Here is a 57,671-nt window from a genome sequence, read left to right on the forward strand (position 1 = left end):
AATGGGAGGAAAAACAGAAAAATATTACCTTAGAAAACTCTAACTAAACGTGGCACTAAATTATGGGGAGCTTACAGGAGTAACCAAAACACACTATTGTGGACGTTAAGCAACTAAGAAAAACGCTATTCGATTATATAGCGTCAAAAGAGAATCCGAAGCTGTCATACAATTGGGATACAACAGCACAGTTACTAGGTATCGATATTATACAATTAGAGTATCTAATTGATGAGATTGGCGATGATTATTTTATTCAAAATAAGAGCGGGTTTATACCAACTACCAAAGCTATAGTTGAAGCTAAATACAGCGTACAAAATAGTGAGAAAGCTGATAACCAAATTAACTATATAGGTGTCAATTACGGAACTGCTAATCAAGGGCGAGATTTTGATATAAGAGACCAAAACTTCTCAAATAATCCTCCTAACCAAAACATAAGCACCAAAAGCCAAAAATCATTTTGGCAAAAAACACTCCAGTTTATTGTAGATAATATTGTTAAAATAGTTGTGGGCGTAATTATCGGTTTATTGGCTATTTATTTAGGTTTAAAAAAGGATTGATCTTCTCTATAAGAAACCTTATGTTAACCACTCGCTACGATAAAATAGAAGCAGAGCCGTTTTCTTTTTTACTCGTATTTCGCTCTTTGCTATTTAACATAATATTAATTATAGGCTAATTGCATGACAAGTTGACACTGGCACAGTGTTTAACGAATCATGCAAATTTTGAATATGACCTATAAAAGATTGAAACGTGAATGCGTTACCCGACTAAAAGTCGGACACACTTACAGTCGTTATCCTTTCAGATCGAGCAACCTCTTTACAATCATTCGACGAATTCCTGATCAGTCCGAATTGATTGTACACTGTCACCAGACCCGACAAAACATCATTCACAGAACACCTTTTAAATGTTATCGCAGAGATGCAAACGAAACCGACATACAATGTGATCACGAAGTATTCAGGCGGCGGCGTTGCAAAGCACCGCAACGTAAGCAATGTAAAAGGATTTATCCAATACATGAGCCGTGAGTATCTGGCACACACGATGTTCTTTTATGACCATATCACAAAGGAATATCGAGGCTACTGGAAAAAACACATGTCACCTCAAATTCATTGATATGCTTTACATCTTATCACGACCAGACAAAACACAGTATACATCATCAAGACCATTAAGCCTCTGGCTTCACGCTGTTGGCTTCCGTCTCATTGCTATTGTTCACCCTAAAATAAAATGCTCATGTACTATGCGCTAATTGCTCTGCCGATACCTACTTTAATGGGTATCATCCCTGCGGGTTCATCTTATGAGATCAGAAAGCTGCCTTTTCGCAGTCATCTGACTGGCCGTCTGATCACAGAAGGAACATGGATATCATTCAGGGGCTTACCTGTTCAATTGCAGCAACATGAATTTATGTTGATGGCTGCAATATGAATCTTGCCCGATCAGGGAGTTTACCACCTTCCTGATCGGGCTTAAACACCTATATGAAAAACCACCCTTGCTGGGGTTTGGGGCTACGCCCCAACATTCGCTACAATCACTAACCATTCGACACGACTTAACATGACACTAACCTACCAACCCATTTTAGTGGCATATGCCTTGCCACCGTACACGGTCGAAGATCTTCGGATTGTTCCCATAGATCAGTTCGACGTATCTCTCAAACCGTACATAATCGCTTTTTGTTACCCAAAATCTCTGTATCGTGAAAGCTAAGGAACTACAACTCCCCTTAGCTAACAGGGGAGTAAATTTGCCAACTAAGCCCAAAGCAGACCGTTTACAGGCTCGCCCATCCGTTACTTATGCAATGGGCTTTGATTGGATTGAATTTACCTGCATCAGCGATCTTAACGGCTTACCGAACCATCCCTTTTTGTTCTCACACGAACATACTGGACACGGTACAAAGTATTTTAATGACCTCTACCGTGTCGAAACTATTGTCCATGGAGAAACTTTCCCATTCGCTGAAATCGAGGTGAAACCTCGACCTTCTTTTCTTGACCCTTGTTTGGTTAAGGTAAAGATTTCAAACCGCTTCTGTTACAGTCCTGACATATTGGAATCCATCAACAAATTTTTGAGCGAATACAGGTTGACTTTTAAAAACTATGTACGGTTGGATATGTTCGTTGATGTACAACACTTGAATGAATACGGAGACGATATTCAAAGCTTCATGCAGCATTGTGCTGCGAGAAAATTAGTGATGAAAGGTAAGAGTATGAAAGTCCATCATAAGCGCAATGAAGTACAAACGATCACATGGGGTTCACGATCATCTGGAACTAGTATCACGATGTATAATAAAACGGTTGAAATGCTTAAAAAGTCGTGGAAACCGTGGATAGAATCTTTGTGGAAAGAATCAGGTTTTAATCCTGAACTGGACACCTATCGTTTAGAATATTCAGTGAAAAAACCGAAAACCGATATTGTCTCTGAATGGGGCGAAACGATTGGATTATTTTCAGATGTAACACTTATTTCAAAGTTCAATGATCTCCTACTGTATTACCACAATACGCACTTTCAGTTAGCGATTAACAAAGAAGGTGAAAGGTTTTCAAGGCTTCAAAGGTTTCATCCATTCATATTTGATGCAACTATTTTCAGACCGAAAACAACCTGTATCAGACCACAGTCAAACAATTACACGAAAGCATATATAAAACGGCTTGCCATTGATGCAATGTTTTACCAGAAAGAAGGCAATAGAATACATTCAACGTACCTATACAATCATTTAATGGAATTGGTTCATCGTTATTCATTGCAAAAATGGTTCAACGACAAATTCTACTGGCTCAATCTTAAAAATTCAAATCTTACTGTATTTGATGTGTATCTACAACAACACATGAAAAGCACTCCGTTAACTCAATCAGAAATTTTCAATCTTAACTAAAAACGTAAATATGAGAAAGCGATTCAAGATGTATCTAAACGTAAGGATATACTTTGAAAAAAATGTATTCAGAGTGTATCAATTTGGTTTTAATTCAATCGTCAAAGCACGATTATTCATTGATAAATTACAGGCAAATGGAATCATTACAAACCCTTAAGATCAATCCGATATTAAAGCCCCGACACTTACAATTTTATTTCGGAGTATCTCAACCAACTGCATCACGTTACATGAAAATTTTGCGTGAAAGCATTGGAAAAAAACTGCTAACCTTCATGGATTTCTTTCGTGAGTATGAAGCATTTCCCGAACCGCGATTTAAGCCTATTTGGATTCAATTAGAGCGACCAAAACGCTATAAATAATTCAAAGTATTCATTTTATTCAAATCATTCAGACAGGACGGAAACCCGTCCTTTTTTTGTTCTCGTAAACGGAAGGGAGCGCGCCCCGACCATAACAGAAACAGAAAAAATGAACAAATAAAAAATGAAACTTAACGACGCCCCTATCACGGGTTCAACATCCATCAAAATTCAAAGTAAGTTCGCGAAGTTCTTATTTGTTATTGCTTGCGGAACAGCAGGTAATGCAATGAACGCGACACAGGCTTTGGCTGCGGTAAAAGCAACCAATTTTGAATTGGAGAAAGTAAGTCCTGATGGTAGTATTTCTCCATTGAGAAAATTATCACTGTCTGACTATTTGGAGATTGGTTCTCTCCTTTCTTCTGGTCCAGTAACTGTTGAAACTGCGGGAGACACTACCACTGTTACAGGCGATATCATTTGTGCATTGGATGGCGATATCGAGCCAAACCCACAGGATATTTACACGCTGAAAGTAACTGATCTTCCTGCTCATTGTTCTGCTGACGTGTATTTGATTACACAGAAACGACGTGCTTCCATCCACTTCAAGTATGATCTTGCAAAGATTTACAGTGATGTTCCGTCATTGGTAGAATTGTCATCTGCTCACTTATTAGGTATTCCAAAAACTGACCTCGTGAAAGTGGAATTGGAAGCCGACGGACAAGATCGTTTAGAGTTGTTACCTGCTGAATTAAAGAGTTTGCTCGTAGATATGAACGCACAGGCATTCAATATCAATGGTGCTGTAACTCCTGTCGGTTTGAATCTCTACACTTTCCCTGTTCCATCTGCCAATCGTGCATACCTGACAGCGACACAGGATAAGACACTCATTGTTGTAAATGCAGTAAGAGTATAACCTATGTCATTCTTTGAAGATTTATTCGGCAAATCCTTACCAGAAGGTACACCTGCGGGTAACCTTCTGCGTAAGGTGTCGTATGAATTAACAGGTGGACTATTAGGTAATGGAGCAGCAAAGATCACACAGGTTGAATATGATTTAAGGAACCTTTCCGATAGTGATTATATCGCTAAGTACGGTGAGACTAAAACAGGCGTAAAGCAAAACGTTATGCCTAATCCAAACATCACAGCCGTTGATCAGCAACTAAGGACAGGAAAACACGCTAAATCTCCTATCTGGCAAACAGTATGGATTTTCTGTAAGCGATTTTGGTTTTTAGTTGTACCTGCTTTCCTGTTAATCATTATGTGGGTTATCCGATTGATTTCAGGTAACCGATCAAGAAAACCAAGTTATAAACGTAAAAAGTAAAACAGTGGCAAAAAACTACAACAGAAGCCGCCAAAACAACAATAACAATTCACGCAATGATCGTGATTATGTTAAGAAAAGCGGCTGTACAAAAGGTTTTGCACAGGGCGAACAAAGCCGACCTTATGTAATAAGAGGTTGGCGTGCTTCAAAGCGTGATGGTATTACTACCTACATGTGTTCACCATACAAGTCTAAGACGAGTGAAACCAAACAACATAAATCAAAGTCAGGTCGTATCTGGGAAAACTGGGCATGTAAGGTTCAACCACAAAACGGACAATCATTTTTCGTGAGCTGTCTGTATGAACCTGCAAGTGGAAAAGTCATCATCCCTGAATTGAGTATGGTGTTGAATCCGAAAGGTGGACGTGGTGGTTATTGTGGACGTAACTATTACAAAGATTAACAATGTCAATCATTCAATGGCTTTCCGATAAGATTGGTGGTGGAATCGTAAGATTAACCCGTCCAGATAATGAAATAACAGCAGGCGGCTGTCCTCCAAAAATCTATGGAATGTATTACGCAAAAAAACAAAGGAGATCAAAATGAAATTTCTAGATAAGATCGGTGGCGTTTTTAGACGCTTACACAAATTTGGTGTTTTTCTCGGAGCGTTAACTGCGGGATTTAAAGCAGCAGATGAATACTGGGAGCAACATCAGCCCACAGTGAAAGTCATTGAATCAAAAACAGAGGAGAACTAAAATGACAGACACGTTATCACAAATCGTCAACACACCTGTTGGTGCAGCCGCTTCTGGCGTTGTCGCTGTACCAGTGATTGACCTGCCGAATACTGGACATGCACTTATAGACACCGTCTTAAAAGTATTTGTCGTTGTTGTTGGTCTTATACCATCAATCAAGCAACTATTCGGAAGGAAAAAACGCAAACAAAATTCAGAACCTGTAAAGTAAGAACCATGAAAAAATGGATGTATTGGGTTATCGGTGGAATCGCTGTTATTGGTACAGTGTGGTATTTCTTCGGTAACAAAATTAAGACCTCAATATCTGGTATGTTTTCAAAATAACATATCCTATGAAAAACCGTAAAAGTAAAGCCACCGGCACCTTTAGTGTAGTGGTGGTTTTATTTCTTCTTTTAACGATCATCTGGCGAAAGATATTTCCAAAGCGTGATAATGCTGACGATACATCAATGACCGATGATTTTAAAAACACAATCACAATTATAAATCCTTTTATGAGTGCAAAAAAAACAGCAGAAGCCATCATTAAAAAATTTGAAGGTTTGCGCTTACGTGCATACTTAGACAGTGCGGGAATACCTACAATCGGTTATGGTACTATCGTTTATTCGGATGGAACACGTGTTAAAATTACAGACGTTATCACTAAGGAAAAGGCAGAACAAGAATTTGAGCACCACTTCAACAAGTTTTATAATGAGGTAGAACAAAAACTGAAAGTGTCTGTGAAAGATCATCAGAAAGCTGCTTTAGTATCTTTTGCATACAACGTAGGTATTAGCGCACTCACTCGTTCTACCTTATGGAGAAAGTTACATGAGCAACGACCTGAAAAAGAAATCGCAGATGAATTTAGAAAGTGGGTATATGCTGGCGGTGTTGTTGTTCAGGGTCTTGTAAATCGTAGGGAAAGTGAAAGGAATTTATATCTAAGCTAAGTATATGGGCTATTCAAGAAAAAATAAAATCAACTGGTCTGATCCAAAAGTGATTTCCATTGCAGTGGGAATTGGTATTCTCTTGCTTACGTTTGGTAAATCCATTATCAACCGTTTGTCATCAGGATTAAGTTTTCTAAATGCAAAGAAAGATCAGGACAAACTAGTTAACGAAACACTTAACAACCCTGTGGGTGTTAGGTACACTTACGTTCAGGGTATTGTAGATGCCATTCATTCAGAGATTAACAACGGTATGTTTTCGGACACCGATGAGAAGATGATTGTTTCTGAAATGAACAAATTAAACAGTCCTGAAGAAGTCATTTTCGCATCCAACTACTACAAGAATAAACACGGAAAATCGTTAAAAACTGTTCTTAAATCTGAATTGAATAGTTCATGGCGTGATGGTTCGGGATTTCTTGGAAAGATTGTTAACCCCAACGCAGCAGGTGGCTCTTATAGCAACCTTTCTGATGTTTTACAAAAGAATCTGTTATGATTACAGGAGCAGAACTACAAGCCGCCAAATCCGTAATAGGAACAATAGGTGGTGTTATTTCAAAACTAACTGCTGTATTTGATAATTCCACAAGCAGATGGAAAAGCCGTTTGCCTGAATTAAAAAAGTTGACACCTGATCAGCGTATCGCGTTTTATATTAATGAAATGCAGCAGAATAAAGATTTCCATGGATCTGTGGTTCAATACGCAGAGTTATTCGGTAAATCACCGAATGGTAAAGGTGTGGATGATCGGGGAAAGGTATCTTATCAACTTCTTAAGGCGTTCAACGAACTTGCCGAGTTGAATTATTTCAAAGGTGCTGAATATCGTGATCAAGGTCACCGTTACTGGAAAAAAGACATATTGAATGATTTGTCTATTGCTCCTGATAAGCCATCACTTGATATTGCCGCTATGCAGCGATCACTTGCTATGTCTCCACAGAATGTACTATCAATGATGGCGAAGGACAGAGCCACCTATCAAAGTCAACCAGAGGTAAAAAAATCATCCATCGCAAACAACGTTATTATTACAATTGTAATACTGTTGTCTCTGATCGGTGTTGCTTTTGGATTCCGTAAACAGAATAAACGTAAATACAGATGAGTGTACAAAACCGATCAAGAAGAAGACAAAAAAACGCTGACTGGAACGCAGATAGCGGAATACAAGAAATCAAAAACAAACCCGTTTTATTAAAGGGAGATAAAGGTGATAAAGGAGACAAGGGTGACACTGGCGATCAAGGTATACAGGGAATACAAGGTATTCAAGGTGTACAGGGATTAAAAGGTGATAAAGGCGACAAGGGAGATCAGGGTAATCCTGGTAGCGCTAATGCTAATGGAACAATAAATTATTTTTCAAAGTTTATATCTCCTAACAGTCTAGGTAATGTAGATGGTTGGGAACAAGAGAATACACCCAACCGACGTGTATTAGTTAATGGAGAAGACCCTCAATTGTGGTTTGGTAAGGGTATGGAAAAATTACATATTTATGGTGCCGCTTGGATATCTGGCTTGGTAGGAAAACAAGTTTCTGTAATAGACGGTGTTCATGCAGGTACTAACTGCGTTGCAGAGTTAGCTGGTATTAAAACTACACATGATGCATTTGGATTATTAACTAAGAGAAAACAATTCGGTCAAAGTGAAGTAAGATTACAAGTTAACCCTTCTAGTTCTGAAACCTTTCAGAGTACAGTCGTTAATTTAAATCAAAAGGCACCCAATGAAACTATAGCATATTTAAGTGATATTCCTATAAATGATGGTGTCTTGCCAATTACCTTTAAAGATTATGATACTAATAACCCTATCGCTGTTGATCTTGTAGAGCCACCCGAGGCGTACTTTCATAAAGTAGGTAAGTTACTAACGATAAGCGTCTACGGTCTTTTTGGCAATATTCCTTCTGGTTCTGCTATGTACATTGACATACCTTATTCTTCAAAAAGATTTACTTATTTTCATGAATCTTCCTTAAACTACGTTTATGGCATAGATAAAGATAGCTCCAGAATAATAGTACAGGCTCCACCTCCAAACTTTAATGAAACTTTCTCTGGACAATACATAAACTTCCAACTCACATTTATTACTAACTAACAACGATTATGAATACAACAAAAGTAGAATTTATCGCTAAGTGGTCTGCAAAGATTGTAAACGCAGTGGAAAGATCAGGACAGTATGTTTATGAAATCGAACATAAGTTCATACCGGTAAGTGAAATCTCAAAGCCGTATAATGTTCACGCAGAGTGGACAGATGACGAAGCACGCAAAGCCCTGTTAGCTTCTGATGCGGTTGATCTTATCGCCTCATTCACGGGATATAACGCTGATTTATCAGCACTCGTGATTGACTCGAAAAAGATCACACGTAGGTTTTTCTCTGGTAATGGATCAACGTTATTACAGGAAGGAGACGCAATGCTAATTCTTGTACCACAGATGTAAAAAGAAAAAGCCCTCCGTTACCACACGGGGGGCAATTTTCGATTTAAAAGTGAGGGAACCACCCCTCCACTCGACACGACTCGAGTTTCATTGTCCACATCTGTTGAAAAACAATAATGCAGAACTATTATTCGTTTTATAAATTAGCGTACTAACCAACACGACACGACATGACTATTACCACCTTCTACCCTATTCGGGTACATTATCCCTGTAAAAATTATCGTAGATCAAACATAATGAAATTGCCTGATTTTTTGTCGGGGATTTCACGTCTATTTATCCACTCTTGTGGATGGGGGAGAAGTTAACTTTTGCAACTGTCTGAAAGTCAACTTCTTGCGCATTTTAAATACTATTAATTATAGGAAATATTATAGTAAATGAATGGGCAGCCAATAAGGTGTCCGAAAGAGACACAACTATTTGATTGACTGCTATTTAAGCTGTAATTGTCGGTCGTATTATATTATGCTACGGCCAATATACGAGCAGTACCCGCATATTTTACCGGCTCAATATCGCCCAATAAACTCGGTGTGCCCATTTGAATACCGATACCTGCTACTACACTAATATCTTCCTGTTGTAAAAAGTCAAGCTGCTTTAACTTCACTATAAAACTTTGTGCCGGCATTTTTTGGGCTGCAGGCATCCAAGAACTAAATACGGTGCTAACGATTGGGGTCGATTTACCATAACTGGTATCATAACCCTTACCCTGATCATGTAGATCACCAATAACACCCAGCGAAATAATGAACCTGAAATGAGAACTTTTCCATGGAAACTGAATATTAAACCCAGGTATCAATTCTCCAAAATGAAGATGCAAAGCGCCTTCAGGTCTTAACAGCTCAACAACAGATCTTTGTCTAACAACCGATTCAAAGAGATGGCGTTTATTCAAAACAATCGCAGTTAAAGCGTCTTTATAGGCAGAAAATACAATTGATCGTTTTCCCAACTCACCAACCGTATCCTGTTTCTGAATGGCTTTGCAAAATTTATTGATAGCAGGCGATACATTGTAATCTGCCAATCGCAATAAAGATCCCAAGGCATTTCGTACTACTTTTCCTGCATACGCACACCCGGTAAATTCGGCATTGTTTCTGCGCATGGCATCATATTGCGGCTCCGTTTTAAAAGCGTTATGGGAGATAAATTTTTTTCTGCGCACAATAACCTTATCACTGTTTCTCGTTTTATACGCAGTTAAATCATCAATGGTTCCAATGTATTGGATGGGTCCTGTTAGTATCGGCATGGTGTGATTTTATGACCTATAAGTTACCTATATTTTACCTTTTTTTCAAGTCTTTACTTGCTTTTATTTTCGCTATTGATAACACAGTTCTTTATAGATCTGAGATAACACTGGGATACTACTGGGATAGTACTGAGATAACACTGGGATAAGTGTCTGAAAATGAAGCGTTATAGCCTATTCAGTAAAACAACGCCAACAGTGCGGATACAAGTATCCCGTTCAAGGGTATCGTAAATGATTCCTTGATTAATAATGGTTTTTATAATTCCAATACCGTTTTGGTAAAAGCTTTAAAACCAACAAACGTAGCACCGGAAGCGCAACAGAAGAGTAAAGCAGAATTGGGGGATAAAAAATTCAAAATTAAAAAGTCAAAAGTCAAAAAATGAGCGCCCTTCCACTTTTGACTTTTGACTTTTTAATTTTGAATTCATCCACTCAATCAGACATCCGAAATTTCTCCCTATCTTTCTATCATGAAATCGTACGACAATCTGGTAGATGCATTGGCTGATTTAAAGCAGCAGGGATATACTACGGATTTCAACCTGGCTTTTGATCAGATCAAGTGTAGCAGTACGGGTATTTGTCTACTCCCCTCTCAGTTCAGCATTGTAACCCATCATCGATTTGAGGGTGATACCGATCCATCTAACTCAAGTATTTTATACGTAATAGAATCGCTAGATCATAGCATCAAAGGAACCCTCATCAATGCCTATGGAGCATACAGTGATGCGTTAAGTGATGAAATGATTCGAAAACTGTCTATAAGTCAAAAGTGAAAAGTCAAAAAAAGAACATTCCTTTCACCTTTTCCTTTTGACTTTTGACTTTTTAATTTTGACTTTTTAATTTTGACTTTTGACTTCATTCCCCAAATCAGATATCAGACATCAGACATCCGACATATCTTCTTACATTCGACGAAACAAATTACCATGCTGCATCGTCGACGTTTTCTTCAGTTGGGATCTTTGGGATTATCTGCGCTTAGCTTTTCTTCTTTTCGTGGAAAAATGACTGTTCAAAAACCATTGGTATTGTCTACCTGGGATGCGGGTATCGCTGCCAACAATGCTGCCTGGCAAATTTTACGCAATGGTGGAAGAGCATTGGATGCCGTAGAACAAGGGGTTCGTGTTACAGAAGCTTCACTAAACTGTTGTGTAGGATTGGGAGCGAATCCGGATAGAGATGGTTATGTAACACTCGATGCCTGCATCATGGATGAAAACTTCAATTGCGGTAGTGTGTTATTCTTAGAAAAAATAAAACATCCCATCTCTGTAGCCCGAAGAGTGATGGAAAAAACACCACACGTGATGCTGGCAGGCTCAGGCGCACAACAATTTGCAGTAGCAGAAGGATTTCCATTGGAGTCGGGTGAATTGTCTGACGACGCCAAAAAAGCCTATCAAAACTGGTTGAAGAAAAGTGAGTACAAACCCGTGATCAATATTGAAAACTCAAAGCGACAAGCAGCATTTGTTCCTACAAAATTAGAAAATGGTGATTGGAACCATGATACCATCGGTATGATTGCATTGGATGCAAATGGCAATTTAAGTGGAAGCTGTACCACCAGTGGTATGGGTTTCAAAATGCGTGGTCGAATCGGAGACTCCCCGATCATTGGCGCCGGATTGTTTGTTGACAATGAAGTGGGCGCTGCAGTGGCTACCGGACAAGGAGAAGACATCATTCGTATTTGTGGAGCACATACCATTGTGGAATTGATGCGACAAGGCATGGATCCGGAAACGGCTTGTAAAAAAGCCATGGAAAGATTATTGAAAGTAAAAGGGATCGATAAAGCCAAAACTATTCAGGCAGGTTTTATTGCCATCAGTAAATCGGGCGAATACGGAGGATATGCTTTACAAAAAGGATTCAACTTTGCTGTTTGTCATGCCGATGATAAAAATTTTCTAGTAGACGCCAAACCATTGATCTGATTTATGTCATTACCTCTTGAAATATGTGTATTCAATACCGCCACAGCCATTGAAGCTGCAAATGCCGGTGCTGATAGAATCGAGTTATGTGAGAACTATGCCAATGGTGGTACTACCCCATCGTATGGCTATTTAAAAACAACACGTGAAAAACTATCCATTCCTATTTTTCCGATGATTCGTCCGCGTGGTGGTGATTATTACCACAGCGATGAAGAACTGGAGATCATTCGGAAAGATATTCTGCTTTGTAAAGAATTGGGATTTGAAGGCGTGGTATTTGGACTCTTGAGAAAAGATGGCACCATTGATGCAGACAATACTGCACGTTTAACAGAACTGGCATATCCATTGGATGTTACTTTTCACAGAGCATTTGATCGTTGCAAAGATCCTTTACAAGCATTGGAAACCATTATAGAATGTGGTTGTACAAGAATACTCACCAGTGGACAACAACCCAAAGCCCCGGATGGAAAAGAACTGATCAAACAATTGGTTGATCAGGCAGATGGGCGAATCATCATCATGCCGGGCAGTGGTATCAACAGCAACAATATTGCAGCAATGAAAGCCTATACCGGCGCTCTTGAATTTCATACTTCTGCACGCATATTGATTCCTTCATTGAGCGAATACATGAATCCTGCGATGTCTGAAGATTTCAGTAGGGATTTTACGAATGCTGATGAAATTAGAAAAATAAAAAACTTACTATAAGACGGAAGTATAAGGAACACGGATTGTTATGATTTATCATGACAATCATGAAAATCCGTGTTCCATCAAACTCCCCTCTGTGGCAAAAATAACCACAGAGATACACAGAGTAACGGCACAGAGGTTCACAGCGTTTTTTTATATCAGACATCCGACATCAGAAATCAGAAATCAATACAACATTCTCACTTTAATCGTCTCTTTCACTTCTTTCAACAACTCCACGGCTCTTTTTGAAAGTTTCTTATCAACATCCAATACCACATATCCGATCTCTTCATTGGTTTTAAGGTATTGTCCAACAATGTTGATATTGTTTTTAGATAAAGCAGTATTGATAGCACTCAATACCCCCGGTACATTTTTATGTATATGCAGAATACGATGTGCCCCATCTACCGGCGGCAGTCCAATAGCAGGAACCGTATGCGATCCATTGGTGATACCCCGTTCGAGGTATTGAAATAATTTGACGCTCACATCTTCTCCAATATTTTGTTGCGCTTCTTCTGTTGAGCCACCGATATGCGGAGTGAGAATGACATTGGGCAATCCTTGTAGAGGCGTGTCAAAATGATCTCCATTCTTTTCAGGTTCCCAAGGATATACATCAATACCTGCACCGGCAATAACACCTTCTTTGATGGCTTCACTCAATGCTTTGAGGTCTACCACTTCTCCTCTTGCATAATTCAATAAAATCGATCCTTTTTTAAAGAGCTTGATATTATTTCTGTTGATGAGATTTTTTGTTTGCAGTGTTTCGGGAACATGTAAAGAAATGATATCACTATTGCTCAATACTTCTTTCATGTTTTTTGCAGCCACTGCATTACCCAAAGGCAGTTTTGTTTCCGTATCGTAGAACAATACTTTCATGCCTAAGGCTTCACACAATACACTGACCTGTGATCCGATATTGCCATAACCAATAATACCCATGGTTTTACCACGCAGTTCATAACTGCCTTTGGCATCTTTCATCCAGATACCTTTATGTGCGGCTATATTTTTATCTACTATTTTTCTGATCAACATCACAGAGATACCGATCACCAATTCTGCCACACTTCTCGTATTACTATAAGGTGCATTGAATACCACCACACCTTTTTTAGTAGCAGCTTTTAAGTCAACCTGATTTACCCCAATACAAAAACACCCAATGGCTTGTAATTTTTTTGCAGCTTCTAATACTTTGGGAGTGATCTGTGTTTTGGAACGTATGCCTAATAAATGCACATCTTTTACTTCTTTCATCAATTCTTCTTCACTCAATGCACCCGCTATTTTTTTGACATTGGCATAGCCTTGCTGTTTAAAATATTGAACAGCTTTATCACTGATGTTTTCGAGAAATAAAATATTGATCCGCTCTTTGGGATAACTGGTCTTGCTCATGGAACGAAAATAATGTTTTTATTTTCTGGATAATCTTTCTGGTTTTAACCATTTCACTAACACATTGTTGTTTATTTTCGCCGCGAAGAAAAACTAACAGATGATCGTAAGAGTCTTTGGTATCGCTATTTTGATGGGGTTGTTCCAAGCCTGTAGTGCACAACCTGCAGAGAAGGATTCTGCAGCGGAGGCAAATGCATATACTGCTATACCTTCTTCAACAAAAGCACTGTATGCTGCTGAAATTGAAAAACAATATCAACAGTTATTGGGCAATCGTGGTTTTAATGGAAGCATACTGGTTGCCAAAAATGGTGAGATTTTATTTGAAGATTATAAAGGGTATAGCAATTTCAAAACCAAAGCTCTCATTACACCCAATACCCCTTTTCATTTGGCATCGGTATCCAAGACTTTTACCGGAATGGCCATTCTCAAACTCAGAGAGCAAGGCAAGCTGGAACTGGATGATACGGTGGATGAATTCTTTCCCGGATTTCCTTATCAAAATATCACGGTACAACAACTACTCAATCATCGCAGTGGATTGAATAATTATGTCTATTTTATGGTAGACAGAAGAGTTGAAACTTATCGTGTTAAGAATAAAAAAGGACGTTGGGTCAGAAGAACACGTACCATCAAAATGCCGCCCCTGAAACCGGGACTCCTCTCGAATCAGGATGTGTTGGATTATATGATGAAACATCGTCCGGCCCCACTCTTTGCACCCGACCGAGCTTTTAGGTATAGCAATACCAATTATGCGCTACTGGCTTTGATCATTGAAAAAGTAACGGGACAATCTTATCCAACCTATATGAAGGATAGCTTATTCACACCGCTGGGTATGAATGACTCCTATGTGTTCAGTGTGGCAGATACCGGAAATTATACTCCTTCCTATCGATATAATAATATACCCTATGGCATTGAGAAGTTGGATTGCATTTATGGAGATAAGAATGTGTATTCAACCGTGCGAGATTTATTATTGTGGGACAGAGCACTGCATGAAGGAACTTATGTGAGTAAAGCTTCACAAGAACTTGCTTATCAACCCTATAGTTTCGAGAATAAATCATTTCATAACTATGGATTGGGCTGGCGTTTATTGAATTCGCCCACAGAAGAAATTGTATACCACAATGGTTGGTGGCATGGCAATAATACCGTGTTCACCAGATACATTAAAGATTCTGCTACTATTATTGTGCTAGGGAATCGTTATAACCGTAATATTTATAAGGCAAAAGCACTTTCTTCTGCCTTTACGGGAAGAACTGATAGTACCGAATTGGAGGAATAAGTTTTTTCAATAGGATATATTCTCAACACAAAGCAGCCTAACCGTTGTTTTTAGCCTTTTCCCCCTATTTTTGCAGACTTTCAATTAACATAAACTTACCAGACACACTGTATTATGGACAAAATCTTGTTTTATGCCGTTCCGGCGATGGGAGTTGTAGGTCTCCTCTACACATTATTGAAGTTTAATTGGGTATCCAAGCAGGACGCGGGTAATGACCGTATGAAAGAAATCAGCAATTATATTGCTGAGGGTGCGATGGCTTTTCTGAGAGCTGAATGGAAAATACTGACTTATTTCGTTGTAATCGTAGCCTTGTTATTGGGTGTGATGGCGAGCAGTAATCCACATTCACATTGGTCAATCTCTTTGGCTTTTGTGTTGGGTGCTGTATGTAGTGCTGTTGCCGGCTATATTGGTATGAAAGTGGCTACCAAGGCCAATGTTCGTACCGCTCAGGCAGCAAGAACCAGTTTGTCAAAAGCCCTGAATGTATCATTTACCGGTGGTGCAGTAATGGGATTGGGTGTTGCCGGTTTAGCTGTATTAGGTTTGGGTGGTGTTTACCTGATCTTGAAGCAGGTATTTGCTCCCGAAGCAGCAGCGAATTCTGCTGAAATGCTTCAGACCATTGAAGTATTGACCGGTTTCTCTCTCGGTGCTGAATCTATTGCCTTGTTTGCACGTGTGGGTGGTGGTATCTATACAAAAGCTGCCGATGTAGGTGCTGACTTAGTAGGTAAAGTAGAAGCCGGTATTCCGGAAGATGATCCACGTAACCCGGCCACCATTGCTGATAACGTAGGTGATAACGTAGGTGACGTAGCAGGTATGGGTGCTGACTTGTTCGGTTCTTATGTAGCTACTGTATTGGCAACCATGGTATTGGGACAAGAAACGGTTTCAATAGATAATTTTGGTGGTTATGCTCCTATCCTGTTACCGATGTTGATTGCAGGTGTGGGTATTTTATTCTCAATAGTAGGTACTTGGTTTGTTCGTGTAAGCGATGCAGCCGGTATCAATACTGCCAATGTTCAGAAAGCCCTGAATATGGGTAACTGGGGTTCTATTATTCTAACTGCCGCTGCTTGTGCAGGTCTGGTATATTATATATTACCTGAAACCATGACCCTTCGTGGTCTTGAGTTTACCCGCGATGGTGTATTAGGTGCTATCGTGGTAGGTTTGGCTGTAGGTACTTTGATGAGCATCATTACTGAATATTACACCGCAATGGGTAAGCGTCCGGTAATGTCGATCATTCGTCAGTCTTCTACCGGACATGCTACCAACGTGATCGGAGGTTTGGCAGTAGGTATGGAATCTACTTTCTTACCGATCCTGGTATTGGCAGGTGGTATCTGGGGTTCTTATGAGTGCGCAGGATTATATGGTGTAGCGATTGCTGCTGCCGGTATGATGGCCACTACTGCGATGCAATTAGCGATTGATGCATTTGGTCCGATTGCAGATAATGCAGGTGGTATTGCTGAAATGAGTGAACTGCCAAAAGAAGTGCGTGAAAAAACAGACGTGTTGGATGCTGTGGGTAATACTACTGCTGCTACCGGTAAAGGTTTTGCAATTGCTTCTGCGGCATTGACAGCATTGGCATTGTTCGCAGCTTTTGTGGGTGTTGCGGGTATCAATGGTATTGATATTTATAAGGCAAAAGTATTGGCCTCTTTATTCGTAGGCGCCATGATTCCTTTCATCTTCTCTTCATTAGCGATTCGTGCGGTTGGACAAGCTGCTATGTCGATGGTAGAGGAAGTACGTCGTCAGTTCCGTTCTATTCCGGGTATCATGGAAGGAACCGGAAAGCCTGAGTATGATAAGTGTGTGGCTATTTCTACGGAAGCGTCTATCAAAAAAATGATGTTGCCGGGTGCAATCGCCATCGTATCTCCTTTGATCATTGGTTTCTTATTGGGTGCTGAAGCATTGGGTGGATTCCTGGCAGGTGCTACTGTAAGTGGCGTACTGATGGGTATGTTCCAGAACAACGCCGGTGGTGCTTGGGATAATGCCAAGAAATCATTTGAAAAAGGTGTTGAGATCAATGGTGAGATGTACTACAAAAAATCTGAACCACATAAAGCATCTGTAACAGGTGATACTGTAGGTGATCCATTTAAAGATACTTCCGGTCCATCCATGAACATCTTGATCAAATTGATGTCGATTGTTTCATTAGTGATTGCTCCTACCCTTGCTCAATTGCATGGTGCGGATGTTGACAAGCAGATCGTAGAGAAAAAAATTGAGATCAAAGCGATTGATGGAGATAATAAAATGAATGTAAGTGTGAATGCAGAAGACATGAAGATGGATGAGATGATCAAGGAACTGAAAAAAGCCGGATTGATCACAGGTGATAACGTTTCTCTGGAAATCAAAGACGGAAAAGTAATCATCAATGGAAAAGAATTATCTGAAGATGTTGCTAAACAATTCTCCATGTATCTGGAAGAAAAAGACGGTGTAAATATTAAAGTGGATTTGAAAGAAGAAAAGAAATAATCACATATTTTCTTATAAAAATGCCCCTATTAACAGGGGCATTTTTGTTTTCATATCAACCAGTTAAGTAGACTACCAATCAGTCTCAAAGCCATCCAATCCGGAAAGAAAATACTTGCCAAAAAGCACCGTAGATATTTATGCTTCACCATAAAAATTGCTTAGCATATTTATACGGCTAAATTTTATCATCCTTCCTTGATGATTTTAAGAAAAACATATTAATTTTCTTCTTATTTAAAGAATAACACATTTATCGTGAAACATAGTATTGACATCTTTATACTAGGTATCATTTTTATGGTTGGTTGTGACAACAGTGCTGAAAAAACGAAATCGCCTGAAGAAACAACGGTTGTCATCCCTGCTGATTCCATTTCAGAACTACGGTCTACTGTTCGTAAAGAAGCTGTTGTGTCGCACCAGCAAAAAGTGCCGGATGAATTCAACGACTGGAAATTTGCAGTACATCTATATGAAACAGAACGCCGTTTTCATTATACAGTTAGAATGCAATACAAAGAATTGCGCATTACCGACTCCATCAATATCCCCAATTTGGGAAAGGAACCCATCGTAAAAATCCAAAAAGACAGTCAACCCTACTCCTGTACCATTGGTTTTTTAGATAAAAAAGGCGTTTTCAAACCTTATTACAGAGCCAGTATCCAAAAAGAACAATTCCGCTTTAAAAAGATTGCGGCGTATGGGGTTGGGGTTACGTTGGTCAATAGACCATAGTCCATGGACCATGGTCTATTGACTATGGACTCTTAACATATCTTTTCTTGTTCATTTACGACTAACCTCGTAAATTGCTTACGAATTAAATCGTAAAGCATGGCTAAGAACATTAAGCCCACAGAAAGTGAGCTGGAAATACTTCGGGTTTTATGGGACAAAGGAACTGCTACTGTTCGTGAAGTACATGAAATATTGAGTGAGCACAAAGATGCGGGTTATACCACGACTCTTAAACTTATGCAGATCATGTTTGAAAAGGGTATTGTGAAAAGAGACGACAGTAGCAAGACCCATATTTACCGCGCCAATATCAGTCGCGAAAGCACACAGCAACAGATCGTTGGTAAAATGATCAACTCATTGTTTGGAGGATCTTCCAGTCAACTGGTGATGCAGGCTCTGGGTAACCAAACACCGAATAAAGAAGAATTGGAAGAGATCCAAAAGCTATTGGATAACTTGAAAAAGCAATAAAATGCTCCCTGTCTTTCAATCAATTTTTCTACAATCTCTGGGTTATGCCATTGCGAATAGTTTATGGCAGATGGCAATTTTGTGGCTATTGTATCTACTGATGACATCACTCGCCAAGCCTAGGGCTTCTGTAAAATATAGTCTGGCCGTTATTTTACAAAGCATTGGTTTTATCTGGTTCATCATCACTTTATTCTTTTATTACAGTGCCTATCAACAATGGACACCCATTGCTAACGGAACAGCATCCGGTACCATTACTACCGTTGTACCACCGGGAGCGGGCTTTCGATCCACTATTTTAAAATTGATGATATGGGCAGAACAATTATTGCCCTATTTATCCGCAGCCTATTTGATCTTGATGATCTTCTTATCTGTCAAATGGATCATCGGTTATCGGTATACACTGCAAATAAGAAAAGAGGGATTGGTGAAAATGCCGGCTAACTGGCGGGTATTTGTACAAGACACTGCTCTACAATTGGGTATTACAAGAGAAGTGCGCATTTTTTTGTCTGAGAAAATAGCGTCTCCCCTCACCATTGGTTTTTTAAAACCTTTGATTCTTGTACCGGTAGCCAGTATCAATCATTTAAGCGTGGCACAATTGGAAGCCATTTTATTACACGAGTTGGCGCATATCAAACGATACGATTATCTCGTCAATATTTTGTTATCTGTTGCTGAGATCAGTTTGTTCTTTAATCCATTTACCAGATTATTCTCGGCTCATATCCGTAAAGAAAGAGAGAATAGTTGCGATGACTGGGTATTGCAATTTCAATACAGCGCTTCTACCTATGCTGAAGCCTTATTGAGAATGGCTCAATTACAAGCCGCACCTGGATTGGTTATGGCTGCAGCAGGCTCACACCAACATGAATTATTGAACAGGGTAAAGCGAATGATCGGTGCACATGAAAACAGATTTACTTACAAGAAACAGCTCTTATCATTTTTATTGGTAACCGGCATTTTGAGTTCAGTTGCCTGGTTTCATCCTACGCAGTCGGAAAAGAGCACTGCAGAGACCCTACCAAAAGTTGCAGATACAACCATCATAAATCGGGTAAGAGAAGTGCAACCCGTTGCCATAGAACCTATGGCTGTGAAAGTGACCAATCCCCTATTCAATCCCGCTTTCTTTTTATCCAATTCTTTGAAAAAAGAAATGAGTGAAAACCTGGAGCAAGCATCAAGAGAAATAGAAGCGTCATTGAATAGCAAAGAGGTAAGAGAAGCGATTCAACAAATACCTGCAACATTACAAGGTGCTTTTCAAAAAATACAAACTGAAAAAAATTGGGAACTATCTGACTGGAAAGATGAACTGTTTAAAATAGAAAAAGCAGAACAGGAAATGAAGCAGGCGTATAAAACACTAGACACCAGCACCATGCCTGTTTATGTACGTAAACCTTTTAAAGAGGAATATGAAAAGGACATGCAGCGAATGGAAAAAGATTTACAAGAAGCAAAGCTGACCATTGCGAAGGAAATGAAAGCGAGTTTATTGAGCAAAACAGAACAGGAAAAAATCAGCAAAGAAGTTGAAATGGCGATAAAAGCTGTGGAAGATTTACATCTACAAAAAATCATTCCGTCTAGCCTTGAATCACTGGAAAATATGATAGCGGCTTTTGAGAAGCTGGATAAAAAACTAAAACCTATTCAGCCGCCATCTCCGGAAAAACCCAACATCAAAAAATCGGTTGTTGAAGAAAAAAGAAAAGAAAAAGAGAATGCCGAGCAGGAGACAAAGATCATCATAAAAGATCCGACTGAAATCTTGTCGATACTGAATCGTTTGATGATCTCTGACATAAAAAATGATCAGTTGGCCTACCCTGCTGCTTTCAGTGAGTATGACGCTGTATGGGTAAAGAAAAAATGCTACTAGACTGGTATCAACAACAATTACTTCAACAATGGATGCAAGACAATAATGTTACCATAAGAATTTTGAAGAAAGCCAGACTCTAATCTTACCAGAGATTACGTGGACACCAATCTCCATATTTATTCCCCAACTGAAACCCAATCAATATCTCATGTGTTCCTTTACTTACTGTATTGAGTCTTGAAGTTTGCAGGTCATAAGAATATCCAATATTGATATTGTGACTCACATTCAATCCCACCATCCCGGCAAATCCATCTTGATAGCGATAAGAACCTCCTAACCATAAAAGATCCTGGTACATAAACTTGGCGTTCAGATCAAAACCAATGGGTAAAGGAGATACATAGCGGATAAGCGTGGAAGGCAATAAACTGACATCTTGTGATAACTGCATTCGATAACCGGCACTAAAAAATAAATGTGGTACGAGTTTCCCTTTTTCTACATACACCGTATTATTCGAGAATGCTACATTTTGTGGAACAATTTGTTGTGCAGACACCCCTATGAAATAGTCTTTTGCGTACAACCATAATCCTGCACTGATATCTGGTCTTATTTGATTTATCAATCCACTGCCCGCAACAGCAGGATCCACAGTTGTAGAACCAAAATTGAGTTTGGAAGCATCCAAACTCATATTACTGATCCCTGCTGAAACACCTGCAGATAAACTGGTAGTAGGAGAAATACCCAAGTGATAAGAATAAGTACCAAAAGCCGCAAAGCGATTCAGAGGTCCGGTCTTATCATTCAACATGGTAAACCCAATTCCATGATGTGGTTCAGCAGACTGATAACTTTGCCAATAAGCCTGTCCGCGTGGATTCTCACCTCTGGCACGCATACTGGTAGCCGTTTCCCAACCAAAATCATTTTTCTTCAAAGGTCCATGCATGGTGATATAAGTAGTTACCGGTGCATCTTGTACGCCTACCCACTGCAATCTGTGAGAAGTTTTTACATCCCAATAATTTTCAATCCCTGCAACAGCCGGATTGATGATATAATTATTCATGATGTATTGGGTATAGTATGGACGCTGTTGCGCATTTGCAGCAACAATCAAACAAACCCCTATGATCCATCCATATATTTTCAATATATTCATGCTATCGGATAATCGTTATGGAACCGGTATACATCGGTTTACCATTTTTAGGATTAATGATATAATAGTACGTACCAATGGGTAATACCTGACCGTTTGACCTACCGTCCCAAGCTCTGTTATATCCAAAAGAACGAAAAACAATTTGTCCATACCTGTTAAATACATCAACGGTTGCACCGGGATAGCTTTCAAGATACTTAATATCCCAGGTATCATTGATGCCATCGCCATTGGGTGAAAATGCATTGGGTATTTCCGGCGATTTTAACACTTTGATAAAAATCGTATCACTCACCGAACACCCCCCCTCACCTGTTACCGTAAATGTATATCGGATATCATCTACCGGTTTGGAGACAGGAGAATATACGGTATCGCTGCTCAAAAAGGATGGCGGGGTCCACAAATAACTGAGATCATTTCCATACACGAAAGCAGGATTCAATTTGATTTGTCCACCTTCCAATACCGTTACTCGCTGTGTTCCCATGTTTAATACCGGAAGCGGATAAATGGTTAAAGTAACCGTTGCTGTATCACTACCACAACCGGCAGCACTATATACATGTAAGGTGGTGTTGAATGAACCGGAGTCTTTATAAGCACGTACCGGATTCTGAATAGATGAAGTATTGCCTTTCCCCAAATTCCACACCCATCTGGTGGGTAATACCGCCGATCTCATGGCACTTTGATCGATGAATGATACCGGTTCATCAAAACATACATCCGCAGCCGATACGGTGAATGCAGCTAATGGATTGGGATGTACTGTAATGGTTTTTGTTACTTCACTCACACAAGTATTACCACCTGAATAAGACAGCATACGGATATTGAAGTTTTGTCCGGCAGTATTCGACACCGCATACTTATAATTATAGGCTTTATTCATAGCCGGTGTTTCATCGGTTTGAAATACGGCAGGACTATTCACCCGATCCCAATAAATTTCAGATTTGGTAACCGCACCGAAATCAACTGTAGACTTATTTAAAATCACCACCGGGGTTTTAGCGCAGAGTACAGTATTCATTTGTACTTCAAAATCGGCTTTGGGTATGGACCCGTTAACAGTAAAGTTCTGAGAGATGGTGTTGACACATCCATCTTTGGAAGTTACCCTAAGAGACACGGCATAATTATCAGACTTATTGTATTTCACCTGTGGATTCTTCAGCGTACTGCTGGTAATATTCGGTGCAGGACTTACTGCAGGTGTTCCTGCATTAAAATTCCATAGATAAGTAAACTGGGATTCGGAGCCATCGGAAATTTTACTGGTATCCGTGAACTGTGCACTGGCATCATTCAAACAGACTTCCGGCAAAATAAATCCGGGTTGAGGTAATGGATGTACAAAGGGAAGTGTGGCCGGAATAAACAGATCACTTTTACAACCGGATGCTGTTTCTACTTGCAAACTCACATTCTTACCACCCGTGGTAGTATACTTTGTGGTTTGTTGTGCATTGGTGCTGGCAACAATATTTCCTTTTCCATCACCTAAGTCCCATGTCCATTTAGTAATGGTACCAACTTGACTGGTGGACGCATCCGTAAACGTAATATCAGTATCTGTACAACGTATAGTAGAGAAATTAAAATTAGCAATAGGTTTGGTAGTGATGGTTAACACTTTAGTAGTTTCTTCCGATATACATCCAATGTCTGAAATGGTACGAAGTTTTACATTGTAACTTCCAGGTTGGGCATACACCACTCCATGTGTTTCTGTGGTAAGATCGAGATTGCTACCATTCCCCAAATCCCAGAGCCATCGCACTCCGGATGTCTTTGGGGTCGTGAAACTCACCACATCAGAAACACATCCAGTAGATATAAAGTTAAAATCAGCTACGGGTTTACTATTTACTTTAATGGGGATCGAAAATACCTGATCTGTACTACCACAACCATCAGGTGTAGCAGATGTGGTATATAGCTTAATTGTATCTCTTAATGCATTGGTATTTGATGAAGCGAATTGAAATGTCTTCCCCGTGCTAAAATAATACAAGCGCTGCCCGCTTACTAAGGGCGTACTATCAGCAATCGGAGCATTTATGGTACCAATGGCAGCATTGGGTGTAATATTAGGAGCGGCTGTAAAATCCCATCTAAGGCTGGTCGGTTGAAACCCAAGTGGTACAGAAAATTGAAAGGGAGTATTTATACAGGTAACAGCGGAGTCAACACGTGTATATGGATTACTGAATGTAGCTTGTCGACTAAAGTCTCTCAAATTTGTACCTGCATTGTATCCATAACTTTCTGCAGCTCCAAATCCGTATGCGATGGCATTAAACCCTGTATCTGAATAAAGATTGTGAGACCCTGCTGAAACATTTAAAGTAGCATAATAATAATTCGATTCAGAGGGATGAACCTTAAAAGAATCCGTAATTAAATTGCCGTCTAGTTTGAAACTTTTCTCCCCACCCTTTTTTACTACAACGTTAATATAGCTTTGAATAATATTAAATCGATTAGCAGAATACAGTGTTATATCATTGATTGTTTGTTCAACAGGGCTTAATAGAATCATTTCAGGATCACCACCTGGCGAGGTGTTAGGGTTTCCTTCTGTTCCTTGGGTGGTACAGTATTGAGCTACTAAAATAGGCTTATCAGATTCAATGAGATTTGGCAAGGCAGCTCCAGTTCCTGATATGTTACTATTCTTAAACTGGTAGTAAAAATTGTTTACTAATTGAGTAGTAGGAATAGTATTCCCGTTCAATTTGACGATGGTAGATGGATCAGAAACACAAATCCTATAAAAATTATTTGGCTGAGGACTGGTGGGAACAGTTAAATATTTTTTCCCCCATGCGACAATTGGAAATGCTTGAGCAAATAAATTATCTGCACTGCCACTATTACCACTTCCGATACTAATTTTGCCTGCACCTGAAAAAACTGCTATTTTTTTGCATGATCCGGAACTATTAGAACTAATCGATTTGATTTTCGATCCTGTCAAGTCTGATCCTGTTATACCATTAGTAGTTCCTAGTACACTATAGATCTGACCTCTATTCAATTTAACCGTAAATGGCTTGTTTACTTCTTTATTATTTCTATTAGGTGCACTTGGTGTTATTTCAACTAAAGTATTATCCTCTGTAGCAATTACGAAGAAAAATGAATTAGAAAAAAGATCATTAGAAAACTGAGAATAACTAAGTGCATAATATTCTTGCCCTAATGTATTTGTTGGAAATAATAATGAAGCTCCTGAAACGCTCTGGTTATAAATATGGGCATAAGCTACAATATCTTCAGTACTAGTAATATGTATACCATGATTATATGTCCCTGTATCTGCAATTCTTGTGTCTTGATTTCCAGATTTGGGTATTGGATTTGAAACTGTTACTTGACCCTTTGTAACTGTATAACTTTGAGTATAGTTAATGGATGGGATTTCAACTTTTACAGTTGCATCTTTATTTGATGTAAAATAGAGTATCATGTCTTGTGTCCCACCATTAGATTGAGGCAGCCCTGTGGTTAATGAAACCATTCTTACATGATATCCATATCCTAGCCAAAAATCCTTGCCTTTATTAGAAAAATCTTGAGCATACGTGTAAAAGACACTACAGAGAAGCAGTGTCAGTAAAAGCAATTTTCTGATATTCAGCGGAGAATTCAACACAAACACAACATTGACAACAATAGGTTACAAAGGTTTAAAATTAAGGGTTCAACCCTATTCCAACCCAAGATTATTTAAATGGATAAAACGTTGCCTTTCAGGAGTGAATGCGCCGATGGACCCATACAAAACAATAAGTCCAAAATGCTGAGATTGGGTTGAAACCCGATTCTGTCCTCAAATACCTGCCGATATCGGATAGAAGCATCATCCGATTGAAAGTTTTTGGGCATCCATCGGTTCCGCGCATCAAAGCTGTTTTCCGGAATTTGGGTTTGATAGGATGAGGTTTCAGAAAAGCCGGCTGGCACTTTTAATACTCTCCATAACCACTGTTGGATATCCCGATTGAGGTCGAGCAGGTACACTGGTCTGGAACTAAAGATCCTTTCCAACCCATCCCGGTAGAATTCATAAAAAGGTGACCGGTTATAACATGACTCAATTGTTCGCCAATGCTGTTGTTGCCAAGGCAGGGAATAACTGATACGAACATCTTGAATGGGCTGCTTCTGGTCACGCCCTTTTTCCAGCGGAACCGATAAAGTCACCAATCCATTACTACCCGCCAACACCATTCTATTGCGAAAACTCATTTTTTGGAAGCTTTCATATACTTCAAATTCAATATTTGAAAAATGAAACAAAGTATTAATGTAATTAATACTTCCAAAATATTGATATTCAATTAATAAATTAGACATATTGTATTAAAACTAACAAAAATGATAAACCCCCGTAATCAACGTCAAATAATCATTATAAAACATGATTTACTAATTCAAATAAACATCATAATTTAATGATTATTAATTATTTATGATTAAAATTATTGACTAAATAAAATAGCAAACAAGAATCTTGTAAAATTTCATTGAAAAACTAAATTATTTGGGATTTCGTTTTATAAAAAAAGCGGCTACGATATACAAAATGCCACAAGCCAAGTCTCACGGTTTTAGCGATTAAAGGTAAAACGGCAGTTCCCTACTCCTATTCACAATTCATCAACATTTGAGGTTTTTACTAAGGGTTTTAGGGTTACTAAACTGATTGGTTAGATATAAACTTTTCCCCTCTTTGGGATAATACATATTAAACATTTTATGCAACAGTTTAAAAACTTACGGGAAATGATGGCTGCCTATTCTGACGAACAAGTTTGTCGGGAATACATGGAGCAGATGCGTTGGGGTGGGAACCCGACCTGCCCGTTCTGTGGCATGAATAAACCGTATAAGCTGAAAGACGGGAAAAGATACCGTTGCAGGGAAAGCCAATGCAAAAGGAATTTTACGGTAACGGTAGGTACTGTATTTGAAGATAGCAAGGTGAAGTTATCCGTTTGGATGGCTGCTCTATACCTATGTACTACCCATAAAAAGGGAGTATCGAGCCACCAGTTAGCCCGGAATCTGGGAATAACCCAAAAGACTGCATGGTTTGTACTTCATAGGGTTAGGCTGCTTATGGGCGATCCTGAACCCGATGTAGCTATGGATAACGTAGTGGAAGTAGATGAAACCTATGTAGGCGGTAAATGGGATAAAATGACCCGTGCAAGACGCAAGAAGCACCAAGAAAGCGGTAAGGATAACAAAGTGGCTGTCATGGGGCTATTAGAAAGGGATGGCAAGGCTAAACTAACCTTAATAGGTGAAAACACCTTTAAGGACGTAGTAAGGCAACACGTAGCCCCTTCTGCGGTAGTTATTACTGATGCTCATAGCGGATATATTGGACTTAACCAGGAATACCAAGCCCATGAAGCAGTAAACCACTTAGCCCAAGAATTTAGACGGGGAATAGCTTATACAAATAGCGTAGAGGGATTCTTCTCTGTGTTTAAGCGTACCATATTCGGCACTTACCACCAAGTTAGTCCCAAGCACTTGCACCGCTATTGCGCTGAAACCTCCTACCGTTTTAACAGCCGCAAAATGACCGATGCTGAAAGGTTTGAAATGGCTATTTCTAATACAAAAGGAAGATTGAGATATAGTGAATTAATCAAGAAGCTTTAAATCTCTGGGATCAGTTACTTCAAAAAAGCCATTGTGAATATTCATTAATTCAAATCTTTTATTTGTTCGTAATCGCATGGAAAACATGTAAACCATTTTTCTATTACTACTAATATCAACATAAAATAATTCACCATGAAAATATACTTTCAACCAACCGGAATTGATAGCATTTATCATAAGAGAATCCAACACAATCGGGGATGCAACTGGTGTACCAATTCCGTTTTGCTGAGTGCAAAGAAGATTGATGTATTTCTTTTCAGTTGGTGTATAACTAAAATCATTATAAAAAGATGCGGTATCAAATCTTATAGCCGTTCTTATGCTCCTAAAGTATGCTGGAGATTTCCCATAATTTTTTATCCCAATTTGTACGCTAATAGATTTCCCAATTTCAAAAGAATTGAGGATCATTTCATCAAAATATACTACTGCTCTATTATCTATTTCAAAAATACTTGCAGTCAACTTCAATCCCGTTTTATTAAGATTAAAGGCGCTATCAGCCAAAGAAGCAGACTTTATAGATGCTTCAACAGATTTTTGAGTAAGATTAAGTGTTTTAATGAAATTGCTATCAGAAGAAGTCATACTTTCTTTAGTAAGCTTAAAAGTACTATCCATATAATCAACTGTTCGTTGTGCTGCAATAGCCGAAATGCGAGCCGCTTTTGCAGAGCTATCTGCAAGTTTTATATTTTTTTCCGAAATATCGTTTTGTCTCGTCGCTTGTCGAAACAAAAACAATGTAATAGTCGCCATAGCTATATTCACAACTATTCCTATTCTATCACTCCAAGTGCCATATTTGATATAAGAATTATGGCTTTCATTTTCTTTTTTATTCTGGGGATTGTTGCTTTGACCCAAGCGACTGAAATGCTTATTGATAAGCGCACTAAATTTCCAGTATTCAAGTCGATTTTTTGGATTCTTATGGGTTTGGCGGCTATCTCTGCGGCTTGTCATTATTTATTTTAGTAATTACTGAAAAAACAAATTATGCTTATTTTTGATAAATGTCAAGCACATCCCCAAACAAAAACAAAAAAGATAAAATCAAATTAAACATGACTTTTGATGAAGCCATGAAAAAGGCACTTTCTACCCCGGTAAAAAAGGCTTCCCCTAATAAAAAGCCAAAAAAGAAATGACCAAGAAAATAATTAGACTGCTAATTGGACTTTTGGTAATTGCTATAATCGTTTACGCTGTTGCTACTCGTAAGGGTTATAATTATGACCCAAATGATGGTAGTGAAACAGAAGCCGTATCCGACTTGATACAAGAAAATAAACGTATTGAAGATGATTATGAAAAATCTTTAGAAGGTAAATATGAAATGGGAGAAAAAGATACAACTGTTACCGATGAAGGAGATATTGTTATTTTTTATGTCACTACTGATACAATAAAAATGGCTAAGAAATAATCTTAGCCTTTAATATTATTGAACGTATGCTCCTTCTCTCCAGTTTCGGTTAGTGTCCAACCATGCTAATAACGCCCCCATAAAACCGAATCTTGCAGCCAAACCAGTAGCTTGTTCATAACATACTTGTCCGGGTGTTAGCTGTCGAATTAAAATGCTTCTTTTATGAATAGCCTGAGGACCATTTAAAACAAAAGTGATGGTTTGACCTACTATATAATGCCCAGCAAATTTGCCAGTTTGTACAAGATGATGTTCAATAAAAGATAAATCCACTGATGGGTAAAACGGATCAGGCATGCTCTAACTCTTCTTCGATTTCTAAATTTTCATTAGTATAGTTATCGCCAGTCTGCAAAAGCCTATCCAATAGGGCATCAGTTTCGGAAACACAAAATCCCAAAACTGGATTACCGTTTGAATCAACCAATTTCCAGCCGAGAGATTGTAGTTCTTTTTCAATCCCTTCTCCGAACTTTTCAGCAACTCCGCAAAATGATTGAATAGCCTCTTTTATAGCTATTTCCGCATCATCATCATTTTTTGCAACTGTTTCTATTCCTAATAAAGGTAATTTGACAATAGTATTACCATCAAATTCAGACTGCTTGCTCCAAATAGGCATTTGCACCGAAATGGAAGCTAATTTGCCGTCATTTCGTGTAATAACAATATTTGCTTCGATGTTTTGCATAGTGTAATGGTACTACAAAATTAGTAATTAGTACAAATATTTGTACTAACGGTACGATACATTTTTTAATGTATCGTACGTATAATACCTATCCAATAAACGTTCCGAAATAACAAAAATTGTAAGATAGAGCTGTTCGTTCATGCGAACATACTTGATGTTGTTTCAACAAAACATTAATTATCAACGTGTTAACCACTTCATTACTCCTTCCTTGCCCCCTGTTAAGAAAGGCATAATAATGCGGAAAATGACTACTACTATAAATAGCATCCAAGCATCAGACAGGGCGGCTGACTGTTCGTCAGGGGTCATATTCTCATATTCTTCACGGGATTGTTCCCTTAGTTTTCGCTTTCCATAGGCTGTATTGGGGTTGTATGGTTTACGCTGTTTAGCCATAAACTAAAATATTTTATTTCCTATTTGACCCACTTTTTTCATCAAAACTATTTACCGTCAAAGAGTAAATATGAAAAGGAGAAACATTTTAAAGTATTTAATAGAAATACTCAAAGTGGTGCTTTATTTAATCAAATGTATTAAAGAATTTCTTTAATCATTTTAACACCCGAAATAGGCTATTTCGGGTGTTTTTCTATTAGCTATACGAACCCAATCGTATCGTTATAAAAAATCGTAAAGCGTTGAAGAAAGAATAATACGTAGAATAACTAACTGATAATAAGTTATGAAGGCTTGTGGTAAGTAGTATATCGTTACCAAAAAAGCCACCTTCACTCCTTTCGAAGCACTTTAATGACTTTCTTTGATAAAGATAACCCGGTAATATTTTCTTCCATTCACATTCTCCCCACAGTCCGAATTTATCAGATTGATAAATGGCAATACCCCCAATCCTACAAACCGCTAATTTGCAGCAAATTGAAATTGTGAAGCATCTCCTATTCATTTCCCTAATAAGCACCCTATTATTCGCCTGCCAAAAACCACAGTCATTTGACTACCGAAACGTGAAAAACGTGAAATTGGAGAAATTGGGTTTTGAGAAGTCTACCCTCAGCATGGATTTGGTATACTACAACCCAAATGCATTTGGCGTTGACCTAAGAAAGGTTGATGCAGACATTTATATCGATAACCATTATCTAGGTAAATACCAATTGGATACTTTAATGCATATCCAACGTAAGGCTGAATTTGTACTCCCATCCCGTATTCAGGTAGATATGCGCGGTATTTTCAAAAATGCCCTAACAGTTCTTTTTAATCGCGAAGTACTGCTGCATGTAAAAGGCACCACAAGAGTGGGTAAAGCAGGGTTCTTCAAAACCATTCCTTTTGATTATGAAGCCAGACACAAATTGGAATTGTAAGGCTCAAGAAAAAAGAAGATAAGGCACAAGGAAGGTTCAAGATTCAAGAAGACAAGACACAGAAAAGGTTCAAGTGCCAAGACGCAAGTTTACTGAACTATCCTTGTGGCTTGTAGCTTGCGGCTTGGAGCTTTCTTGTGTCTTGTCTTCTTGAATCTTAACTCTTAATTAAATGGTTTGACATGGCAAGGCTTTCTTGGCTGTGGTCCGCCGCCGTCTGCGGCTCTTTTGCAAGATGGTGGGAGCTTTTTGTAGGCGTCTTCGGAGGCTTTGGTATCATCTGCATCAAACCCTGCATTGTTCAAAGTTACTTTGAGCGCATCGGGATTGGTATAATTCGGCAGGTATTGTATTCTGATCTCTCCTTGTAATAAATTGATTTTCCACTGTACTAATCCACCCTCAAGAATTCCTTTTTCTTCCAACAGGTATTTATCCAAGACCTCTTTACATTCCCAACACTTAAGATTATTGGATTTGATGCTAACCCACTCAGGTTTGGCTTGCTGGGCATTCACCATCTTTCCGATGACTAGACAAAATATCATTGACAATAATATCTTTTTCATAATCCAAGGATTTAAAAAACTTATTCAGTGCTTTTCAGTGCCTTCTCCGAAGGAGTCCTTTGGACAGTGGCAATTCTTTTAATAGACACTTAAGTAATAGAAAATGTTGCCACTGAGACCACAGAATGACACTGAATTAGATGCCCTTCCAGTTGGCAGGGTCCTTTCTCCATTCAAGCAATAATTGTTCCGTTTTCAAAGAAACTTGTCCTTTTTCAACTGCCAAACTAATCAGGCTGCTATAATTGGTCAATGATTTATAAACAACCCCTGCTTTTGCAAAAGCCTCATCGGCATGGGGGAATCCATAGGTAAAAATGGACACCATCCCCACTATTTCTACTCCTGCTGCACGTAATACATCTACAACCTGTAAACTGCTTTTACCCGTAGAAATCAGATCTTCTATTACCAATACTTTTTGTCCGGCAGAATAAAACCCTTCAATCTGATTCCCCATTCCATGTTCCTTGGGTTTCGGACGAACATATACATAAGGTAACTTCAACTGATCGGCTGCCATGGCACCCCAGGCAATACCTGCCGTGGCCACGCCCGCTAACATTTCCGCTTCGGGAAATCCTTCAAAAATGACATTGCACAATTCGCTTTTGATAAAATCGCGAACATACGGGAAGGATAATACTTTACGATTGTCACAATAAATCGGACTTTTCCAGCCGCTTGCCCATGTAAAGGGGCTTTCCGGACTCAATTTTACGGCGCCTACCTGAAGTAGTTTTTCTGCTACAGCTTTTTCGTTGGTCATGCTGCGAATGTAGGAGCATTTCTGCAATTTGATCCGTCTAGGTGGATCGAAAAATTTGAAAATTTGAAAATTTGAAAATAATGATCAGATTTGACCTATGGGACTAAAAACAATACAAGCTGCTGGTGGATTGGTATTGAATGAAAAGCAGGAAATACTCATGATCTTTCGAAGGGGCAAATGGGATTTACCAAAAGGGAAGTTAGATGAAGGGGAAAAAATAGAGGAATGTGCTGTTAGAGAAGTAATGGAAGAAACCGGTTTGACAAAAATAGACCTAGGTCCATTACTCAGCATTACCCACCATACTTATTTTGATACCTGGCTAAAAGAAGAAGTGATCAAAGAAACACATTGGTATGTAATGCAAGCAAGCTCAAAAGAATTATTAATCCCCCAAACCACAGAAGACATCGAAATCATAGAATGGGTCTCTTCTGCTAATATGGTAGATAAACTGAGCAATAGTTATGATACGATTATGGAAGTGGTGAGGAAGTTGGCAGTTGATAGTTGACAATTGATAGTTGACAGATGACAGTTGACAGAGTTTTAGGAAAAATCCCTTCCTTTTCTTTCTGTCAACTGTCAACTATCAACTAAATACTACTTCTCACAAGGCTCCTTCCTTCTCGTATCAATCAAAAAATGAATTTTCCATCCACTCTTTTCACGCAGTAGATGGAAAGAGTTCACGCCACAGTGACTAAAATTCCCATTGAAATAAAATTTGTAGGGAGTCCAAACCACAGCAAGGGGGCCATCAATTTTAATGGTTTCAAATTCGATGCGTTCATCTGCTGCATTTTTCTGAAGTCCTGCTATACTTCTACCAAAATTAGATACCAGATCCGTTTTGGCGCTGATATTTCCTTCTTTATCGCGAACAATGGTTTGTAAAATATTCTTTTCAGAGAAACAGTTGACTACTCCGGCAGAATCAGCATTGCGCATAGAAGTAAACAATTGATTGATGACTGCTTTTACGGAATCTACCGCTGACTGCGCTTGTACATGTGTTGTAGCTGCTATCAAAACGATTGCTAAGAAGTATTTTTTCATAGACTTTACTTTCAATAAAAATAGCTGTAAATATGGTTTGTTCATATCCGTTTATAAAAAAAGTCAGACCTGACAGTAGTGTCGGATCTGACTTTTCATAATTGGATGAGATCATTATCTTAAATAACCCAATATTTTCAACATGCTTTGTGCTGTTTGTTCTTTAGCATAGACCCAATCTTCCAACTTCCCATTTTTGTCATACTCAACAATCACATGTTTAGGAGAAGGTATCAAACAATGTTTGATACCTCCATACCCACTGATCTGATCTTGGTAGGCACCGGTGTGGAAGAATCCTACATACAGCGGTTCTTTATTTCCTTCCGCATCTTTTGGATCCGTATTGGTGAGCTTGGGAAGAAACACTTCATTGATATGCTCTTCAGAATCGTAATAATCGTGACTGTCACATGTAATACCCCCTAAGACGACTCGTTGGTATTCATTATCCCATTTATTGATGGGCAGCATCAAAAATTTCTCTCCAATACCCCAGGTATCCGGCAAAGTGGTGATGAATGAAGAATCAATCATATACCAGCACTCACGATCGTTCTGTACTTTTTGTCCGATGACACTGTAGATATGTGCCATGCTCTCTCCCACTGTATAACTGCCGAACTCAGTATAGATATTCGGCATAGGCACTTTGGCTTTCTTACATGCTTTTTTAATATTGCTCACAATTTCATTGATCATGAACTGGTAATCATATTCAAATCCGAGTGAGTGTTTGATGGGAAATCCACCACCAATATTGATGGAATCCAATTCCGGACAAATCTTCTTCAGCTGGCAGTACAGGTTGATGATCTTGTTCAACTCAGACCAATAGTAGATATCATCTTTGATCCCTTTGTTCAGGAAGATGTGCAACATTTTCAACTGGAACTTATCTTCATATCCTTCGATCTCATCCACATAAAATTCCAGGATATCTTTTGCACGGATGCCTAAACGTGAAGTATAAAAAGGGAAATTGGGTTCTTCTTCTGCAGCAACCCGAATACCTAAGCGGAAGGGCTGTTTTACACTGCGTTTATATGCTTGTAATTCTTCCTTGTTATCCAGAATAGGAATCACATTCTTAAAACCGGTATTGATCAGTTTAGCGATGCGTGAAGTGTAAGACTTCTGTTTATAGCCGTTACAGATGATATAGGTTTCTTTATTGATCTTTCTGCGTTGGTATAAACGATTGATGATCTCAATATCATATGCATAAGATGTTTCGAGGTGAATATTGTGTTTCAACGCTTCTTCTACCACGAAAGAAAAATGTGAACTCTTGGTACAATAGCAATAAAAATATTCGCCTTCATACTTATGCTTTTTAAAAGCATCGGCAAACATCTTTTTAGCTTTGTTGATCTGCATTCCAATCTTTGGCAGATAGGTAAGCTTCAACGGAGTTCCATACTTCTCGATGATTTTTTTGAGATCCAGTTCATTGAACTGCAAATAGCCATCGTCATTAACATCGAATCCTTCTTGTGGAAAATGGAAGGTCTGGTTCACCAGCGAGGTGTAGGTATTGTTCATTAGCCGGGTTAGTGGTTGTTTAGTGTGAACAAGAATGGTACCTTATAGAAACAACAAAAATAGTTGTTTGTATAGTTCAACAAATAAAAAAACCGGAAAGTAAGGTTACTTCCCGGTTATATTTTGATCAGGGTTGCTGATTACTTTACAGAATTTACCAGTGCCTTGAAACTTGCCGGCTCATTCATAGCCAGGTCTGCCAGCACTTTACGATTCAGATCGATACCTTTTACTGCCAATTTATTGATAAACTGGCTATAGGTCAATCCTTCTTCTCTTACTGCTGCGTTGATACGGGCGATCCAAAGCTGACGGTATTCGCGCTTCTTCAACTTACGACCTACATAGCTGTATGTCATACCTTTTTCAACAATATTTTTGGCTACGGTGTATACATTTTTACGTTTACCGTAGAATCCTTTGGCCTGCTTGAGGATACGCTTTCTGCGGGCTCTTGATGCTACTGCATTTACTGAACGTGGCATAATATCTTTTTTTTGTCCCGCTTAAAGCGGGATTGTTTTTAAATGGTTTGATGTCCCTTCCCGGGATGATGGCTTGGATTAACCTTTCAAACGCAATAAGCGCAGAACGAAATCTTTGTTGGGAGCTCCAACAACACCTTTCTTGTTCAATGCTCTTTTACGCTTCTTTGATTTTTTGGTTAAAATGTGCCTTTTGAAAGCTTTCTGGAAGGTGATCTCTCCACTGCCAGTAACCTTAAAGCGCTTCTTCGCGCTGGAATTTGTTTTTACCTTTGGCATAAATAATAATCTACTTAAGATTACACCCTGCTGGCGGTCTCGAACAGACGAGACACTTGTTGAGCCTTACGGGAAAAATTTGGAGTGCAAAAGTAGGGGAAAAACAGAGAAATAAGAAATAAGAAATAAGGAACAAGAAACAGAGGACTTTAAAGTGTGAACCCCTTATATAAGAAATGTCGATGAAAATCATCGACATTTCTTATATAACTATTTGAAAACCAGACTATTAAAGCTATTCCATTGTTTCTTGTTCCTTATTTCTTGTTCCTTGTTCCCTACTTCCTATTCCTCTGTTTTACTCGCCGCTTTCTTCTTCCCTGTTTTAGGGGTAAAAATGGCGAACATGCGCTTGCCTTCGAGTTTGGGCATACTTTCTAATGAACCTGCTTCTGCCAAACGTTCAGCAAATTTCAAGAGTAATAATTGCCCACGATCCTGGAACATGATGGCACGTCCCTTGAACTGTACATAAGCTTTTACCTTATTTCCATCTTTCAGGAATTTCTCAGCATGTTTGGCTTTGAAGTCAAAATCATGATCATCGGTTCCAGGCGTAAAGCGGATCTCTTTGATCTCACTTTGCTTGGAATTTGCTTTCATCTCCTTCTCTTTCTTCTTCTTTTCGTAAAGGAACTTTTTATAATCGATCACCTTACAAACGGGAGGGTCAGCTGTTGGAGAAATTTCCACTAGATCCAGTTCTTGCTCTTGCGCAATTTTCAATGCTTCCTGTGTGGAGTAAACGCCAACAGTTACATTGTCGCCAACCAAACGCACTTGTGGTACCCGGATTCTTTCGTTGATACGATGTTCAGGCTCCGGTTGCCTGTTAAACCTGGGATTGAATCTTCCGCCCCCTCTTGGTGGTAATGCCATTAAAACTTGTTTAGTTAAAAATTTAGGTGTTAAAGATATAGCTATTTCCTTATTCCGAATTATTCTCCGCTTTTTCGGTGGAGAATTTCATCTTGTATCAATGTGATAAACGCTGCTAATTCCTGTGTCCCCAGATCACCTTTTCCTTGTCTGCGTACTGCCAGTTTACGCTCAGCGGCTTCTTTCTCTCCCACTACCAACATATATGGCACGCGACTCAGTTCAGTATCTCTGATCTTTTTCCCGATCTTTTCGCTTCTATCATCTATTTCTACTCTCACTCCTATGGCACGCAGCGATTGTTTTACTTCTAGTGCATAGTCCATGAATTTATCACTGATCGGCAATATTTTCACTTGCAATGGCGCCAACCATACCGGGAACTTGCCTGCATAATGTTCCAACAGGAAGCCAATAAAACGTTCGTGGGTTCCCAATGGTGCGCGGTGTATGATCAATGGTACTTCAGGCTGGTTGTTCTGATTCACATAATTCAACCTGAATTTGTTTCCTGAATTGAAGTCTACCTGATTGGTCGCCAATGTAAACTCTCTTCCAATCGCACTCCAAATCTGTACATCGATCTTAGGTCCATAGAACGCTGCTTCATCGGGCACTTCTACAAATGGAATATTCGACTCGATCAATACATTACGTACCATAGCTTCTGTTTCTTTCCAAAGCTCCGGTTCATTTACATATTTGGCGCCCAGTTTAGTAGGCTCATGTAAACTCAAACGCATCACATATTTATCGATACCAAATATTTTAAAATACTTGATGTACATATCATTCACCGCACGAAACTCAGCAGCAAACTGCTCTTTACTACAGTAAATATGTGCATCATTCATGTGCAGACAACGAACACGCATCAGACCAAACAACTCCCCACTCTGCTCATAGCGATAACAAGTACCGTATTCAGCGATACGGAATGGAAGATCTTTATAGCTCTTAGGTTCTGCATCAAATATTTTATGGTGATGCGGACAGTTCATCGCTTTCAGATAATACTTGGTTCCGTCCAATTCCATCGGAGGAAACATACTATCAGCATAATAAGGAAGGTGTCCGCTGGTGAGGTACATACTCTCTTTGGCGATATGCGGTGTTACCACACGCTTATAGCCTGCATCTTCTTCTGTTTGCTTGGCTAGTTTCTCCAATTCTTCGATGATAACAGTACCATTGGGTAACCATAGAGGCAATCCGGCACCTACATCATCATCCATGGTGAAAATGCCCAATTCTTTTCCGAGTTTACGATGATCTCTTTTTTTGGCTTCTTCCAGCATCAACAGGTATTCATCCAACTCTTTTTGATTCGGGAATGTAACACCGTATAAACGAGTGAGCATTTTATTCTTCTCATCTCCTTTCCAATAAGCTCCCGCAATACTGGTAAGTTTAATGGCTTTGATGAACCCCGTGTGTGGGATATGTGGTCCGCGACAAAGGTCGGTGAACTGTCCTTGTGTATAGAAAGTGATCGATCCATCGTCTAATCCTTGCAAAAGATCAAGTTTATACTCATCTGATTTCTCTTGGAAATAAGTAACAGCCTCTTGTTTGGATATTTCTTTACGCTGGTAAGCATTGTTTTGCTTGGCCAGTTCATTCATTTTCTTCTCAATCGCTACTAGATCCTCTTCTGAGATATGTTGTCCACCCAAATCTATATCATAATAAAAACCTTTATCCAATGCCGGTCCAACCCAGAACTTCACACCCGGATACAAAGCTTCTACTGCTTCTGCCATTAAGTGAGCAGAAGAATGCCAAAAAGTATTTTTCCCTTCTGCATCATCCCAGGTATGCAGTTTCAGTGAACTATCAGTCATAATCGGACGCGTAGCATCCCATACTTGTCCATTAACACTTGCCGCCAATACTTTTCTGGCCAGTCCTTCACTGATTGATTTAGCAATATCCAAAGCACTCACGCCTGCTTCATACTGCCTTTCTGCCCCATCGGGAAAACGAATCTTAATCATTGGTTCGATTGCTGAAAAATTGAATAATTCTAAGGATTGCAAAAATAGGATAAAGCTGCGAGCTTTCAGCTATGAGCTGAGAGCTTTGAGCTGCCAGCTGCTAGCTTCTAGCTGCTAGAAAAACAAAGTCTAGTAAATTTTTAAAAAACGCATTTGTCTATTCTTAAGATGAAATACAGTAACCGATCTAGCAGCTAGCAGCTGGCAGTTCTTGTCTCACCGCTTATTTAACGCTTCTTTATCAGCATACACTATATTGCAATCGTAGTTTTGCCCGAATGAGACTGAATATTACCCTAACCTCTTTTTTACTGTTCTGTTCGCTTGCCCTGGGTGCCCAAAATTTGACGGGTATCTGGAGAGGTTATTTTGGCTCATCGAGTGGCTTGTATAAGGGTGATACGCGACAAGAAATGTATAAATATGAAGTGCAGATCGATCAGCAAAGCAATAATGCACTAAAGGGTGTTACCTACTCTTACCAAAGTACCGTATTCTATGGGAAAGCTACATTACAGGGTATTTATACGGTACAGACCAAAAATCTCATCTTAAAAGAGCTGGTTTTAGAAGAACTAAAAATTGCCGATAAAAGTGAGCCTTGTCTCATGACCTGCTACCTTGAATATTCCAAAATGGGAAATCTGGAAGTATTACAAGGCACTTTTATTTCCATAAATGCCAAAAGCAAGGTTGATTGCGGTAGCGGAAAAGTGTATTTGGAAAGAGTCAAAGAATCAGATTTTGAATTGGAACCTTTTTTAGCAAAGAAAAACGGGTATTCTTCAAAGCGTGGTAAAGACTCTGCCAAGCCACCCATCACTGTTCAAAAAACAACGCCTAATAATAAGCCGTCCACAACCACATCCAAAGACAATACTACAAAAGCACCTGTAAAAACACAGACGGCTCCACCTGCTAATAAAAAAGCTTCTCCGGTCACACAAACACCTTTAACGCAAAGAAACAATAGCACAGTTCAAAAAAAGCCGGTCACAAAACCTGCTACCAATACAACGAAGAGTACTCCCAAAATAACCAAGCCTGCACAAAAGGAAGAAGTCAACAATACTGTTCAGCCCCCTGTTACCAACAACTGGAAACAGGATGCTACTATAACAACCAGAAAAGCAGATACGCCGATTGTAAAATGGGAACAACCTAGTACCCTAAGAGGCCCGATTCCAAAAGTATTATTGGAACGGGAAAATAATCTTATCAAGACCATATATACCAATGAACAAGTAGCCACAGTAGAAATTTTCGACAATGGCACCATTGACAATGATACCATTTCTCTTTATCACAATAATAAATTGGTGATTAGTCAAGCCAAGCTCACCTACACGCCTCTTCGTTTAAAAATTGATTGTTCAGGAGATCATAAGCGACATGAATTAATCATGGTAGCAGAAAATCTGGGTGAAATTCCACCCAACAGTGCTTTAATGGTGATTACCGCCGGAAAAAAACGTTATGAAGTATTCCTGATTTCTAATGAACAAAGGAATGCAAAAGTGGTCATTGAATATAAACCTGAATGACGCTTATGCTAAAAAAACTTATTCATACCCCAAAATTCGTTTTTCTATTTGATGCCTTAGGTGCTTTACTCACTTGCACACTGATTGGTGGATTACTGGTGTCTTATCAATCCTATATTGGACTTCCCTTCACTTGGCTTTACATACTTGCTTCTATAGCAGCAGTACTAACCATTTACTCAAGTTTATGTGCGGTATTGATTCAGAAAAAATGGAGTCCTTTTTTAAAGGTCATTATCACAGCCAATTCCCTTTATACTTGCCTCACAACTGCATTGATCATCATTTACAGTCAAGAACTCAAAAGCTTAGGCTTCGCTTATTTTATTGGGGAGATACTTGTTTTAATGGGTGTGATTTGGTTAGAGATAAAGGCACTGAAAGCATTACCCAATTAGACTCATACTCTCACGGCACTAAAGTACCGTGCAAGTTCAATTAAATGCATAGTTCTTGATACCTGTCGATTGAAGCTTGTTGCTTGAAGCTTGTAGCTTTCTTGTTCCCTGTTTCTTCTTTCTTGCTTCTTGCCCTACATCTTAATATTCCAAGTTACCGCGGGTATAACAGGGAACAATGATACCTGTCTGGCTGTTACACGCAAATCTCCATTGGATGCTTGCCCTTCCTGATCGAAATAAATAAAATAAGGGTTCAATCTGCTATACGCATTGTACAAACTGAATACCCAACTGGAAGTATACTTTCTTATTTTTTTAGGTGTGGGTGTATAGGTAAATGAAACATCCATTCGATGATAAGGTTTCATACGATACGCATTGATGCGACTATATTCCTGCGTCAACACACTTCCTACAAAATAAAAACGTTCCGGTAATGAGGTAGCATTGCCTGTTCCATAGACAAACACACTGGATACTTTCCATTTTTTTGATAATTCATAAGTACCCACAATCGACATGTCGTGTCTTCTGTCGTAGCGACTCGGATATTTCAAACCATCATTCAAATCTTCAAATCTTCTCCAGGTCCAGCTCAATGTATAGCCAATCCATCCTGTGAATCTACCGCGCACTTTATTGATGAATAATTCAGCACCATAACTCCAGCCCTTTCCAAAAACAAATTCTTCTTCAGGGTCTTTAAGAGAAGGGGTATATCCTTCTTTGTATTCGATCTGATTATTCATGGTTTTGTAGTAAACTTCCAATGAAGTCTCAAACATACCATTGTTGAAATTCCGGAAATAACCGGCTGCATACTGCCAACCTGTTTGTGGACGAACCCTGATGGTGCTGGGTACCCACAAGTCCGTAGGTAATGTTGTACCCGCATTGGTCACTAGGTGGATGTACTGAATATTTCTGGTGACAGCTGCTTTGAAAGACGACAACTCTGACAGAGCATATCGAACTGTTAGTCGAGGTTCCAATCCTCCGTATGCTTTCACAGTTTGTCCGCGACCATACACTACACTATCCAATTTATTACCATCATCATCTCGTTGGAACAAAGTATACCTGCCTATTTGCTGAAACACACTGTATCGTAATCCTGCATTCACTTTGATCTTATCAGAAAGCTCCCAATCATCCTGTATATAAACCGCATATTCGTTTGCTAATTTTCTACTGGCGTTATTGGGCTCAAAAATTACAGAATCCTGACTGCCGCTAACAATATTGGGTAGAAAGCTATGGTGGGTGTATTGTAACCCAAATTTCAGCTTGTGTTCCGGTACCGGATAAAAATCAAAATCCGTTTTCAGATTGAGGTCACGGATACCGGATGACAAATTGATGTTGAAATCATTTTGTCTACCTGCGAGTTCAAATTTATAATCATTATAAACGGCAGTAGTATTCGCAAATAATTTTTTATTGAATACATGATTCCATCGAAGTGTAGCCGTAGAATTCCCCCACGGTATTCTGGTACTGAAAGAACGTTGGGTATTATTGAAGGTAAATTTATCCCTACCGAAATATCCACTCAGGTACAACACATCTTTTTCTGAAAACCGATAATTCATTTTTGCATTCAGGTCATAGAAGTAATACCCTGAGCCATAGAATTCACTTTCCTTACTGATAAAGGGTTTAGATAAAAGATCCACATAAGTTCTTCTGGCTGATAAAATGTAAGAGGCTTTGTTCTTCTTCAAAGGTCCTTGAATCGAAAAACGAGAGGCGATCAATCCAATACCGGCATCTATTTGTGTTTTGTTGTTATTGCCTTCTTTCATTGCCACATCTACCACGGAAGACAAGCGACCTCCATATTGAGCAGGCATCCCCCCTTTGATCAATGTAACATTTTTAATAGCATCGGCATTGAAAATAGAGAAGAAACCAAAAAGATGACCGGTATTGTATACAACTGCGTCATCCAATAAAATCAGGTTTTGATCCGGTCCGCCACCACGCACATAGAACCCTGCATTCCCTTCTCCGGCATTACGTACACCCGGCAAGAGTTGTAATGTTTTCAAGGGATCCACTTCTCCCAAAAAAGCAGGTAAGGCTTTCGCCGTATTCATGCTCAACTCAATCTTACCCATCTGAGCAGTCTTGACATTGTTCTCGCGCTTTCTGGCAACAACTGTCACATTGCTAATGACAGCTGTATTGGGTAACAATAAGATATTCTGCTGGATGTCTTTTTTCAGATCAATCGTCAATTCTGCGGTTTGGTATCCGATAAAAGAAACCAAGAGACGGTATACCCCTTTCTCTAAGGAGATAGAGTAGAAACCGTATTGATTACTCTGAACTCCTTTCCCTTGTCCAACCACTTGTAAGTTAGCGCCAATTAAAGTCTCTCCCGTTAAAGAATCTTTCAGATAACCATTCAACGTTACTCTTTCTTGGGCAGATAAGATGGATACAATAAGAAAAGACAGCACTAAACAACAAATACGCATACCATAAAAATATCACTGCGTAACCTTAGCGATCTTTTGTTCTCTGCAGTGAACTAACTTGTCTGCTACCACAGAGGACAAGAGATAACGGAGATTTCCGCAGAGTGGTTATAATTTCCGGAAATCAATAGAATCTTTTACTTCCCCACAGATCAGCATTTTTTTAGGAAGGTATGGATTACGGATATCAGAGGAGTTGCTCAACCAAAATGCCCCGGCATCATTGAATGCCATTGGACAATACTGATGATATACGACTGCTCTATCATATTTAACAGTACGAATCAGATCATATAATTGTTCGCTCAATACTTGAAAAGATTTACGGCGTTCTTCGATATCTTTTTCTTGCTTTACCGCTGTAAGTTCATTGCTAATACCTGTTGTATAGGTTTTAGCCGTTGATACGATATTGGAATCAGCTTTTAATTCACTCAATACTCCTACAACATCATTTATGTCAGCGATCAATTGTTCTGTACCCTTGGTGATCAACGTATCATTTTCCTTGATAAACTGGTCTTTTAGTTGGAAATAACTATCCAACATCTTTCCAAATATCAGATTGAAAGTATCAGAATTGGCACTTTGTCCGAGTGGTACCTGTGGAGCTTCTGTTACCGCTGCTTTTTCATCATTTCCGCCACAAGCGGCTAAAAACAGAATGGTAGCCAGTGTCAAAATCCTTTTCATGGGTAAAATTTTGCACAAATTTACAGCAAATTGAAATGGCAGCCGTTTGCAATTACCTTTGCGCTCCTAAACCATTGTTAAGAAATGTTGATCGGCTTACAAAATGTGACTTTTGAATTTGGTGCCCGTGTAATTGTGGAAGATGCTACCTGGCATATACAACCCGGTGATCGTATCGGATTGATTGGGTATAACGGTACCGGTAAATCTACCCTATTGAAAGTTTTGGTAGGAGAATATACCCCATCCAAAGGATCTGTTGAAAAGGGGAAAGATACCACCATTGGTTATCTACATCAGGATCTATTAAGCTTTGATACCAATGATACCATTACCGAAGTGGCTTTGGGCGCATTTGAACGCGTACGTCAGGTAGAGAAAGAAATTGAAACACTCGGATATGAATTGGAAAAAGATCCGGAGAACAATGATCTATTGATTCGTTATACCGATGCATTACATGAATTGGATGTGTTGGATGGATACAATATTCATCATAAAGCCGAAGAAGTATTACATGGCCTTGGATTCAGTAATGAAGACCTAGTCCGCCCTTATAAAGAGTTTAGTGGTGGATGGCGGATGCGTGTTTTATTGTGCAAAATGATTCTTCAGCAGCCGGATGTTCTTTTGTTGGATGAGCCTACCAACCACCTCGATCTTCCTTCGATCGAATGGCTGGAAAAATATCTCCTCCATTATCAAGGTAGCGTCGTAATTGTAAGCCACGATAAATTTTTCTTGAACCGAATGGTGAACAAGATCGTGGAAGTGTACCAACAGCAACTGCATATTTATTCAGGCGATTATAACTACTATGAAACAGAGAAAGCTTTGCGTATAGAAATGCAACAAAAAGCTTTTGAGAATCAACAGGACTATATTCGTCAGCAAGAACGTTTTATTGAACGATTCAAAGCCAAAGCCAGCAAAGCAGCTCAAGCACAGAGCATTCAAAAGCGACTGGATAAAATTGAGAAAATTGAAGATGTAAAACTAGAGCGCCCGGATTTACGTATCAACTTTCAATTGGAAAAAGTCCCCGGCAAAGTATTGGTGGAATTGAAAAATGCCAGCAAAAGTTTTGGTAAGATCAAAATTTTAGAAGCAGCACAGGCAGAAATTGAACGAGGTGATAAGATCGCACTTATTGGCGCGAACGGAAAAGGTAAATCTACGGTGTTACGAATGGTGGCAGGTAATGAGCCATTCGAAGGACAACGTGTATGGGGACATAATGTCGAAGAAAGTTTTTACGCTCAACACCAATTAGAAGCACTTACATTGACCAATACCATTTTGGAAGAGTTACAACAATGTGGCAGTAAGAAAACAGATGTGGAACTGCGTGCATTGTTAGGTGCTTTTCTGTTTAGTGGTGATGATGTAGACAAAAAAATAAGAGTATTAAGTGGTGGAGAAAAAGCACGTGTGGCATTGGCGAAAACCATAGTGAGTAAAGCCAACTTTTTGATGCTTGATGAACCTACCAACCACCTCGATATGCACTCGGTTGAATTATTGGCGGAAGCATTGAATAAATATGAAGGAACCATCATCCTAGTGAGTCACGATCGTTATTTCATTTCTAAAACAGCCAATAAGATCTGGGAAATTGTAGATCACCAGATCAAAGAATTCAAAGGTACTTATCAGGAATGGGTGGAATGGAATGAGCGAATGGAGAGAATAAAAGAGGAAGAAGCAAGAGGGAAGAAACAAGAGACAAGGAAGAATCCAGAAACAGAGAATAAGCCCCTGGTTGAAAACAAGAAAGTGGAAATTGTTGAACCTGTGAAACCAACTCCCGCTAATCAACCGATTGATAGAGAAAAACAGAAGGAGTTACAGAAATTAAAACGGAGACTCCGTAATCTTGAAACAGAATTAGACAATGCGAAGCAAGAGAAAATACAATTGGAAGCTGCGCTCGGAGATCCATCCAACTATTCAGACCCCAAAAAGTTTCAAGTGCTGGAAGCTCAATACAAGCAAGCCCAACATAAGTGGGATGTGATGAATAAAGAGTACGAGGAAGTGTTTGAAAAAGTGATGGAAGCAGATGTTTGAAAATTCAAAAGTAAAAAGTCAAAAAAGTAATTAATCAAATCAATAACAGATATGATATGATCCATCCATTACTAGTTATTATGATTGTGTTATTCAGGATCGCTGAACCTGAACCTCATCAGATTCTGTCGGAAGATTATCATTTTTTAGTGACTGATGGTATCATAAAAAAATTAAGACAACGCAATGACACTTTGTTTGAAATACAATGTTATCCTGACTGGTCTTGTGTTGAAAAGCCTGTGCATCAGTATAGAATTATTCGTATTGAAACAGCAGCCCCGATAACAGTTCTTTATTTAGAAAGCCTAGACAGCATTACACTTTCAACCGACCCCTACCCTGCCAACCGCTTCTCGTTATTAGCTATTAATAAATCGGATAGCAATAAAATTGGATACTTGGATTTGAATCGAGGATTCACTAGAGCTGATATAGATACCATGCGGCTTGATCCACTATCCTTAAAAGATAAATTTTTTTTCAGTTGGTACGGCAATCGTTATTTGAAAGTATTATCTGTTAACAGAAAAATGAAAACGAAAGAAGATGCACAATCAATTCTCGATTTAGTAAAGAGTGGTAGATTTAAAACCCTGATTGACCAATATCAAAAAACAGCCCCGAGTGATCTGTATGGGTCAGGACTTACAGCAGAATTATTCACCCGCGCTTGTATAGAAAAAAAGATTGATCCGGTTGGGGCGGGAATTCTCTTTAATAGGTTATCAGTTGGCGAATAACTGTTTGGTTGTTAGTCAGGCGACCAACAACGGCGAGCTGAAGCATAATAATGCAAAAGATTACGTCGCCTGTTGGCCTCAGACATTACTGATATATAATTTGATGAAAACAATGAATCTTTTACAATTTATCTACACAAAAAAAGGCAAGCAAAGCTCACCTCCTATTTTGATTTTTGAATTTTTACTTTTGAATTTTTACTTACTCAAAATACTCCTACTAATCACAATCCGCTGCACTTCACTGGTACCCTCATAAATCTGCGTAATCTTTGCATCGCGCATTAATCTTTCGACATGGTATTCTTTTACAAAGCCATATCCACCGTGTACCTGTACCGCTTCTGTTGAGATCCACATGGCTGCTTCACTGGCATATACTTTGGCCATGGAAGAACTGAGGGTATAGTCTAGCCCATTATCTTTTTCCCATGCCGCTTTTAAACAAAGTAAACGTGCTGCTTCAATTTTAGTAGCCATATCAGCCAACTTAAATTGAATTGCCTGATGATGCATGATCTCTTTACCAAATGCCTTACGTTGCTTACTGTATGCCAATGCCAATTCATAAGCACCACTTGCAATACCCAATGCCTGAGAAGCAATACCGATACGACCACCAGCCAATGTCTTCATCGCAAATTTGAACCCAAATCCATCTTCACCGATTCTGTTTTCTTTGGGCACTTTCACATCTGTCAATAAAATAGAGTGTGTATCACTACCTCTGATACCTAATTTATTTTCTTTTGCAGCTACAGTAACCCCGGGCCAGTTTTTTTCAACGATAAATGCATTGATCCCTTTACTCCCTTTCGCAGGATCAGTTTGTGCAATCACTAAATACACCGAAGCAGAAGAACCATTGGTGATCCAGTTTTTGGTACCATTCAATAAATAATGATCTCCCATATCTTCAGCAGTGGTACGCTGACTGGTAGCATCACTACCCGCTTCAGGTTCACTTAACAAGAAAGCACCTATGTATAGTTCTCCATCCTTACGACCCTGAGCCAATGGAGTCAGGTATTTTTGTTTCTGCTCTTCGGTACCAAATGTTTCCAATCCCCAACAAACCAAACTATTATTCACGCTCATACAAACACTGGTACTCGCATCTATCTTACTGATTTCTTCCATAGCGAGCACATAGCTAACGGTATCCATACCCGCACCACCATATTTAGGGTCTACCATCATACCCATGAAACCTAATTCAGCCAGTTTCAATATCTGTTCTTTGGGGAACTGTTGTTTTTCATCACGCTCAATGACACCGGGTAAACACTCATTTTGGGCAAAATCACGAGCCGCTTTCTGGATCATTACATGTTCTTCGCTAAGTTGGAATTGCATATGTTTTCTTTTTGGCGCTGCAAAAATAAGCTAACAAACGTTAGGAAAGTAGATTTTTGATTTTTTGATCTTTGATTTTTTGATTTAAATCAAAAAATCAAAGATCACAGATCAATAGTATTTCTTTTGGAGGTTGTTGAGGACACTTTTATCCAAATCATTGATTCGCTTAGTCGTATCCTGCAGGAAATGGCGCTTGAAGGATTGAATGGCCGCACTGGTATCTTTTACATCATAACCTATGATACGTAATGCTTGGATATGATTAAAATTTGCGGGAACAGGTTCTCTGTTTTCATCATACCAAAGACCAAATCCTTTTTCTGCCAATAGTTTCCAGGGGAACCGATAATTGGGATCATTTTTACGGGTGGGGGCAATATCACCATGACCAATAAAGTTGGCGGATGGAATAGCATATTGCTTTTTGAGTCTATCCAACAAGCTCAACAAACTATTGATCTGTAAACTATCAAATGGCTCAAATCCATTGTTGTCTAATTCAATCCCTATGGAGACAGAATTGATATCAGTTTGGTTACCCCACTTTCCAACCCCACCATGCCATGCACGTAGATAATCGTTCAACATATGATGCAATACCCCGCTTTTACATATCACATAATGTGCGCTTACAGAAGTACGGGGAAGCGTGAATGTTTTGAGCGTTTGATCACAAGAATTTTGTGCGGTATGATGGATGATGACAAAAGTAGGCTTACGTAAATTGAAATTGGTTGTTCCCACCCAATACTGAGGCAATAACGCAGAGTCTGAAAATGGATTTTCTTTGGGCAATGCCGCTATCTCTTTGGCATAGGCTTTTACTTTTTGCTTGTATACCTTATTGGTAGACTTATATGGATGCGTTGAACAAGCAATGAAGATGAATACAAAGAGTAATAAAACTGAATTTCTCATATATTGGGTTAAGACTGAAAAATACAAAGAATATGATGATGAAGAATCTGTGTCACTAAATATCTCCTATTTACCTATTTTTATTCAGTGTATTTCTGTGTTCTCTGTGGCAATTGATTTGCCACTGTCCGAAGGACTCCATTGGAGAAGGCACTGAAAAGCACTGAAATAAATGATTCAATATGTCTTTACACTTAGGAAGAACAAGTTTTGGAGATCCTGTTAACAGAGGAAATGTACTATCAAGGGAAGAAGCAGAAGCCTTGTTTCATGAGTGGGTATTAAACCCCAGATTGAAATTACATATGCTTCAGGTTGGACACCTAATGAAATGCTGGGCAGCCGAAAAACTACAGGCTGATGCCGCCACGCAATGGCGTTGGGAAATGGCCGGACTTCTACACGACGCAGACTGGGATCAATGGCCGGAATTGCATTGTAAAAAAATCATTGAAGAACTGGAACAACGCAATATCGATCCGGAGATCATTCGTGCCATCGCCTCTCACGGTCATCATTATTTTGGCGTCATTCCTGAAACCGAAATGGATAAAATGCTCTATGCATTTGATGAATTATCCGGACTTATCCATGCGTATTCATTGATGCGTCCGGGAGGTTATGATGGTATGGATGTAAAAGGCGTCAATAAACGACTCAAAGAAAAATCATTCGCCGCTAATGTTTCACGAGAAGATATCAAAGATGCCTGCGAAAGAGCAGGAATTGATTTGAATGAGCTTATTGCATTTATTATTCCGAGACAGAGGGAAGTGAGTGGTTAAAAGTGAAAGGTGAAAGGTGAAAAGAAAGTCAAAAGGCAAAAGTAAAAATTAAAAATCAGACATCCGACATCAGAAATCGGACATCTGACATCTGATATCGAGATAAATAACTCTTTATGAAAAAAATACTATTATTTATTGCCATCACTGTGTTTAGTGTACTCGTGGTTCGTGCGCAATATATTTTGCCTTTGAAAGAACAAGCCAGAGTGATCGATGAATTATTAGCGGAGCGTTTGAACCATGTATTGCCTAGTTTGATGAAAGAAGAAGGCATTGATCTGTGGATTGTAATTTCCAGAGAGTACAATGAAGATCCGGTGATCAAAACGATGTTGCCTTCTACTTGGATTTCTGCCAGACGAAGAACCATATTGGCATTTTATAACAATCCAAATGGCACAATTGAGAAATATGCGATTGCTCGTTATAACGTAGGAAATGAGATCAAAGCGGCATGGGATATGAATAAATTTCCTGATCAATGGGATGCATTAACTGATTTGATCCAACAAAAGAATCCCAATAAAATCGGATTGAACTATTCTACACATTATGGGCACGCTGACGGACTCACTTTTACAGAACAAAAAGAGTTGATGGCGAAATTACCGACCTCGACTGCTGCAAAAGTAGTGAGTGCTGAAAAACTGGCTGTCCGTTGGTTGGAGACCAGAACGGAAAGAGAAATGCAATTATACCCTCAATTAATTCAAATCACACATGATATTATCAAAGAAGGTTTTTCTGAGAAAGTGATCATGCCCGGTGTGACTACTACTGATGATCTGGTGTGGTGGTTTAGACAAAAGATCAGAGACTTAGGATTGGATACTTGGTTTCATCCTTCCGTATCCGTTCAAAGAAATGATCCGGAGAGTTTTGATCACTTGCGTTCATTTTCCAATCGTCCAAAAGATGAAGTCATTCGTACCGGTGATCTTTTACATGTTGATATTGGCATCACTTATCTAAGATTGAATACGGATATTCAACAGCATGCTTATGTATTACAGCCGGGAGAAAAAACGGCACCGGATTATCTGGTCAAAGCTTTTGAAAAAGGAAATCGTTTACAGGATATCCTCACCTCACAATTCAAAACAGGAAAGACGGGTAATCAAATATTGGCAGATGCATTAGCGCAGGCTAAATCTGAAAATATCCAGGCAGTTATCTATACACACCCAATTGGATTTCATGGACATGCTGCCGGTCCAACCATTGGCTTATGGGATCAACAAGGAGGTGTACCTGGATCAGGAGACTTTCCCCTACACAAAAACACAGCCTATTCTATTGAATTGAATGCTGCATCAGAAATAACACAATGGAAAAAATCCATTCGCATCATGCTGGAGCAGGATGGATTTTGGGATGGTAAGCAATTCAGGTACATCAGTGGCAGACAAGTAAAACTACTGACCATACCATCACATGCATCACATATCGGCGATTGATTGTTATTGCATAGGAATCGATCAGCATTAAAAAGGATTCAATGAATCAATTTCTTTCTCAGGAATATTGGAATAACAGGTATTTACAACATCAAACAGGTTGGGATATTGGCACTATTTCAACACCGCTCAAGGAATACATCGATCAATTGTCTGATCAACAAATCAGCATTCTCATTCCCGGAGGCGGTAACAGTTACGAGGCATTGTATTTATTGGAACAAGGATTTACAGATGTTACTGTTATTGATTTAGCACCCGCCGTAACAGAAAAATTAAAAAAACAAACTGAATCCTATCAATCACATATAAAAATTCTCACCGGAGATTTTTTTGAATTAACCGGACAATACGATCTCATCCTAGAACAAACATTTTTCTGTGCCATCGATCCGGCATTAAGAGAACATTACGTTACCAAAATGTCGGAACTACTAAAGCCCAAAGGCAAATTGGTTGGTGTATTGTTCAACAGGTCTTTTGAAGCTGGTCCACCTTTTGGTGGAAGCGAAGCAGAATACAGGGCGCTATTCGCTTCAACATTTCATCAAATTCACATAGAGTCCTGCTACAACTCCATTAGTCCACGTTCAGGTAGTGAGTTGTTTGTAATGTTGAGGCCGTAGGCCTTAGACTATAGTCCATGGTCCATGGTCCATAGTCCATGGCTAATAGTTGAAGGAACGGATGCTCGATTTACCATATGCTATAACCCATTTGCTATCGACCATGGACCATAATAGACTAAGTACTATGCTTAATAATCGCATCAAAGCTGTTAATGCCTATGATTTTCTCCGTGATATATCCTTCTGCGTAGCCCACCCCTATTCTTTTTCCCAGCATCATGGCACGTGCTTTTACGGTTTCTAAGAATTGAGGGGTTGAAATATAGGTTTGAGGTTCGTTACCGCCGGTACTATTGAATTGTGTAGTATACGCCAAGACAGATTCAATCTTTTTGTCCATGTATGCGGTGATATCGACAACAAATGATGGCTGAATAAAACGATCTTGTATGTAATGAAAAACATAAGTAGGTCGCCATGCTTCTTGTTTTACATCATCCAGTATCGTTTCAATTTTTCGTAATCCTGATAAAAATGCTGCATCTGAAACCAGCTTAGCACTGCGTCCATGATCCGGATGTCTGTCCTCCGGCGCATTGGCCAAAACGATCTCAGGTTGGTATTTCCGGATCATTTGAATCACAAGTCGCTGATGTGTTTCATCATTTTGAAAAAATCCATCTGCCATACCCAGGTTTTCTCGCACTTGTACACCTAGAATTTTAGCAGCGGCAGTGGCTTCCTGTTTACGGGTTTCTGCGGTACCACGCGTACCCAATTCACCGCGCGTAAGATCTACAATACCTACTTTCTTTCCTTCTGCCAGTGCAGCGAGAATAGTGCCTGAACAACCCAGTTCAACATCATCCGGATGAACGCCAAACGCCAATATATCCAGTTTCATATTTATTGATTGAATGACAAAGGTAAGGTTTGCATTTGCATAAATAAGATAGGGTATTCGTTTGAACACCCTATCTCATCCATTCGGTCACGACAGTGATATTAGTAATAATAAAACAGTGTATTGGTTTCAATCACTCCACCCGATGGATCCTGATACAAGAATTTCTTTGTCAATGGTTTTGCCTGTTGATCATACGTGAATTGACTATTAAAAGTGGTGATCACACCATTGCTCTCTCTTTTCACGATTCGTTTACCGGGATTATTTTTCATGCGAACAATCCCATAATAATAGGGTATTTGTCTAATCAACTCTTCCGCGTTGAATTTATTATCATAGTCTAAGTATTCAACAGTCATGTGTTTGACCAATTGTCCGGTGAATCCATCCACAACATGGGTCACTTCTTTTTTCAAATTATCATCCGGATAAAAACTATAACTATGTTGAGCACTGAATTCATACCCTCTGGCAGCTCCGTTATAATTGTAGATTTCCATGGAAGTGAGCACATCATTTGTGTAATTGAAGAATTTATATGAAGATTTATGTTGATTGATGTATTGACTAATAGTGGTCACTTTTCCATTTGTATATTGATACAGGTAATACCAACCTTCACTACTATTGATACGTTCACGCCTGCCTGTGGCATCATATTTAAATTCATAATTTACCCCATCTCCTGCCGCCGTATCGATATTATTCACCAGTTTTGAGATACGTCCATCTGCGAGATAATACAATGAATCATATGCTCCGGTATCATATATCAGTTTAGATAATTTACCGGTGGGTTGTTGCGGTTGAGGTGGCGGTAATTGTGGTGTAACGGACTGCTTCTTACAAGCAGTAAACATCAGACTTAACACGATGAGTGTTGATGTTATGATTTGTGGGATTTGTTTCATTTTTACGAATTATAACAACAAAACTATCCTTACGATCTACCCCTCACTATCGCATAAGAATGTGGTTGATGATGAACGGAAATTATGAGTAAAAAAAAGTCCCGCATGTTGTACAAGCGGGACTCTTAATATGGTTGAAGTTGAAATTATTTCTTCTTCTCGTAACGCTTCTTGAATTTATCGATACGACCTGCTGTATCAACCAGCATGTTTTTACCGGTATAGAAAGGGTGAGAAGTGTTAGAGATCTCCAATTTGATAACCGGATACTCATTACCATCTTCCCAAACGATGGTTTCTTTTGAAGATGCAGTTGAACGGCTCAGGAATGAATGTCCATTACTCATATCCTTGAACACTACAAAACGATAATTTTCTGGATGGATACCTTGTTTCATAATTTTTATTTTTAGGTGGTACGGATTTGGCCGTACGCTTATTTTTAAGGACTGCAAAAGTAACGAAATGCGGCTTATTTGCCAAAAAATGAACGGTTAAGTGTCAAGAATGAAGGTACAAGACTCAAGAAAGGTTCAAGAATTCAAGTATTTTTTAGCTTTTCATATTGATGTATTGGAGGGGGATACCAAATCCGCCTGCATTACATTTTGCTATAACTTCCTGTAAATCATCAATTTTCTTGGCAGTTACCCGGATAATATCGTCCATGATAGCCGCTTGCACCTTCAAACCGCTGTCTTTGATCATTTTGACAATCTTTTTGGCGTCTTCTTGCTTCAGACCATTGCGAACCGGCACTTCCTTTTTCACCACTTTACCGCTGGGATAGGCGTCTTTCGAAAAATCGAAGGCATTGCCATCAATACCCTGCTTAATGGCCCGACTAATGAGTACATCAATCAGTTGCTTCATTTTCATGTCACTCTCTACTTCCAGAGAAACGATAAAATCTTTCTTATTCAGTTCAACAGAAACAGGAGAATCTCTAAAGTCGAATCGACCCGCAATTTCTTTTTTTACCGTATTAATGGCATTATCAAGTGTTTGCAGGTCTACTTTGCTGGCTATGTCAAAAGAAGGCATGGTGTTGTTTTTTGCAAAGATAGGGAGGTTGGGGCATGGTCCATAGTTCATAGTCCAAGGTTGATGGTCCATAGTCCATGGCTAATAGACTATGAATTTTTAAAAACGTACCAATTAAATAAAGATGATCCTTACTTAATCAGTAGAACAGCCCCCAATAACTATGGACCATTGACCATGATCCAAAAAAAGGCCCCGATAGACATCGGGGCCGCCTTCTATATAATGCACATGAGAAAAAAACAAAATTGATACAGCTAAATTGACAGCTAAGCACTACATAAAATTGTCAAATAAGGATGAACGGAGTCATTTTAGGTCGAATGGAAAATAGTATCTATTCTACCGCTAAACTCCGTTCATCAATCTGTCCATTAATTACCTCCACCGATACTCACGCGGTTCTGTTCTTCATTCGCACCGCCTCTTTTACGTTGAGCTGCTGTTTTACCTTTGCTAAAACGGTAAGTAAAACTCAAATTCACCACTCTACTATCTCTCGCCTGACGGATCGTTACATCTACGTTCTGATATCTGCTGTATCCACGGAATTGTTGTGTATAGAGGACATCACGTACCACCAATCTGATGGTTCCTTTATTTTTCAATACCTGCTTGGTAAAGCCAACATTAATAGCACCCATCGATCTCATGGCCAATACTCCTTCTACTCCACCGCTGCGGTAAAATCCACTCAATTCAGCACCCCAACCTTTTGGTAAAGTAAATTGGTTAGAAATATTCGTCATAAAAGTTGCACCTCCTACTGATATTTCTCCGCCGTTTACAACACCTGTGAATTTGTTATAAAATCCATTCATGTAAATATTGGTTCTAAACCATTTTGTAATAGGCATACCCAGACTCACAGAAGCGCCTATATTTTGTCTGCGTGCAATATTGCTCTTCTTTACAAATGAACTATTGGTACTATCAATCTGCTCCAGTACATCTTGAAGAATATCATTGGTAGTGCTATAGTTGATAGACGTATTCATGATTCCTTTGAAAGTATGATTCAACTCGATATTATGACTGAACTGTGGTCTCAGGTATGGGTTACCCACCTGGTAAGTATATTTATCCAGGAAGTAATAGAATGGATTCAAATCCTGATAGTTCGGGCGATCAATACGACGACCATAACTCAAAGCAAACTGATTTTTTTCGTTCGCTGTGTAACCGATATACATGGTTGGAAATACCTGTGTATAGTTGCGTTTAAATACTTCTCCGGTTGTTAATTGATTACCGGTAATATTGGTATTCTCTGCACGAAGTCCTAATTGTACACTCCACTTTTTATTGAATTGTTTATTCAAATTCAGATAAGCTGCATTGATATTTTCTTTGTAGAGAAAGTGATTGCTACGGGTAACATCATTTACAAATGAAGTACCATTCCAATTGGCATATTGTGCATCATTGTCTGTATTCACATAACTGCTTTTCAATCCGGTCTCTAATTTCATTTGTCCTTTGAGTGATTGAGCGTAATCTGCTTTCAAACTATAAATATTGATCGCTGCCGGTAAGATACCACGTAAGATTTCTTTGGGTGATTTGATATTGCCTGAATGATCATAGAAATCATTGATCAACATTTGGGTATTGTCTTGTGTGTATCTGATATAATCAGCATCAACAGTCAATTCTCTTCCGGTACTATCAAATACATGACGCAGATTCATATTCACACCCACATTGTTAAAATGAAGATGTACATCATTAATGGCTTGTGTACGTGTTACCAAAGCTCCCATTGGATCTTTGATAAAAGTTGTATTGTCTGTGTATTCAATACCTTTACTATCGTAACCATTTACAACCAATCCCAAAGTGGTTTTCTTATTCATAAAATAATCAAATCCGGCTTTGTAATTATAACTTTTGAACTCACGCTGGTTGTCAGCGAATTGATCAAAAGAAGATAATAAAGCATTGGTATTTTGATTGCGGAAGTTTCTGTCGATCTTCAGTGCTCCGAAATTTTCATTATAGTTATGACTTGCATTTCCGAAGAAATTCATTTTTCCTTTTCTATAATTCAGGTTCACACTATTATTGGTTTTCGGAAGCACACCTTGCGTATATCCGGAAGTGATACTGGCATTATAACCCATCACTTTTGTCTTTTTAGTCTTGATATTGATCACACCTGAATTACCTGAAGCATCAAAACGTGCCGGTGGATTGGTCATGATTTCAATAGACTCAAGATTGGAACTCGACATATTGTTCAACATATTGGCGAGATCTTGTGCTCCGAGATAAGTGGGTTTGCCATCCAACATCACGACCACACCTTGTTTGCCTTTCAAACTGATATTGCCATCCTTATCTACAGCAATACCCGGAGATTTTTCAAGTACTTCCATCACAGTAGCACCTGCATTGGTGGGAGATGCATCAACATTAATGATGGTTCTATCCAATTTCTGCTCAATCAATGGCTTTTTAGAACTTACCACTACAGCCTGCAACTCCTTCGAAGCATTCACCAGGGTAATCGGTTTTAACGTGTAGACTTGGCCATTCGCCAAATCAAAAGATTCACTGTAATATTTGGCATAGCCAACAGACTGAATCACCACCAGGTATTTACCTGCGGCTAATTTTTCAACTTCAAACTGACCGGTCTTGTCCGTAACAGCCAGTTTTACCACTGCTGAATCTTTAGCGCGTAGTACACCTATCGAAGCGGCTTCTACTGCTTTTTGACTACCGTTTACGGTACCGTTTACTTTTCCGGTTTGTGCCTGAGCCGTCATTGACATGGTCGTTAGTCCGATTGTGGCGAGCAGGGTCATCAACTTTCTCATACTTAGTTTATTTAAAGGTTTTTAGTTCTCGTTGTTGCTAATTACAGAACAAAACTATGTACTAT

General features: G+C 39.0%; 59 protein-coding genes. 33 read left to right on the forward strand and 26 right to left on the reverse strand.

The window, feature by feature from the left end; translation table 11 throughout:
- Positions 1-98: 98 nt before the first annotated feature.
- From ACTIEV_RS09880 to ACTIEV_RS09945, 14 genes are all read left to right on the forward strand, one after another.
- On the forward strand, positions 99-569 hold the full coding sequence (locus ACTIEV_RS09880; protein ID WP_322197382.1) for a hypothetical protein: 471 nt from the start codon (positions 99-101) through the stop codon (positions 567-569).
- Between the two features lie 370 nt (positions 570-939).
- Positions 940-1,140 (forward strand): hypothetical protein, encoded by a 201-nt coding sequence (locus ACTIEV_RS09885; RefSeq protein ID WP_439516409.1) that lies wholly within the window; start codon positions 940-942, stop codon positions 1,138-1,140.
- A 123-nt stretch (positions 1,141-1,263) separates the two neighbouring features.
- Positions 1,264-1,461 (forward strand): hypothetical protein, encoded by a 198-nt coding sequence (locus tag ACTIEV_RS09890; protein WP_439516410.1) that lies wholly within the window; start codon positions 1,264-1,266, stop codon positions 1,459-1,461.
- Between the two features lie 277 nt (positions 1,462-1,738).
- Positions 1,739-2,944, forward strand: coding sequence for a hypothetical protein (locus ACTIEV_RS09895; protein WP_439516411.1), 1,206 nt, complete (start codon positions 1,739-1,741; stop codon positions 2,942-2,944).
- Between the two features lie 492 nt (positions 2,945-3,436).
- Complete coding sequence (locus ACTIEV_RS09900) at positions 3,437-4,180, forward strand: hypothetical protein (protein WP_439516412.1); 744 nt, start codon at positions 3,437-3,439, stop codon at positions 4,178-4,180.
- A 3-nt stretch (positions 4,181-4,183) separates the two neighbouring features.
- Positions 4,184-4,600, forward strand: a complete 417-nt coding sequence (locus ACTIEV_RS09905) for a hypothetical protein (protein WP_439516413.1) — start codon at positions 4,184-4,186, stop codon at positions 4,598-4,600.
- Positions 4,601-4,604: 4 nt separating this feature from the next.
- Complete coding sequence (locus tag ACTIEV_RS09910; RefSeq protein WP_439516414.1) at positions 4,605-5,009, forward strand: hypothetical protein; 405 nt, start codon at positions 4,605-4,607, stop codon at positions 5,007-5,009.
- Positions 5,010-5,151: 142 nt separating this feature from the next.
- Entirely contained in the window at positions 5,152-5,310 is a 159-nt protein-coding gene (locus ACTIEV_RS09915) for a hypothetical protein (protein ID WP_439516415.1), read from the forward strand.
- A gap of 1 nt (position 5,311) precedes the next feature.
- Positions 5,312-5,524, forward strand: a complete 213-nt coding sequence (locus ACTIEV_RS09920) for a hypothetical protein (protein WP_439516416.1) — start codon at positions 5,312-5,314, stop codon at positions 5,522-5,524.
- A gap of 124 nt (positions 5,525-5,648) precedes the next feature.
- Entirely contained in the window at positions 5,649-6,257 is a 609-nt protein-coding gene (locus ACTIEV_RS09925) for a lysozyme (protein ID WP_439516417.1), read from the forward strand.
- 4 nt (positions 6,258-6,261) lie between these two features.
- Positions 6,262-6,762, forward strand: coding sequence for a hypothetical protein (locus ACTIEV_RS09930; protein ID WP_439516418.1), 501 nt, complete (start codon positions 6,262-6,264; stop codon positions 6,760-6,762).
- Positions 6,759-7,376 carry a hypothetical protein gene (locus tag ACTIEV_RS09935; RefSeq protein ID WP_439516419.1) on the forward strand — a complete coding sequence of 206 codons (618 nt, stop codon included), beginning with the start codon at positions 6,759-6,761 and terminating at the stop codon, positions 7,374-7,376. The genes ACTIEV_RS09930 and ACTIEV_RS09935 overlap by 4 nt, the downstream gene beginning before the upstream one ends.
- The gene (locus ACTIEV_RS09940; RefSeq protein WP_439516420.1) at positions 7,373-8,380 is read left to right on the forward strand and encodes a hypothetical protein; all 1,008 of its coding nucleotides are present in this window, start codon (positions 7,373-7,375) and stop codon (positions 8,378-8,380) included. The genes ACTIEV_RS09935 and ACTIEV_RS09940 overlap by 4 nt, the downstream gene beginning before the upstream one ends.
- Before the next feature lie 8 nt (positions 8,381-8,388).
- A complete protein-coding gene (locus ACTIEV_RS09945; RefSeq protein WP_439516421.1) occupies positions 8,389-8,733 on the forward strand; it encodes a hypothetical protein in 345 nt (114 codons plus the stop codon).
- A gap of 469 nt (positions 8,734-9,202) precedes the next feature.
- Here ACTIEV_RS09945 and ACTIEV_RS09950 read toward each other — a convergent pair whose 3' ends face one another.
- Positions 9,203-10,003, reverse strand: coding sequence for a hypothetical protein (locus tag ACTIEV_RS09950; protein WP_322197381.1), 801 nt, complete (start codon positions 10,001-10,003; stop codon positions 9,203-9,205).
- A 479-nt stretch (positions 10,004-10,482) separates the two neighbouring features.
- Between ACTIEV_RS09950 and ACTIEV_RS09955 the strand changes: the two genes are divergently transcribed.
- The 3 genes from ACTIEV_RS09955 to ACTIEV_RS09965 all read left to right on the forward strand — a co-directional run bounded on the left by ACTIEV_RS09955 (position 10,483) and on the right by ACTIEV_RS09965 (position 12,684).
- Positions 10,483-10,791 (forward strand): phosphoribosylpyrophosphate synthetase, encoded by a 309-nt coding sequence (locus ACTIEV_RS09955; RefSeq protein WP_322197380.1) that lies wholly within the window; start codon positions 10,483-10,485, stop codon positions 10,789-10,791.
- A gap of 156 nt (positions 10,792-10,947) precedes the next feature.
- Complete coding sequence (locus ACTIEV_RS09960) at positions 10,948-11,964, forward strand: isoaspartyl peptidase/L-asparaginase family protein (protein WP_322197379.1); 1,017 nt, start codon at positions 10,948-10,950, stop codon at positions 11,962-11,964.
- A gap of 3 nt (positions 11,965-11,967) precedes the next feature.
- Positions 11,968-12,684, forward strand: a complete 717-nt coding sequence (locus ACTIEV_RS09965) for a copper homeostasis protein CutC (RefSeq protein WP_322197378.1) — start codon at positions 11,968-11,970, stop codon at positions 12,682-12,684.
- A gap of 171 nt (positions 12,685-12,855) precedes the next feature.
- Here the strand turns inward: ACTIEV_RS09965 and serA are convergent, their stop codons facing one another.
- Complete coding sequence (gene serA / locus ACTIEV_RS09970; RefSeq protein ID WP_322197377.1) at positions 12,856-14,085, reverse strand: phosphoglycerate dehydrogenase; 1,230 nt, start codon at positions 14,083-14,085, stop codon at positions 12,856-12,858.
- Positions 14,086-14,185: 100 nt separating this feature from the next.
- On the opposite strand from serA, the gene ACTIEV_RS09975 reads away from it, so the two are divergent.
- From ACTIEV_RS09975 to ACTIEV_RS09995, 5 genes are all read left to right on the forward strand, one after another.
- Positions 14,186-15,394, forward strand: a complete 1,209-nt coding sequence (locus ACTIEV_RS09975; protein WP_322197376.1) for a serine hydrolase domain-containing protein — start codon at positions 14,186-14,188, stop codon at positions 15,392-15,394.
- Positions 15,395-15,508: 114 nt separating this feature from the next.
- Complete coding sequence (locus ACTIEV_RS09980; protein WP_322197375.1) at positions 15,509-17,920, forward strand: sodium-translocating pyrophosphatase; 2,412 nt, start codon at positions 15,509-15,511, stop codon at positions 17,918-17,920.
- Between the two features lie 258 nt (positions 17,921-18,178).
- Positions 18,179-18,661 (forward strand): hypothetical protein, encoded by a 483-nt coding sequence (locus ACTIEV_RS09985; RefSeq protein ID WP_322197374.1) that lies wholly within the window; start codon positions 18,179-18,181, stop codon positions 18,659-18,661.
- Positions 18,662-18,760: 99 nt separating this feature from the next.
- Positions 18,761-19,138 carry a BlaI/MecI/CopY family transcriptional regulator gene (locus ACTIEV_RS09990; RefSeq protein WP_322197373.1) on the forward strand — a complete coding sequence of 126 codons (378 nt, stop codon included), beginning with the start codon at positions 18,761-18,763 and terminating at the stop codon, positions 19,136-19,138.
- Between the two features lies 1 nt (position 19,139).
- Positions 19,140-21,041, forward strand: a complete 1,902-nt coding sequence (locus ACTIEV_RS09995) for a M56 family metallopeptidase (protein ID WP_322197372.1) — start codon at positions 19,140-19,142, stop codon at positions 21,039-21,041.
- Positions 21,042-21,126: 85 nt separating this feature from the next.
- On the opposite strand, the gene ACTIEV_RS10000 is transcribed toward ACTIEV_RS09995, so the two are convergent.
- From ACTIEV_RS10000 to ACTIEV_RS10010, 3 genes are all read right to left on the reverse strand, one after another.
- Positions 21,127-22,155 (reverse strand): PorP/SprF family type IX secretion system membrane protein, encoded by a 1,029-nt coding sequence (locus ACTIEV_RS10000; protein WP_322197371.1) that lies wholly within the window; start codon positions 22,153-22,155, stop codon positions 21,127-21,129.
- Position 22,156: 1 nt separating this feature from the next.
- The gene (locus ACTIEV_RS10005) at positions 22,157-25,687 is read right to left on the reverse strand and encodes a gliding motility-associated C-terminal domain-containing protein (protein WP_322197370.1); all 3,531 of its coding nucleotides are present in this window, start codon (positions 25,685-25,687) and stop codon (positions 22,157-22,159) included.
- Between the two features lie 209 nt (positions 25,688-25,896).
- Positions 25,897-26,526: a WbqC family protein gene (locus tag ACTIEV_RS10010; RefSeq protein ID WP_322197369.1), complete on the reverse strand. Its 630-nt coding sequence runs from the start codon at positions 26,524-26,526 to the stop codon at positions 25,897-25,899.
- Between the two features lie 402 nt (positions 26,527-26,928).
- Here ACTIEV_RS10010 and ACTIEV_RS10015 point away from each other — a divergent pair, with 402 nt between their 5' ends.
- Positions 26,929-27,846, forward strand: coding sequence for an IS1595 family transposase (locus ACTIEV_RS10015; RefSeq protein ID WP_322197368.1), 918 nt, complete (start codon positions 26,929-26,931; stop codon positions 27,844-27,846).
- Here the strand turns inward: ACTIEV_RS10015 and ACTIEV_RS10020 are convergent.
- Positions 27,829-28,818, reverse strand: coding sequence for a hypothetical protein (locus tag ACTIEV_RS10020; protein ID WP_322197367.1), 990 nt, complete (start codon positions 28,816-28,818; stop codon positions 27,829-27,831). The genes ACTIEV_RS10015 and ACTIEV_RS10020 overlap by 18 nt on opposite strands.
- 181 nt (positions 28,819-28,999) lie before the next feature.
- Between ACTIEV_RS10020 and ACTIEV_RS10025 the strand changes: the two genes are divergently transcribed.
- Positions 29,000-29,281, forward strand: coding sequence for a hypothetical protein (locus ACTIEV_RS10025; protein WP_322197366.1), 282 nt, complete (start codon positions 29,000-29,002; stop codon positions 29,279-29,281).
- A 15-nt stretch (positions 29,282-29,296) separates the two neighbouring features.
- Here the strand turns inward: ACTIEV_RS10025 and ACTIEV_RS10030 are convergent, their stop codons facing one another.
- The 3 genes from ACTIEV_RS10030 to ACTIEV_RS10040 all read right to left on the reverse strand — a co-directional run bounded on the left by ACTIEV_RS10030 (position 29,297) and on the right by ACTIEV_RS10040 (position 30,377).
- Positions 29,297-29,581: a hypothetical protein gene (locus ACTIEV_RS10030; protein WP_322197365.1), complete on the reverse strand. Its 285-nt coding sequence runs from the start codon at positions 29,579-29,581 to the stop codon at positions 29,297-29,299.
- Complete coding sequence (locus tag ACTIEV_RS10035; RefSeq protein ID WP_322197364.1) at positions 29,574-29,975, reverse strand: hypothetical protein; 402 nt, start codon at positions 29,973-29,975, stop codon at positions 29,574-29,576. Before ACTIEV_RS10035 ends, ACTIEV_RS10030 begins: the two co-directional genes overlap by 8 nt.
- 183 nt (positions 29,976-30,158) lie before the next feature.
- Positions 30,159-30,377: a hypothetical protein gene (locus ACTIEV_RS10040; RefSeq protein WP_322197363.1), complete on the reverse strand. Its 219-nt coding sequence runs from the start codon at positions 30,375-30,377 to the stop codon at positions 30,159-30,161.
- A gap of 572 nt (positions 30,378-30,949) precedes the next feature.
- Between ACTIEV_RS10040 and ACTIEV_RS10045 the strand changes: the two genes are divergently transcribed.
- On the forward strand, positions 30,950-31,312 hold the full coding sequence (locus ACTIEV_RS10045; RefSeq protein WP_322197362.1) for an LEA type 2 family protein: 363 nt from the start codon (positions 30,950-30,952) through the stop codon (positions 31,310-31,312).
- Between the two features lie 164 nt (positions 31,313-31,476).
- Here the strand turns inward: ACTIEV_RS10045 and ACTIEV_RS10050 are convergent, their stop codons facing one another.
- On the reverse strand, positions 31,477-31,881 hold the full coding sequence (locus ACTIEV_RS10050; RefSeq protein ID WP_322197361.1) for a hypothetical protein: 405 nt from the start codon (positions 31,879-31,881) through the stop codon (positions 31,477-31,479).
- Between the two features lie 136 nt (positions 31,882-32,017).
- Positions 32,018-32,650, reverse strand: a complete 633-nt coding sequence (pyrE, locus tag ACTIEV_RS10055; protein ID WP_322197360.1) for an orotate phosphoribosyltransferase — start codon at positions 32,648-32,650, stop codon at positions 32,018-32,020.
- 97 nt (positions 32,651-32,747) lie between these two features.
- On the opposite strand from pyrE, the gene ACTIEV_RS10060 reads away from it, so the two are divergent.
- A complete protein-coding gene (locus ACTIEV_RS10060; RefSeq protein WP_322197359.1) occupies positions 32,748-33,167 on the forward strand; it encodes an NUDIX hydrolase in 420 nt (139 codons plus the stop codon).
- Positions 33,168-33,256: 89 nt separating this feature from the next.
- Here the strand turns inward: ACTIEV_RS10060 and ACTIEV_RS10065 are convergent, their stop codons facing one another.
- The 6 genes from ACTIEV_RS10065 to thrS all read right to left on the reverse strand — a co-directional run bounded on the left by ACTIEV_RS10065 (position 33,257) and on the right by thrS (position 38,897).
- A complete protein-coding gene (locus ACTIEV_RS10065) occupies positions 33,257-33,757 on the reverse strand; it encodes a hypothetical protein (RefSeq protein WP_439516422.1) in 501 nt (166 codons plus the stop codon).
- Positions 33,758-33,826: 69 nt separating this feature from the next.
- Complete coding sequence (locus ACTIEV_RS10070; protein WP_250685434.1) at positions 33,827-35,257, reverse strand: arginine decarboxylase; 1,431 nt, start codon at positions 35,255-35,257, stop codon at positions 33,827-33,829.
- Positions 35,258-35,397: 140 nt separating this feature from the next.
- Positions 35,398-35,742 carry a 50S ribosomal protein L20 gene (gene rplT / locus ACTIEV_RS10075; RefSeq protein WP_133475825.1) on the reverse strand — a complete coding sequence of 115 codons (345 nt, stop codon included), beginning with the start codon at positions 35,740-35,742 and terminating at the stop codon, positions 35,398-35,400.
- A 78-nt stretch (positions 35,743-35,820) separates the two neighbouring features.
- Positions 35,821-36,021: a 50S ribosomal protein L35 gene (rpmI, locus tag ACTIEV_RS10080; protein WP_178889314.1), complete on the reverse strand. Its 201-nt coding sequence runs from the start codon at positions 36,019-36,021 to the stop codon at positions 35,821-35,823.
- 285 nt (positions 36,022-36,306) lie between these two features.
- Positions 36,307-36,900, reverse strand: coding sequence for a translation initiation factor IF-3 (gene infC / locus ACTIEV_RS10085; RefSeq protein WP_178889315.1), 594 nt, complete (start codon positions 36,898-36,900; stop codon positions 36,307-36,309).
- A gap of 59 nt (positions 36,901-36,959) precedes the next feature.
- Complete coding sequence (gene thrS, locus ACTIEV_RS10090) at positions 36,960-38,897, reverse strand: threonine--tRNA ligase (protein ID WP_439516423.1); 1,938 nt, start codon at positions 38,895-38,897, stop codon at positions 36,960-36,962.
- A gap of 278 nt (positions 38,898-39,175) precedes the next feature.
- Between thrS and ACTIEV_RS10095 the strand changes: the two genes are divergently transcribed.
- Both ACTIEV_RS10095 and ACTIEV_RS10100 read left to right on the forward strand, forming a co-directional pair.
- On the forward strand, positions 39,176-40,441 hold the full coding sequence (locus tag ACTIEV_RS10095) for a hypothetical protein (protein WP_439516424.1): 1,266 nt from the start codon (positions 39,176-39,178) through the stop codon (positions 40,439-40,441).
- A gap of 5 nt (positions 40,442-40,446) precedes the next feature.
- Positions 40,447-40,839, forward strand: a complete 393-nt coding sequence (locus tag ACTIEV_RS10100) for a hypothetical protein (protein ID WP_439516425.1) — start codon at positions 40,447-40,449, stop codon at positions 40,837-40,839.
- A gap of 134 nt (positions 40,840-40,973) precedes the next feature.
- On the opposite strand, the gene ACTIEV_RS10105 is transcribed toward ACTIEV_RS10100, so the two are convergent.
- The gene (locus tag ACTIEV_RS10105) at positions 40,974-43,325 is read right to left on the reverse strand and encodes a TonB-dependent receptor (protein WP_439516426.1); all 2,352 of its coding nucleotides are present in this window, start codon (positions 43,323-43,325) and stop codon (positions 40,974-40,976) included.
- Positions 43,326-43,433: 108 nt separating this feature from the next.
- A complete protein-coding gene (locus tag ACTIEV_RS10110) occupies positions 43,434-44,018 on the reverse strand; it encodes a DUF3347 domain-containing protein (RefSeq protein ID WP_439516427.1) in 585 nt (194 codons plus the stop codon).
- An 84-nt stretch (positions 44,019-44,102) separates the two neighbouring features.
- Between ACTIEV_RS10110 and ACTIEV_RS10115 the strand changes: the two genes are divergently transcribed.
- On the forward strand, positions 44,103-46,088 hold the full coding sequence (locus tag ACTIEV_RS10115) for an ABC-F family ATP-binding cassette domain-containing protein (RefSeq protein WP_439516428.1): 1,986 nt from the start codon (positions 44,103-44,105) through the stop codon (positions 46,086-46,088).
- A gap of 56 nt (positions 46,089-46,144) precedes the next feature.
- Positions 46,145-46,831, forward strand: a complete 687-nt coding sequence (locus tag ACTIEV_RS10120; RefSeq protein WP_322196207.1) for a hypothetical protein — start codon at positions 46,145-46,147, stop codon at positions 46,829-46,831.
- 198 nt (positions 46,832-47,029) lie between these two features.
- Here the strand turns inward: ACTIEV_RS10120 and ACTIEV_RS10125 are convergent, their stop codons facing one another.
- Together ACTIEV_RS10125 and ACTIEV_RS10130 are read right to left on the reverse strand one after the other, a co-directional pair.
- Positions 47,030-48,187, reverse strand: coding sequence for an acyl-CoA dehydrogenase (locus ACTIEV_RS10125; protein ID WP_322196208.1), 1,158 nt, complete (start codon positions 48,185-48,187; stop codon positions 47,030-47,032).
- A 111-nt stretch (positions 48,188-48,298) separates the two neighbouring features.
- Positions 48,299-49,108: an N-acetylmuramoyl-L-alanine amidase gene (locus ACTIEV_RS10130; RefSeq protein ID WP_322196209.1), complete on the reverse strand. Its 810-nt coding sequence runs from the start codon at positions 49,106-49,108 to the stop codon at positions 48,299-48,301.
- A gap of 182 nt (positions 49,109-49,290) precedes the next feature.
- On the opposite strand from ACTIEV_RS10130, the gene ACTIEV_RS10135 reads away from it, so the two are divergent.
- The 3 genes from ACTIEV_RS10135 to ACTIEV_RS10145 all read left to right on the forward strand — a co-directional run bounded on the left by ACTIEV_RS10135 (position 49,291) and on the right by ACTIEV_RS10145 (position 51,979).
- Complete coding sequence (locus ACTIEV_RS10135; protein ID WP_322196210.1) at positions 49,291-49,893, forward strand: hydrolase; 603 nt, start codon at positions 49,291-49,293, stop codon at positions 49,891-49,893.
- Between the two features lie 116 nt (positions 49,894-50,009).
- The gene (locus ACTIEV_RS10140; protein WP_322196211.1) at positions 50,010-51,353 is read left to right on the forward strand and encodes a M24 family metallopeptidase; all 1,344 of its coding nucleotides are present in this window, start codon (positions 50,010-50,012) and stop codon (positions 51,351-51,353) included.
- A gap of 41 nt (positions 51,354-51,394) precedes the next feature.
- The gene (locus ACTIEV_RS10145) at positions 51,395-51,979 is read left to right on the forward strand and encodes a methyltransferase domain-containing protein (RefSeq protein WP_322196212.1); all 585 of its coding nucleotides are present in this window, start codon (positions 51,395-51,397) and stop codon (positions 51,977-51,979) included.
- A 118-nt stretch (positions 51,980-52,097) separates the two neighbouring features.
- Here ACTIEV_RS10145 and bshB1 read toward each other — a convergent pair whose 3' ends face one another.
- The 5 genes from bshB1 to ACTIEV_RS10170 all read right to left on the reverse strand — a co-directional run bounded on the left by bshB1 (position 52,098) and on the right by ACTIEV_RS10170 (position 57,606).
- Complete coding sequence (bshB1, locus tag ACTIEV_RS10150) at positions 52,098-52,826, reverse strand: bacillithiol biosynthesis deacetylase BshB1 (RefSeq protein ID WP_322196213.1); 729 nt, start codon at positions 52,824-52,826, stop codon at positions 52,098-52,100.
- Positions 52,827-52,927: 101 nt separating this feature from the next.
- The gene (locus ACTIEV_RS10155; RefSeq protein WP_322196214.1) at positions 52,928-53,740 is read right to left on the reverse strand and encodes a hypothetical protein; all 813 of its coding nucleotides are present in this window, start codon (positions 53,738-53,740) and stop codon (positions 52,928-52,930) included.
- A 146-nt stretch (positions 53,741-53,886) separates the two neighbouring features.
- Positions 53,887-54,138 carry a type B 50S ribosomal protein L31 gene (locus tag ACTIEV_RS10160; protein ID WP_250685418.1) on the reverse strand — a complete coding sequence of 84 codons (252 nt, stop codon included), beginning with the start codon at positions 54,136-54,138 and terminating at the stop codon, positions 53,887-53,889.
- 154 nt (positions 54,139-54,292) lie between these two features.
- Positions 54,293-54,784, reverse strand: coding sequence for a YajQ family cyclic di-GMP-binding protein (locus ACTIEV_RS10165; protein ID WP_250685417.1), 492 nt, complete (start codon positions 54,782-54,784; stop codon positions 54,293-54,295).
- Between the two features lie 374 nt (positions 54,785-55,158).
- Positions 55,159-57,606: a TonB-dependent receptor gene (locus ACTIEV_RS10170; RefSeq protein ID WP_322196215.1), complete on the reverse strand. Its 2,448-nt coding sequence runs from the start codon at positions 57,604-57,606 to the stop codon at positions 55,159-55,161.
- Positions 57,607-57,671 lie beyond the last annotated feature (65 nt).

Origin of the sequence: Sediminibacterium sp. (assembly GCF_051861365.1) — a bacterium.
Taxonomy (GTDB): domain Bacteria; phylum Bacteroidota; class Bacteroidia; order Chitinophagales; family Chitinophagaceae; genus Sediminibacterium.

What these genes read in the sequence shown, in the direction of transcription:
- bshB1 (WP_322196213.1), bottom strand. Translation starts at nt 52,826, where the DNA reads ATGAAACTGGATATATTGGCGTTTGGCGTTCATCCGGATGATGTTGAA.
- infC (WP_178889315.1), bottom strand. Translation starts at nt 36,900, where the DNA reads ATGGCATTACCACCAAGAGGGGGCGGAAGATTCAATCCCAGGTTTAAC.
- ACTIEV_RS10030 (WP_322197365.1), bottom strand. Translation starts at nt 29,581, where the DNA reads ATGCCTGATCCGTTTTACCCATCAGTGGATTTATCTTTTATTGAACAT.
- ACTIEV_RS10100 (WP_439516425.1), top strand. Translation starts at nt 40,447, where the DNA reads ATGCTAAAAAAACTTATTCATACCCCAAAATTCGTTTTTCTATTTGAT.
- ACTIEV_RS09950 (WP_322197381.1), bottom strand. Translation starts at nt 10,003, where the DNA reads ATGCCGATACTAACAGGACCCATCCAATACATTGGAACCATTGATGAT.
- ACTIEV_RS10040 (WP_322197363.1), bottom strand. Translation starts at nt 30,377, where the DNA reads ATGGCTAAACAGCGTAAACCATACAACCCCAATACAGCCTATGGAAAG.
- ACTIEV_RS10000 (WP_322197371.1), bottom strand. Translation starts at nt 22,155, where the DNA reads ATGAATATATTGAAAATATATGGATGGATCATAGGGGTTTGTTTGATT.
- ACTIEV_RS10065 (WP_439516422.1), bottom strand. Translation starts at nt 33,757, where the DNA reads ATGAACAAACCATATTTACAGCTATTTTTATTGAAAGTAAAGTCTATG.
- ACTIEV_RS10165 (WP_250685417.1), bottom strand. Translation starts at nt 54,784, where the DNA reads ATGCCTTCTTTTGACATAGCCAGCAAAGTAGACCTGCAAACACTTGAT.
- ACTIEV_RS10130 (WP_322196209.1), bottom strand. Translation starts at nt 49,108, where the DNA reads ATGAGAAATTCAGTTTTATTACTCTTTGTATTCATCTTCATTGCTTGT.
- ACTIEV_RS09900 (WP_439516412.1), top strand. Translation starts at nt 3,437, where the DNA reads ATGAAACTTAACGACGCCCCTATCACGGGTTCAACATCCATCAAAATT.
- ACTIEV_RS09940 (WP_439516420.1), top strand. Translation starts at nt 7,373, where the DNA reads ATGAGTGTACAAAACCGATCAAGAAGAAGACAAAAAAACGCTGACTGG.
- ACTIEV_RS09960 (WP_322197379.1), top strand. Translation starts at nt 10,948, where the DNA reads ATGCTGCATCGTCGACGTTTTCTTCAGTTGGGATCTTTGGGATTATCT.
- ACTIEV_RS10095 (WP_439516424.1), top strand. Translation starts at nt 39,176, where the DNA reads ATGAGACTGAATATTACCCTAACCTCTTTTTTACTGTTCTGTTCGCTT.
- ACTIEV_RS10035 (WP_322197364.1), bottom strand. Translation starts at nt 29,975, where the DNA reads ATGCAAAACATCGAAGCAAATATTGTTATTACACGAAATGACGGCAAA.
- ACTIEV_RS10155 (WP_322196214.1), bottom strand. Translation starts at nt 53,740, where the DNA reads ATGAAACAAATCCCACAAATCATAACATCAACACTCATCGTGTTAAGT.
- ACTIEV_RS10120 (WP_322196207.1), top strand. Translation starts at nt 46,145, where the DNA reads ATGATCCATCCATTACTAGTTATTATGATTGTGTTATTCAGGATCGCT.
- ACTIEV_RS09905 (WP_439516413.1), top strand. Translation starts at nt 4,184, where the DNA reads ATGTCATTCTTTGAAGATTTATTCGGCAAATCCTTACCAGAAGGTACA.
- ACTIEV_RS10015 (WP_322197368.1), top strand. Translation starts at nt 26,929, where the DNA reads ATGCAACAGTTTAAAAACTTACGGGAAATGATGGCTGCCTATTCTGAC.
- ACTIEV_RS10145 (WP_322196212.1), top strand. Translation starts at nt 51,395, where the DNA reads ATGAATCAATTTCTTTCTCAGGAATATTGGAATAACAGGTATTTACAA.
- ACTIEV_RS09980 (WP_322197375.1), top strand. Translation starts at nt 15,509, where the DNA reads ATGGACAAAATCTTGTTTTATGCCGTTCCGGCGATGGGAGTTGTAGGT.
- ACTIEV_RS10135 (WP_322196210.1), top strand. Translation starts at nt 49,291, where the DNA reads ATGTCTTTACACTTAGGAAGAACAAGTTTTGGAGATCCTGTTAACAGA.
- ACTIEV_RS09920 (WP_439516416.1), top strand. Translation starts at nt 5,312, where the DNA reads ATGACAGACACGTTATCACAAATCGTCAACACACCTGTTGGTGCAGCC.
- ACTIEV_RS09975 (WP_322197376.1), top strand. Translation starts at nt 14,186, where the DNA reads ATGATCGTAAGAGTCTTTGGTATCGCTATTTTGATGGGGTTGTTCCAA.
- ACTIEV_RS09930 (WP_439516418.1), top strand. Translation starts at nt 6,262, where the DNA reads ATGGGCTATTCAAGAAAAAATAAAATCAACTGGTCTGATCCAAAAGTG.
- ACTIEV_RS10170 (WP_322196215.1), bottom strand. Translation starts at nt 57,606, where the DNA reads ATGAGAAAGTTGATGACCCTGCTCGCCACAATCGGACTAACGACCATG.
- rpmI (WP_178889314.1), bottom strand. Translation starts at nt 36,021, where the DNA reads ATGCCAAAGGTAAAAACAAATTCCAGCGCGAAGAAGCGCTTTAAGGTT.
- ACTIEV_RS09990 (WP_322197373.1), top strand. Translation starts at nt 18,761, where the DNA reads ATGGCTAAGAACATTAAGCCCACAGAAAGTGAGCTGGAAATACTTCGG.
- ACTIEV_RS10050 (WP_322197361.1), bottom strand. Translation starts at nt 31,881, where the DNA reads ATGAAAAAGATATTATTGTCAATGATATTTTGTCTAGTCATCGGAAAG.
- ACTIEV_RS10110 (WP_439516427.1), bottom strand. Translation starts at nt 44,018, where the DNA reads ATGAAAAGGATTTTGACACTGGCTACCATTCTGTTTTTAGCCGCTTGT.
- ACTIEV_RS10070 (WP_250685434.1), bottom strand. Translation starts at nt 35,257, where the DNA reads ATGAACAATACCTACACCTCGCTGGTGAACCAGACCTTCCATTTTCCA.
- ACTIEV_RS09915 (WP_439516415.1), top strand. Translation starts at nt 5,152, where the DNA reads ATGAAATTTCTAGATAAGATCGGTGGCGTTTTTAGACGCTTACACAAA.
- ACTIEV_RS09945 (WP_439516421.1), top strand. Translation starts at nt 8,389, where the DNA reads ATGAATACAACAAAAGTAGAATTTATCGCTAAGTGGTCTGCAAAGATT.
- ACTIEV_RS10010 (WP_322197369.1), bottom strand. Translation starts at nt 26,526, where the DNA reads ATGTCTAATTTATTAATTGAATATCAATATTTTGGAAGTATTAATTAC.
- serA (WP_322197377.1), bottom strand. Translation starts at nt 14,085, where the DNA reads ATGAGCAAGACCAGTTATCCCAAAGAGCGGATCAATATTTTATTTCTC.
- ACTIEV_RS09925 (WP_439516417.1), top strand. Translation starts at nt 5,649, where the DNA reads ATGAAAAACCGTAAAAGTAAAGCCACCGGCACCTTTAGTGTAGTGGTG.
- ACTIEV_RS10005 (WP_322197370.1), bottom strand. Translation starts at nt 25,687, where the DNA reads ATGGTTTCATTAACCACAGGGCTGCCTCAATCTAATGGTGGGACACAA.
- ACTIEV_RS09890 (WP_439516410.1), top strand. Translation starts at nt 1,264, where the DNA reads ATGTACTATGCGCTAATTGCTCTGCCGATACCTACTTTAATGGGTATC.
- ACTIEV_RS10125 (WP_322196208.1), bottom strand. Translation starts at nt 48,187, where the DNA reads ATGCAATTCCAACTTAGCGAAGAACATGTAATGATCCAGAAAGCGGCT.
- ACTIEV_RS10060 (WP_322197359.1), top strand. Translation starts at nt 32,748, where the DNA reads ATGGGACTAAAAACAATACAAGCTGCTGGTGGATTGGTATTGAATGAA.
- ACTIEV_RS10115 (WP_439516428.1), top strand. Translation starts at nt 44,103, where the DNA reads ATGTTGATCGGCTTACAAAATGTGACTTTTGAATTTGGTGCCCGTGTA.
- rplT (WP_133475825.1), bottom strand. Translation starts at nt 35,742, where the DNA reads ATGCCACGTTCAGTAAATGCAGTAGCATCAAGAGCCCGCAGAAAGCGT.
- ACTIEV_RS10160 (WP_250685418.1), bottom strand. Translation starts at nt 54,138, where the DNA reads ATGAAACAAGGTATCCATCCAGAAAATTATCGTTTTGTAGTGTTCAAG.
- ACTIEV_RS10020 (WP_322197367.1), bottom strand. Translation starts at nt 28,818, where the DNA reads ATGACAAGCCGCAGAGATAGCCGCCAAACCCATAAGAATCCAAAAAAT.
- ACTIEV_RS10140 (WP_322196211.1), top strand. Translation starts at nt 50,010, where the DNA reads ATGAAAAAAATACTATTATTTATTGCCATCACTGTGTTTAGTGTACTC.
- ACTIEV_RS09965 (WP_322197378.1), top strand. Translation starts at nt 11,968, where the DNA reads ATGTCATTACCTCTTGAAATATGTGTATTCAATACCGCCACAGCCATT.
- ACTIEV_RS10025 (WP_322197366.1), top strand. Translation starts at nt 29,000, where the DNA reads ATGACCAAGAAAATAATTAGACTGCTAATTGGACTTTTGGTAATTGCT.
- ACTIEV_RS09995 (WP_322197372.1), top strand. Translation starts at nt 19,140, where the DNA reads ATGCTCCCTGTCTTTCAATCAATTTTTCTACAATCTCTGGGTTATGCC.
- ACTIEV_RS09885 (WP_439516409.1), top strand. Translation starts at nt 940, where the DNA reads ATGCAAACGAAACCGACATACAATGTGATCACGAAGTATTCAGGCGGC.
- pyrE (WP_322197360.1), bottom strand. Translation starts at nt 32,650, where the DNA reads ATGACCAACGAAAAAGCTGTAGCAGAAAAACTACTTCAGGTAGGCGCC.
- ACTIEV_RS09955 (WP_322197380.1), top strand. Translation starts at nt 10,483, where the DNA reads ATGAAATCGTACGACAATCTGGTAGATGCATTGGCTGATTTAAAGCAG.
- ACTIEV_RS09935 (WP_439516419.1), top strand. Translation starts at nt 6,759, where the DNA reads ATGATTACAGGAGCAGAACTACAAGCCGCCAAATCCGTAATAGGAACA.
- ACTIEV_RS10105 (WP_439516426.1), bottom strand. Translation starts at nt 43,325, where the DNA reads ATGCGTATTTGTTGTTTAGTGCTGTCTTTTCTTATTGTATCCATCTTA.
- thrS (WP_439516423.1), bottom strand. Translation starts at nt 38,897, where the DNA reads ATGATTAAGATTCGTTTTCCCGATGGGGCAGAAAGGCAGTATGAAGCA.